Source organism: Paenibacillus glycinis, assembly GCF_009909185.1.
Taxonomy (GTDB): Bacteria; Bacillota; Bacilli; order Paenibacillales; family Paenibacillaceae; genus Paenibacillus_Z; species Paenibacillus_Z glycinis.
Window position 1 is genome coordinate 57,672 of the sequence record NZ_JAAAMV010000031.1, and the last position, 50,044, is coordinate 107,715.

The 50,044-nt window shown below is 59.6% G+C and carries 41 protein-coding genes and 1 pseudogene (1 of these 42 running past the window's edge); 35 read left to right on the forward strand and 7 right to left on the reverse strand.

Annotated elements, in window-relative coordinates; all coding sequences use genetic code 11:
• The 3 genes from GT019_RS28235 to GT019_RS28245 all read left to right on the forward strand — a co-directional run.
• On the forward strand, window positions 1-258 hold the 3' end of the coding sequence (locus GT019_RS28235; RefSeq protein WP_161746800.1) for a carbohydrate ABC transporter permease. The gene continues 576 nt to the left of window position 1, outside the view; the window shows 258 of its 834 coding nt (coding positions 577-834); its start codon lies beyond the left edge, outside the window; the stop codon is at window positions 256-258.
• A gap of 23 nt (window positions 259-281) precedes the next feature.
• Entirely contained in the window at window positions 282-1,259 is a 978-nt protein-coding gene (locus GT019_RS28240; protein ID WP_161746801.1) for a Gfo/Idh/MocA family protein, read from the forward strand.
• 145 nt (window positions 1,260-1,404) lie between these two features.
• Complete coding sequence (locus tag GT019_RS28245) at window positions 1,405-2,382, forward strand: phosphotransferase (protein ID WP_161746802.1); 978 nt, start codon at window positions 1,405-1,407, stop codon at window positions 2,380-2,382.
• A 242-nt stretch (window positions 2,383-2,624) separates the two neighbouring features.
• Here the strand turns inward: GT019_RS28245 and GT019_RS28250 are convergent, their stop codons facing one another.
• On the reverse strand, window positions 2,625-3,434 hold the full coding sequence (locus GT019_RS28250; protein WP_161746803.1) for an AraC family transcriptional regulator: 810 nt from the start codon (window positions 3,432-3,434) through the stop codon (window positions 2,625-2,627).
• A gap of 136 nt (window positions 3,435-3,570) precedes the next feature.
• Between GT019_RS28250 and GT019_RS28255 the strand changes: the two genes are divergently transcribed.
• The 6 genes from GT019_RS28255 to GT019_RS28300 all read left to right on the forward strand — a co-directional run bounded on the left by GT019_RS28255 (window position 3,571) and on the right by GT019_RS28300 (window position 11,875).
• Window positions 3,571-4,404 carry a phytanoyl-CoA dioxygenase family protein gene (locus tag GT019_RS28255; RefSeq protein WP_161746804.1) on the forward strand — a complete coding sequence of 278 codons (834 nt, stop codon included), beginning with the start codon at window positions 3,571-3,573 and terminating at the stop codon, window positions 4,402-4,404.
• A 328-nt stretch (window positions 4,405-4,732) separates the two neighbouring features.
• The gene (locus tag GT019_RS28260; protein ID WP_161746805.1) at window positions 4,733-5,131 is read left to right on the forward strand and encodes a hypothetical protein; all 399 of its coding nucleotides are present in this window, start codon (window positions 4,733-4,735) and stop codon (window positions 5,129-5,131) included.
• A gap of 50 nt (window positions 5,132-5,181) precedes the next feature.
• Window positions 5,182-6,168: a class II fructose-bisphosphatase gene (gene glpX, locus GT019_RS28265; protein WP_161746806.1), complete on the forward strand. Its 987-nt coding sequence runs from the start codon at window positions 5,182-5,184 to the stop codon at window positions 6,166-6,168.
• Between the two features lie 135 nt (window positions 6,169-6,303).
• A complete protein-coding gene (locus GT019_RS28270; RefSeq protein WP_161746807.1) occupies window positions 6,304-6,837 on the forward strand; it encodes a cysteine hydrolase family protein in 534 nt (177 codons plus the stop codon).
• A 413-nt stretch (window positions 6,838-7,250) separates the two neighbouring features.
• Window positions 7,251-11,192 carry a fibronectin type III domain-containing protein gene (locus GT019_RS32140; protein ID WP_235949567.1) on the forward strand — a complete coding sequence of 1,314 codons (3,942 nt, stop codon included), beginning with the start codon at window positions 7,251-7,253 and terminating at the stop codon, window positions 11,190-11,192.
• A 191-nt stretch (window positions 11,193-11,383) separates the two neighbouring features.
• On the forward strand, window positions 11,384-11,875 hold the full coding sequence (locus tag GT019_RS28300) for a GNAT family N-acetyltransferase (RefSeq protein ID WP_235949568.1): 492 nt from the start codon (window positions 11,384-11,386) through the stop codon (window positions 11,873-11,875).
• Window positions 11,876-12,026: 151 nt separating this feature from the next.
• On the opposite strand, the gene GT019_RS28305 is transcribed toward GT019_RS28300, so the two are convergent.
• Window positions 12,027-14,075, reverse strand: a complete 2,049-nt coding sequence (locus tag GT019_RS28305; RefSeq protein ID WP_161746808.1) for an amidase family protein — start codon at window positions 14,073-14,075, stop codon at window positions 12,027-12,029.
• A 392-nt stretch (window positions 14,076-14,467) separates the two neighbouring features.
• On the opposite strand from GT019_RS28305, the gene GT019_RS28310 reads away from it, so the two are divergent.
• On the forward strand, window positions 14,468-16,465 hold the full coding sequence (locus tag GT019_RS28310; protein WP_161746809.1) for a stalk domain-containing protein: 1,998 nt from the start codon (window positions 14,468-14,470) through the stop codon (window positions 16,463-16,465).
• Window positions 16,466-16,987: 522 nt separating this feature from the next.
• On the opposite strand, the gene GT019_RS28315 is transcribed toward GT019_RS28310, so the two are convergent.
• Window positions 16,988-17,902: an ArsR/SmtB family transcription factor gene (locus GT019_RS28315; protein WP_161746810.1), complete on the reverse strand. Its 915-nt coding sequence runs from the start codon at window positions 17,900-17,902 to the stop codon at window positions 16,988-16,990.
• A 321-nt stretch (window positions 17,903-18,223) separates the two neighbouring features.
• Between GT019_RS28315 and GT019_RS28320 the strand changes: the two genes are divergently transcribed.
• From GT019_RS28320 to GT019_RS28335, 4 genes are all read left to right on the forward strand, one after another.
• Window positions 18,224-19,546: an ABC transporter substrate-binding protein gene (locus GT019_RS28320; protein WP_328804052.1), complete on the forward strand. Its 1,323-nt coding sequence runs from the start codon at window positions 18,224-18,226 to the stop codon at window positions 19,544-19,546.
• 68 nt (window positions 19,547-19,614) lie between these two features.
• Window positions 19,615-20,559 (forward strand): carbohydrate ABC transporter permease, encoded by a 945-nt coding sequence (locus GT019_RS28325; RefSeq protein ID WP_161746811.1) that lies wholly within the window; start codon window positions 19,615-19,617, stop codon window positions 20,557-20,559.
• Between the two features lie 48 nt (window positions 20,560-20,607).
• Window positions 20,608-21,411 carry a carbohydrate ABC transporter permease gene (locus GT019_RS28330; RefSeq protein WP_161746840.1) on the forward strand — a complete coding sequence of 268 codons (804 nt, stop codon included), beginning with the start codon at window positions 20,608-20,610 and terminating at the stop codon, window positions 21,409-21,411.
• Window positions 21,412-21,841: 430 nt separating this feature from the next.
• Window positions 21,842-22,924 (forward strand): Gfo/Idh/MocA family protein, encoded by a 1,083-nt coding sequence (locus GT019_RS28335; RefSeq protein ID WP_161746812.1) that lies wholly within the window; start codon window positions 21,842-21,844, stop codon window positions 22,922-22,924.
• Window positions 22,925-23,037: 113 nt separating this feature from the next.
• Here the strand turns inward: GT019_RS28335 and GT019_RS28340 are convergent, their stop codons facing one another.
• The 3 genes and pseudogenes from GT019_RS28340 to GT019_RS28350 form a co-directional block, all read right to left on the reverse strand.
• Entirely contained in the window at window positions 23,038-23,790 is a 753-nt protein-coding gene (locus tag GT019_RS28340) for an SDR family NAD(P)-dependent oxidoreductase (protein WP_161746813.1), read from the reverse strand.
• A gap of 412 nt (window positions 23,791-24,202) precedes the next feature.
• A complete protein-coding gene (locus tag GT019_RS32725) occupies window positions 24,203-24,427 on the reverse strand; it encodes a type 2 periplasmic-binding domain-containing protein (RefSeq protein WP_407945110.1) in 225 nt (74 codons plus the stop codon).
• A 21-nt stretch (window positions 24,428-24,448) separates the two neighbouring features.
• A pseudogene (locus GT019_RS28350) lies at window positions 24,449-24,589 on the reverse strand (LysR family transcriptional regulator); the annotation flags it as partial.
• Between the two features lie 14 nt (window positions 24,590-24,603).
• Between GT019_RS28350 and GT019_RS28355 the strand changes: the two are divergent.
• Window positions 24,604-25,344, forward strand: a complete 741-nt coding sequence (locus GT019_RS28355) for an SDR family NAD(P)-dependent oxidoreductase (RefSeq protein ID WP_161746816.1) — start codon at window positions 24,604-24,606, stop codon at window positions 25,342-25,344.
• 164 nt (window positions 25,345-25,508) lie between these two features.
• Here the strand turns inward: GT019_RS28355 and GT019_RS28360 are convergent, their stop codons facing one another.
• A complete protein-coding gene (locus GT019_RS28360) occupies window positions 25,509-25,967 on the reverse strand; it encodes a GlcG/HbpS family heme-binding protein (RefSeq protein WP_161746817.1) in 459 nt (152 codons plus the stop codon).
• Window positions 25,968-26,209: 242 nt separating this feature from the next.
• On the opposite strand from GT019_RS28360, the gene GT019_RS28365 reads away from it, so the two are divergent.
• From GT019_RS28365 to GT019_RS28460, 20 genes are all read left to right on the forward strand, one after another.
• Window positions 26,210-26,542 carry an NIPSNAP family protein gene (locus tag GT019_RS28365; protein ID WP_161746818.1) on the forward strand — a complete coding sequence of 111 codons (333 nt, stop codon included), beginning with the start codon at window positions 26,210-26,212 and terminating at the stop codon, window positions 26,540-26,542.
• A gap of 3 nt (window positions 26,543-26,545) precedes the next feature.
• Entirely contained in the window at window positions 26,546-27,526 is a 981-nt protein-coding gene (locus GT019_RS28370) for an aldo/keto reductase (RefSeq protein WP_161746819.1), read from the forward strand.
• A gap of 79 nt (window positions 27,527-27,605) precedes the next feature.
• Window positions 27,606-28,520 (forward strand): aldo/keto reductase, encoded by a 915-nt coding sequence (locus tag GT019_RS28375; protein WP_328804054.1) that lies wholly within the window; start codon window positions 27,606-27,608, stop codon window positions 28,518-28,520.
• Between the two features lie 505 nt (window positions 28,521-29,025).
• On the forward strand, window positions 29,026-29,358 hold the full coding sequence (locus tag GT019_RS28380; protein WP_161746820.1) for a GNAT family N-acetyltransferase: 333 nt from the start codon (window positions 29,026-29,028) through the stop codon (window positions 29,356-29,358).
• A 212-nt stretch (window positions 29,359-29,570) separates the two neighbouring features.
• Window positions 29,571-30,299 (forward strand): amino acid ABC transporter ATP-binding protein, encoded by a 729-nt coding sequence (locus GT019_RS28385; protein ID WP_161746821.1) that lies wholly within the window; start codon window positions 29,571-29,573, stop codon window positions 30,297-30,299.
• Between the two features lie 77 nt (window positions 30,300-30,376).
• Window positions 30,377-31,246, forward strand: a complete 870-nt coding sequence (locus GT019_RS28390) for a transporter substrate-binding domain-containing protein (protein WP_161746822.1) — start codon at window positions 30,377-30,379, stop codon at window positions 31,244-31,246.
• 75 nt (window positions 31,247-31,321) lie between these two features.
• Complete coding sequence (locus GT019_RS28395) at window positions 31,322-31,975, forward strand: amino acid ABC transporter permease (protein WP_161746823.1); 654 nt, start codon at window positions 31,322-31,324, stop codon at window positions 31,973-31,975.
• Window positions 31,976-32,036: 61 nt separating this feature from the next.
• The gene (locus GT019_RS28400; protein WP_161746824.1) at window positions 32,037-32,687 is read left to right on the forward strand and encodes an amino acid ABC transporter permease; all 651 of its coding nucleotides are present in this window, start codon (window positions 32,037-32,039) and stop codon (window positions 32,685-32,687) included.
• Between the two features lie 84 nt (window positions 32,688-32,771).
• Window positions 32,772-34,058 (forward strand): sensor histidine kinase, encoded by a 1,287-nt coding sequence (locus GT019_RS28405; protein ID WP_161746825.1) that lies wholly within the window; start codon window positions 32,772-32,774, stop codon window positions 34,056-34,058.
• Window positions 34,059-34,063: 5 nt separating this feature from the next.
• Window positions 34,064-34,963, forward strand: coding sequence for a response regulator (locus GT019_RS28410; protein ID WP_161746826.1), 900 nt, complete (start codon window positions 34,064-34,066; stop codon window positions 34,961-34,963).
• A gap of 391 nt (window positions 34,964-35,354) precedes the next feature.
• Window positions 35,355-37,559, forward strand: coding sequence for a golvesin C-terminal-like domain-containing protein (locus tag GT019_RS28415; protein WP_235949569.1), 2,205 nt, complete (start codon window positions 35,355-35,357; stop codon window positions 37,557-37,559).
• 532 nt (window positions 37,560-38,091) lie between these two features.
• Window positions 38,092-38,475 carry a YciI family protein gene (locus GT019_RS28420; RefSeq protein ID WP_161746827.1) on the forward strand — a complete coding sequence of 128 codons (384 nt, stop codon included), beginning with the start codon at window positions 38,092-38,094 and terminating at the stop codon, window positions 38,473-38,475.
• An 87-nt stretch (window positions 38,476-38,562) separates the two neighbouring features.
• Window positions 38,563-39,948 carry an AraC family ligand binding domain-containing protein gene (locus tag GT019_RS28425; protein WP_161746828.1) on the forward strand — a complete coding sequence of 462 codons (1,386 nt, stop codon included), beginning with the start codon at window positions 38,563-38,565 and terminating at the stop codon, window positions 39,946-39,948.
• A gap of 169 nt (window positions 39,949-40,117) precedes the next feature.
• Window positions 40,118-41,692 (forward strand): helix-turn-helix domain-containing protein, encoded by a 1,575-nt coding sequence (locus GT019_RS28430; protein WP_161746829.1) that lies wholly within the window; start codon window positions 40,118-40,120, stop codon window positions 41,690-41,692.
• On the forward strand, window positions 41,679-43,475 hold the full coding sequence (locus GT019_RS28435) for a sensor histidine kinase (RefSeq protein ID WP_161746830.1): 1,797 nt from the start codon (window positions 41,679-41,681) through the stop codon (window positions 43,473-43,475). Before GT019_RS28430 ends, GT019_RS28435 begins: the two co-directional genes overlap by 14 nt.
• A gap of 2 nt (window positions 43,476-43,477) precedes the next feature.
• On the forward strand, window positions 43,478-45,052 hold the full coding sequence (locus GT019_RS28440) for a response regulator (protein ID WP_161746831.1): 1,575 nt from the start codon (window positions 43,478-43,480) through the stop codon (window positions 45,050-45,052).
• A 101-nt stretch (window positions 45,053-45,153) separates the two neighbouring features.
• Entirely contained in the window at window positions 45,154-46,896 is a 1,743-nt protein-coding gene (locus GT019_RS28445) for an ABC transporter substrate-binding protein (RefSeq protein ID WP_161746832.1), read from the forward strand.
• Window positions 46,897-47,002: 106 nt separating this feature from the next.
• Window positions 47,003-47,977 (forward strand): ABC transporter permease, encoded by a 975-nt coding sequence (locus GT019_RS28450; protein ID WP_161746833.1) that lies wholly within the window; start codon window positions 47,003-47,005, stop codon window positions 47,975-47,977.
• A 13-nt stretch (window positions 47,978-47,990) separates the two neighbouring features.
• Entirely contained in the window at window positions 47,991-48,893 is a 903-nt protein-coding gene (locus GT019_RS28455; RefSeq protein ID WP_161746834.1) for a carbohydrate ABC transporter permease, read from the forward strand.
• A gap of 85 nt (window positions 48,894-48,978) precedes the next feature.
• Complete coding sequence (locus GT019_RS28460; RefSeq protein WP_161746835.1) at window positions 48,979-49,893, forward strand: phytanoyl-CoA dioxygenase family protein; 915 nt, start codon at window positions 48,979-48,981, stop codon at window positions 49,891-49,893.
• The last annotated feature ends 151 nt before the right edge of the window (window positions 49,894-50,044 follow it).

The following is a 50,044-nucleotide window of genomic DNA, read 5'->3' on the forward strand; positions in this document are numbered from 1 at the left end:
TGCAAGCCCGCGCTGCTGACGGTCGCGCTGTTCCAGATCATCGGGAGCTGGACCGATTACCAGGGGCCGCTCATCTACCTCTCGGACGAGACGCAGTATACGCTGATGCTCGGCCTCTCGTCGTTCAAGACGCAGCACGGCGCCGAATGGCAGCTGATGATGGCGACCAGCGCGATGATCACGCTCCCGGTCATCATCTTGTACTTCGTCGTGCAAAAGGCGTTCATCCGGGGGATCACGTTCTCCGGCATCAAATAATTCGCAGAAGGAGTGCATAGGATATGGGCAAAGTTCGCATCGGTTTCATCGGGACCGGGGGCATCGCAAGCTTGCACGCCAGGCAGCTGCTCGAGCTGTCCGAGGACGCGGAGATCGTCGCCATCGCCGATCCGAGCGAGGAGAGCCGCCAGCGGTTTCTGGCGAATTTTCCGCTCGAGGGGGTGGCGCAGTTCGCGGACCATATCGCGATGCTGGACGGGGCCGGGCTGGACGCGGCCATCATTTGTTCGCCGCACACGCTGCATTTCCGTCAGGCGGGCGACGTGCTGCGCGCAGGCCTGCACGTGCTGATCGAGAAGCCGATGACCTGCTCGTCGGCGGAGGCGGAGGAGCTGCTGCGCATCGCGGAGCTGTCCGGGAAGATCATGCAGGTCTCGTACCAGCGGCATTTTCAGCCGGAATTCCTGTACATCAAGGAAGCCATCGACAGCGGCACGATCGGCAGGCTGACGTCCGTGACGGCTTCGCTTTATCAAGGCTGGGCGCAGGGCGGGAAGACTTCTTGGCGGAAAAATCCCGCGTTGTCCGGCGGCGGCATGCTGATGGATTCCGGCAGCCATATCGTCGACGTGCTGCTGTGGACGACGGGATTGACGCCGGTCGAGGTGCATACCGTCATGCATCAGCAGGGGACGCCGGTCGAGATCGATTCGTTCACGTCGATACGCTTCGCGGAGGACTCGGTTGCCGGCTTGAACATCATCGGCCACGCGCCGTGCTGGCACGAGACGTACGCGTTCTGCGGCGAGACCGGCGGCATCTTCTACGACAACGGGAATATCACGGTCCGCCGGCTGCGCGAGGAGCCGGTCGTGCCGCAGCTGCCGCTCCAGACGACGAACCAGGACAAGAGTTTCGTCGATGCCGTTCTCGGACGGCGGGAGGTCGCGGTCTCCGGCGCGTTCGCGCTTAAGGTCGTCAAGCTGACGGAGATGATCTACCGGGCAGGCAACTATTCGCCGATTCCGGTGTCGGGCTAAGAGGAGAAGGAAGTCCCGTGCTCGAACTTTAGGAGGAAGACGGAATATACGCAGACTGCGGAAGCGCGGTCGACGCCGCCAACGTCCCGTGCTCGGGATGCAGAAGAACGCGGAAGCCGCGCCGGCCGATGGTAAGCGACCGCCGATGCGGTGCAGCGCTTCGCAGAGCGACGCCTTCGCCGCCATGACGCGCGCTCGGAGCGGCGCGCGTCATGGCGGCGTTCCGGTGCTGCCGGATTCCGCGAGAGGGGGCAACACGGCTTTGTATCGGCATCCTGAATATCCGCTTTGGCTGCACGACGACGACGAACTCGGGGAATTGCTCGGGAGCCCCGTGACGGAGCGGGTCGTCATTCACGAATGGCCGCTATCCTGCGTCCAGCGCGTCCGAACCGCGGGCGGCGTCCGCTGCATCTACAAGGCGCAAGCCCCGCCGACGGTCGAGCCCGATTTCTACGCCCGGGCAAGGTCGGAGCTGCTCGTACCCGCGCGGATCGCGGAGGCGCTTGACCATCCGCCCGCTCTGATCCTGGAAGAGCTCGACGCGCCGCGCTTGAGCGATCTTCGTCTGGAGGAGCCGGCGCTGGCGGCGATCGCCGCCGAGCTTCCGCTGCGGATCGCGGCGATCGGCGGTTCGCCGCCGGTCATGGCGGATCTGTCCACGGAAGCGCGCTGGACGGCATACATGGACCTGGTCTGGGAGGATCTGCGCGCCTTAATCGGCGAAGGCGGGTTCCGCCGGACGGATCTCGCGCTCGTGGACGACCTCGCGAGGTGGAGCGAAAGCCCGTCGGTGAGGGAAGCGTTCGAGGGACAGACCGGCCTCGTCCATGCCGATCTGAAAGCCGAGAACGTCCTGGTCACGCCGGACGGCTGCCGGGTGCTGGACTGGCAGCGTCCGATTCTCGGTCCTTCGGCGCTGGATACCGCGACGCTGTTGATCTCTCTCGGCATCGATCCGGCGCGGCACGTGCCCGGCGGAATCGTGCAGCTGTATCATTTCCTGCACATCGCTTGGTACGCGCAGGCGGCGAGACGCTGGTTCCCCCAAGGGAAGCCGTGGTTCGACGGGCTCATCCGCAGCATCGGCGAAGAGATCGCCGGAATCCGGGGGCGAGCGTGACGGAATGTTCATAGGCCAAGTCGCGAAAGTCGGGCTTGCCGCCGAAAGAGGCGGCCGGTACGGCACGCGGCGGATGGCCGCCCGGCGCCGTTTTCAATCGTCAAGCTGCGGCTTTCGGCCATCGAATCGGCCGCGCGTCAGCCTTCATTGCAGCTTTGCCGCCAGATCGTTCACCCGCCCGCCTGCCCGTCAGGCGGGCTTTTCGCATGCGCTGCCGGCATCTCCCGCAGGCTCGCTGCCATTCAGGACGGCGGTTCGCCGTAATGGCTCGCGGCGGAGCGCCCCTTGAACCGGAAACGGGTCGGCGGGGCGCCGCAATGCTGCTTGAACGCCTTGCTGAAATGATAAATATCCGCGTAACCGAGCGCGTGCGAGACTTCGGTGATGTTCATCGCCGTTTCGGCAAGCAAAAACCGGGCCCGTTCCATGCGCACGCGGGTCATGTACGTTTTCAAGGAATAACCGGTATAGGTCTTGAACAAATGGCTCAAGTGCCGCGGCGAGACGCCGTAAGCCGATGCGAGGCCGGCCACCGTGACGGCGATGCCGTGATGCTCGGCCAATTCGTCGATGACCTTATGGACGAGCTGCTTGTGCATGGCCGAGATCGGCGCGTGAACGGCTTCCTCCTGCCGCCGCATATGGAGCAGCACGAGGCGCATAAGCAGCTCGAATTCTTCCTCCTTCGCGGCTTCCCCGCGCTGCTGCACGTCGAGCATCCGCTGCAGGCATGTCTCGGGCAGGGCCGTATCCTCGAACTTCGCATGCCGGCCCGGGAGCTCCGGACCGGCAACCTCGTCCAGCGTGAAGTGAATGAAAATCACGGTCAGCCGCTGGTTGTCGTCCTGCGCGGCGTGAACGGCATCGCCGGGACGAATCAGGAAGCAGGAGCCTTTGCCGATGGGATAACGCTCCTCGTTGATTCGCATTTCCCCTTTGCCGTCCATGGCGTACCAGAGGTCGTAGTCGTGCAGGGGGAGCTTGGGCGACCATACCCAGCCCCGCTCGCACCTGGCTTTGCCGAACGAGCTTGCGCAGCGAATCGTATGCACGGGCAGTGCTCCTCTCTAGGCGGGAAACAGCATGTTTTGACAAAAATGCGTCGGTTCCCTCCATTTTCTTGCATGCGCTTCCGCGCTACGATTAGCGTATCAAATAACCTGTCAAAACGAAATGGGGAGTGTGCCGATGTCACGCGCAAATTTACAAAATGCCGAAGAAATCAACGGCCGCATGTACCGGTTCGGCAGGCAGCACGCGCCGCTGCCGTCCGTCTCGGCCTTCACGGACGAGCATGTCCTTCACTATCGGGAGCAAGGCTTCGTCGCGATCGACGGGGTGCTTGGCCCCGATGAGGTCAACGCCTGCATCGCGGCGATCATGGGCCATATCTTCGATCCGGATACGAAAGCGAAGATTCAATTCACGAAGCCCCAAAGCGAGCTGCATACCGACGAGGAGCGCGAGCTTGCCGTTCGCAAGGTGTACGATTACGTCGACGCGGATCCGGTGCTGCATGCGGCCGCGCACAGTCCGGCGATCGCCGCCGTCGTCGAAAAGCTGCTGGGCGCGCAGTCCAAGCTGGCTCAGGATCAGGCGCTGCTCAAACCGCCGCACGGCGGAGGCGAGAAGCCGTGGCATCAGGATATGGCATACGGCAACCTCGCGTACGAGAAAGCGGTGGTCGGCGTGTGGATCGCTTTGGACGAAGCCGGGATCGACAACGGCTGCATGCATGTCATACCGCGTTCCCACATGGATGGCGCGGCGCCGCATTACGCCGTTCGCGATTGGCAGCTCTGCGATGCCAACGTGCCGGTGGACAGAGACGTCGCGATCCCGCTCAAGCCGGGCGGCGCGTTGTTCTTTCACGGCTTGCTTTACCACGGCACGCCGTTCAATTTCTCCGAACTCCGCAGGCGCGCGCTGCAATTCCATTATGCGCCGGCGGAAGCCGGCAAGCTGTCACCGGGCGAGTACAAGCGGATGTTCACCAACGAGATGACGAACGCGGAATGCTGAGGCGCTCGATGCGGATTGACGCGTCTGCGGTCATGCGTCTCGCTTGAGGAGAGATTTTGTAAATCCTGCAATCACGGCCCGCGGCGCATGCTGCGGGTCCTTATTCGTTTGCCCGCGAATGAATAGACGAAGAATCGCGCGATGGGACCTTCGGCAGACGCTTACGAGGAATTGCCCATAGACCGAGTCTATAGCTCCTGTGGAAATTATGTATTACATGAATGGGCGCATTTCGTATTATAGTGGAACTACGAGTTGAAGCCGCTCAATTTGTACAAGAAATCAAATCAAACATACAGCAATCCATTACTAGTGGGAGTGAACGATAATGACAAACTACTATACATCCGATAAAGCCCATATCTACTGGGACGAAGCCATCGAATCCGTCGTGATTACCTGGAATTCCTTCGCGCAAGGGGACGAGTTCCGCGAGCCGCTGGACAAGATGATCGAATTGGCCGTCATGAAGAAAGCGAAGAAAGCATTGTTCGACAGCAGCCATATCCTGGTCCTGGCGGAAGATACCAAATGGCTGGCCGAAGAATGGCTGCCCCGCCTGCTCAATGCCGGCATTCAATACGCGGCGACCGTTAATCCCGTCAAGCATGTCACGGACGGCGGCAAGGGCAAAACGCCGAGCCGGCGAAACGCGAAAAAATGGCAGCATCATGAATTCGAAGGCGTGCATCACGCCGTGAAATGGTTGTCCGGCATTACGGCTTGATTCCGAGCCTGAATATCCATACATGAGGATCGCGAAAGGCGGAGAAGATAATGGAACGCGAATTGGCACTGGAGGTTGTTCGGGTGACGGAATTGGCCGCATTGGAGTCCGCGCCCTGGATCGGCAGGGGAGATAAGATCAGCGCGGACGGAGCGGCGACGTCGGCGATGCGGGAGATGTTCGACTCCGTATCCATCAAGGGAACCGTCGTGATCGGAGAAGGGGAGATGGACGAGGCGCCGATGCTGTACATCGGCGAGAAGCTCGGCAATCAGCAAGGCCCCGAAGTAGACGTGGCGGTGGATCCGCTGGAAGGCACGACGCTGGTGGCCAACGGGTTGAACAACGCCCTGGCCGTGATCGCGATCGCGAACAAAGGGAATTTGCTGCATGCCCCGGACATGTACATGGAGAAGCTCGCCGTCGGTCCCGCTTTGGCCGGCAAGCTCAGTCTGCTCGATCCCGTCGAAGTCACGCTGGCCAAAGCGGCGGCGGCGCTGCAGAAAAAGGTGTCCAATCTGACCGTCATGGTGCTGGAGCGCGAACGCCACGAAGCCTTGATTCAAACGCTGCGCGATAACGGCGTCCGAATCAAATTCCTGTCGAACGGCGACGTCGCCGGCGCCATCGCCCCCGCTTTCCCGGAGACGGGAATCGATCTTTATCTCGGATCGGGAGGCGCGCCGGAAGGCGTGCTCGCGGCCGCGGCTTTAAAATGCTTGGGCGGCGAATTTCAAGGCCGGTTGATGCCGGAGGATACGGCCCAATACGACCGCTGCGTCGCGATGGGCATCGCCGATCCGGTAAAGGTGCTGTCCATGGACGATTTGGTGGGCGACGACGACGTGATCTTCGCGGCCACCGGCGTGACGAACGGCGAATTTCTCGAAGGCGTGAGCTTTCTCCCCAACCAGCGGGCACAGACGCATTCCGTCGTGATGCGCGCCAAAACCAAGACGATCCGTTTTATCAAAACGATCCATTATTTGCCCAATAAAGCCGGTCATCGCGAAGAAACGGCAGCGCAAGCGATCTAACCGACGAAGATTCACCCGTCCATTGCGGACGGGTTTTTTGTTTTGCCGCGGATGCCGTATTATGTATTGAAACGAGAACGTATGTTTGTATATAATGTAGGTGAAGCCAAAAAAGCAATGAAATGAGGTGTGTACATGCATCAGGATACCGCATTGCTGATCGTCGACGTGCAAAACGGCATGTTCATGGAATCGGATCCGGTTCACGACGGACAAGGCCTGGTCGAGCGCGTGCGCGAGCTGATCCGGAAAGCGCGGGCTTGCGATACCCCGGTCATCTACGTCCAGCATAACGAAGGCGAGGGCGAACCGCTCGCATCCCATACGCCGGGCTGGGAGATTCATCCCTTGATCGCGCCCGTCGAGGGAGATATCGTCATTCAGAAGCATGTGCCCGACGCGTTCCGGGAGACGAATCTCCAAGCGGAATTGGACAAGCTCGGGATCGCTAACGTCGTCGTGGCGGGCCTGCAAACGGATATGTGCATCGAAGCAACCAGCCGGCGCGCCAGCGAATTAGGCTATCGCACGACGGTGGCGGGCGATTGTCACAGCACCTGGGCCCAAGGCGGGCAAAGCGCGGAACGAATCATCGCAAGCCGCAACGAGCTGTTCCGGTCTTTCGCGGATGTTCGCGAATCGGCGGCGATCGATTTTTGCCCGGCATAACCACCTGACCGGACGTTCCGTTCGCAGCAAGAACGGCCGCCGCGGGCGGCGGATCGAGCAGCCCCTGACTGCTCGAACAGCGGAGCGCAAGGCATCGCGTATCGTGATGCCTTGCGCTTTTTGCTGCTGCGCGCTTTGCTTGCCCGGGCGTCCGCTAGCGTCCGGCTTCAGGGTCCGGGCATGCTGATTCGCCGCGCGATCGCACGGGAGGCCGGCGGAAGAGTTAATCGCAAATAACATAGTCCATACCGGAAGCTTTCGCGCAATTTACAGTAGTTTCCATAGCCTTTGTAAGCGATACTTCCGAATGAGGAGGAGGTGAACGCGGCATTGTTTGGCATGGCACAATCGGACCTGCCGTCAACGCAGACCAGTCAGCCGATGAACCGAGATACGAGAGGAGCTGAATAGTAATGACGAACGTTTTGGGAAGGAAGCCGCGCCGCAAGCTCGGCAGCATCCTGCTGGCTCTCGCGACCATGCTGCCGGTGATTCCGCTTCCGTCGGCGTTCGCCGCGACGGTGAACGTCACCGCGTACGGGGCGAACGGCGGCGATACGACGGACGACCTGCAGGGCATCGCGAACGCCATCGCGGCCGCATCGAGCGGCGACACGGTCTATTTTCCCGCCGGCACGTACTACATTACCGGCACGATCAACGCCAAGTCGGGCATCAAGCTGATCGGGCAAAGCAAGGACACGACGATTATCAAGTACAGCGGCACGACGGACAACAACATGATCACGCTCAGCAATACGACGGGCGTCGAGGTTGCCCAGCTGACGCTGGACGGCAACAACAACACGCATGTCGTCTCCGGCATATGGGGGGAGCCGGGCAGCGGACATAACATTCATCATAATATCATCAAGGATTTGGTCAAAGCGGACGGGTTCGCGCCGTTCGGCGTCCTGCTCTCCGGCACGGACAACTCGACGATCGCGGACAATACGTTCACGAACATCGGCGTGAATTCCTCGTGGGGCGGCGCCATTCGCGCGGGCTGGAATTCCAACGGCACGAAGATCCTGCGCAACACGATCGCGAATACGGGACGCGGCGGCATCTTCGCCAACGATACGTGCAACAACGTGGTCGTGAAGAACAACACGATCACCGGCTCGGGCCTGCACGAGCACGGCCTGTCGATCGAGCTGCACACGAACTGCAACTATTCGGTCATCGAGGACAACAACGTCGACCACTGGATCAGCGCCGTTCGTTCCAACAATATCGCGGTCAGACGCAATACGGTCCATACGACGGACGGTACCGTGCAGGGCATGGGACTTGAAGTCATGGTCACCCACGGCGTCACGACCGACAATCTCGTCGATGGCGGGCAGCAAGTGGGCATGCAGCAATCCCCGGGCACGGGCTACCAATATTGGGGCTACAACACGATTCAAAACATGGTCATGTGGGGCATGCAGCTGCAGGGCGCGGACACGGGCGAAACGGAGCAGTTCCAGTACTTCTATAAGAACACGTTCAAGAACGGTCCGATCGGCAATCCCGCGGCCGCCTATCCCGGCTATGACGGCAATGCCATCCGGATTCACGGCAATTCGCGGAATTTGACGTTCGACAGCAACCAGATCGTCAACAACGGACGGAAAGCGATCGAGATCACGAGCGCGTCCGGCACGGACCGTCTCAGCTTCATTAATAACGTCATCACGGGCAACGGCGGACCGTCGATCGATCAATACCCGTCGGCGGCGGCGGATCTCGAATGGAGCAACAACACGGTGAGCGGCAACGGCACGAACACGCAATTGGTCAGCCGCGGCTTCGGCGATCCGAAGCCGACGGCCAACTTCAGCGCGCCGCTCAGCGTGCAGCTGGGGCAGTCCATTACCTTCACGAACTCGTCCACGGACAACGGCACGATCGCGGAGAACCTCTGGGACCTTGGCGAGGGGCCGCCGGTGAACGCGGTCAGCCCGACCTATACCTACCAGAATGCCGGCACGTACCGGGTTACGCTCGTCGTCTGGGACAACACGGGGCGCGCGAGCTTGAAGGAGCAGACGGTCAACGTCTATGCCGGTCCGCCGGACACGCAGGCGCCGACGGCGCCGACGCTGACTTCGCCGTCCAAGTCCAACGTGACCGTCGATCTCGCTTGGTCCGGCGCGGCGGATAACGTCGGCATCGTCGGCTACGACGTGTATAAAGGCGGCGCGCTTATCGGCTCCGCGTCGGGAGCGGGCGCGACGACCTACACCGTAACGGGCTTGACGCCGAGCACGGCGTATAGCTTCACGGTCCGGGCGAAGGATGCGGCGGGCAATGTCTCGTCGGCCAGCAATACGGTGAACGTCACGACGGCCGCCGGCGACACGCAGCCGCCGACGACCCCGACGAATCTGGCCTCCACCGGCAAGACGGATACGAGCGTCAGCTTGACCTGGTCCGCTTCGTCGGATAACGTGGGCGTAACCGGCTACGACGTCTATTACGGCTCCACGCTGGCCGGCTCCACGTCAGGGCCGAGCGGCACGACGTTCGTCGCGAGCGGCCTCGCGCCGAACACCGCGTACACGTTCACCGTCAAGGCAAAGGATGCATCGAACAACGTCTCGGCCGCGAGCAACGGCGTGACGGTCACGACGGAACCGCTCGCCAACTGGACGCTCTGCGCGGGCGAGAACAACACGTGCAGCTTCTCGGGCACGAAGCAGGTGCGCTTCGGCGCGAACGGCAGCTATGCTTACGGCACGTTCACGAATTCCGTGATGTGCTCGACCAACCAATTCGGCGACCCGGCTCCGGGTTACTACAAATCCTGCGAGGTGAATCTGGCGGGCACCGGCGGAGGCGGCGATACCCAAGCGCCGACGGCGCCGTCCAATCTGACGTCCCCGTCGAAAACGGCGAGCACCGTCACGCTCTCCTGGACGGCCTCCACCGACAACATCGCGGTGACCGGCTACGATGTCTACAACGGTTCGGCGCTGGCGGGCACGGTGACGTCCGGCACGACGTTCACGGTATCCGGCCTGACGGCGAACACGGCGTACACGTTCACGGTCAAGGCTAAGGACGCGGCCGGCAACGCATCGCTCGCGAGCGGCGCGCTCAGCGTCACGACGAATTCGTCGTCGGATACGACGGCGCCTTCGGCGCCGACCGGGCTCGCTTCGCCGTCCAAGACGAGCACGAGCGTCAGCCTGTCGTGGACGGCCGCGACCGACAACGTCGGGGTTGCGGGTTACGATGTTTATAACGGCGCGAATTTGGCGGGCTCCACGACTTCGACGACCTTCACGGTGACGGGGCTGACGGCCGGCACGGCCTATACGTTCACGGTCAAAGCGAAGGACGCGGCCGGCAACGTATCGGCGGCCAGCAATGCGGCGAACGTCACGACCGACGCCTCGTCGACGGCCAACTGGGTCTTCTGCGCGGGGGAGAACAACACATGTGCCTTTAGCGGCACGAAGGAAGTGCGATACGGCGCAAGCGGCAGCTATAACTACGGCACGTTCACGAATTCCGTATACTGCGGCAACAGCACCTTCGGCGACCCGATATCGGGCGCGTACAAAACCTGCGAGGTGAATATGGGCGGCTCCGGGGGCGGAGGCGGCGATACGCAAGCGCCGACCGCGCCGGGCGCCTTGACGTCGCCGTCGAAGACGGCAACGAGCGTCAGTCTCTCGTGGTCGGCATCGACCGACAACGTCGGCGTGACGGGCTACGAGGTGTATAACGGCGTCTCGCTGGCCGGCACGACGTCCGGGACGTCCTTCACGGTGAGCGGATTGTCCGCGGGCACGGCGTATACCTTCACGGTGAAGGCGAAGGATGCGGCCGGCAACGCATCGGCGGCCAGCAGCGCGCTGGCCGTGACGACCAATGCTTCCGGCGGCGGCAGCGGAAGCGTTACGCAGGAATATTGGACGGGAATCTCGGGCACGTCCGTGACTTCCATTCCGACCGGCACGACGCCGAGCGGAACTGCGGCGCTCACGAGCCTGGAGGAACCGACGAACTGGGGCGACAACTACGGCACGCGAATTCGGGGCTACATCACGCCGACGGCGTCGGGCTCGTACACGTTCTACATCGCGGGCGACGACGAGTGCCAGCTCTACTTGAGCACGAACAACAGCCCGTCGAACAAAGCCATGATCGCGAACGTCTACGAATACGCGGGCGTAAGGGAATGGAACAAATCCACCACGCAGCAATCCGGCGCAGTGACGCTGACCGCGGGGCAGCCGTATTATTTCGAAGTGCTGCACAAGGAAGGAGGGGGCGGGGACAATCTCGCCGTAGGCTGGACCGGACCGGGCATATCGTCGATCACCGTCATCGGCGGATCCTACCTCTCGTCCTACTGATTCCCGGCCAGACGGAATCAGGAACCTTCCCTTATGATTACGGAAAAGGCCGCCGAGCATGTCTCGGCGGCTTTTTTCGCGTTTTCATATGCTGCAGCTTGGGGGACGATTTTAATAGGATGTGGATACCTAACAAGGAATTCGGACAAGGACGGCTAATTGGTAGAGAGCGATTAGGAAGGAGGCGGCCGATGATGATGTACTTGCAGTATGAAGCGATGAAGCGCGCGGACGCGGACGAGATCGCGCGTTGGAAATACGAAGAGCCGTACAGCTTTTACGACAATGATGCCTCGGAAGAAGCGATTCGGGAAATGCTGGATCCGGATAACCCGTACTACGCCGTGTTCGACTCGGAGCATGCGTTGGTCGGCTGCTTTTGCGCCGGAAATTCCGCGCAGGTTCCGAACGAAAGTTATGTCTACGCGGAACCGTATCTCGACATCGGGCTCGGTATGAGGCCGGAGCTTACGGGCCGAGGGCTTGGATCCGAATTTTTCGCTTTCGTGCTCGGCTCGTTGGCGCTCATCCATGGGGAAGTCCCGCTGCGGTTAACGGTCGCGGCGTTCAATCGGCGGGCCGTCAGGCTATACCGCAAGCACGGATTCGATGAAGCGGGGAGCTTTCCGAAAGGGGCGACCGAATTTATTGTCCTGTTGAATCAGAAACATGCGGGTTCATGAGCGCGCGTAAAAACGCGGGGAATGCGAATGCAGGAGAGGCTGCCGGGAGAGATACCGGCAGCCTCTTCGCATTAACGCATTAAAGCGGGTGGGCGACGCGAATTCCGTTGTCCCCGCTCCGGCCACTCGCGGCGGCAAGCGTGCGATTATCCTAAAAGAGCGACTTCCATTGTTGCCTCCATGACGCATAGAGAGCGGCATTTAACACATTGACCATGTGATCCACTTCGCGTTGGGTCGAGAAGTTGCTGGCGTACACGGCGAGCGCGTCGTCGTAGGCTTTGCCGCTCATCCCGAGCGCGGACGCATCGTCAAGCAGCGTCTTGAGCCGGTCTTTCACGGCCATTCCCGGCGCGACGCGGGCTTTGGTCGCCTGTTCGAAGGCGTATCCCATCTGGATAAGCTGATCCTCGGTGAACGCATCGCCCGTGATTTGAAGATTAATCGGCTGTCCGTTGCTGCCCTCCGCCGTGCGGTAGCCTGCCGGCACCGTAATGCTTGGATAGCCTGCCTTGGCGGCTATGCCCGTCGTCGCTCCGTTCAGCCCGATCAGCGCATCCAGCTTGTACTTGTCCAAGAGATAATTGATTCCGTTTTTCCTGGCATACGCGATATCGGCCGCGCGCTGCGCTTGGTAGTCCCGGTAATCCTGGGAGCCCGGCGTCATGTCGTACGCCACGCATTGTTGGAGGATGCTTTGGCCGTATTTCAATACATCCAGGTGCGTGCCGTTGTAGTTGATGATGTCCTGCAGGCTCTTGATGACCGTCTTATTGTCGCTCGCGAGGATAGGCTTTTGCTGGGATTTCAAGTACGCTTCAATGTCCTGCTTAAAGTCGTAATAGAGCACTTTGGACGCGGGGGCGGCAGGCAATTCGCCGACCATGGGGCCGCCGCCGGCGGCATACACGATCCGGGCGCCTTGATCCTCGAGGATCCGAATGACGTTCTGGAACTCGGCATACGTATCCGGCTGCTTTTCCTTGTCGGGAATGTTGTAAACGCCGAGCACTTTGCCTTTCAGGCCGTCCTTCTTCAGATAATCCGCGTAGTTCTCGATGTGCGCGTCGAGATAGGCTTCGTCGACTTGAATCTCGTTGTCGACCCCCATATTGATATGCAGATCGTTGGGATCGTAGCCCTGCATGACCGACAGCAAGGCGGCAACATCGGCAACGTCGCGCCCCATCGGGCCTGCCGTATCCTGACTGTGCGAGAGCGGAATGATGCCGTTGCGGCTCACGAGGCCGACGGTCGGTTTCAACCCGACGAGCGAGTTATTGGTGGACGGAGAGAGGATGGAGCCGGAGGTTTCCGTGCCGATGGTAATGGCGGCAAGCGCCGCCGCCCCGCCCGCGCCGGAGCCGGAGGATGAGCCGGAGACATCGAGCACGCCGGGCAAATACGGGTTCAGCACTTGGCTATGCAAGGTGGAATAGCCGCTTTTCATGCCTTGGGCGATGAAGTTCGCGAACTCGGAAAGGTTGGTCTTACCCAGAATGATCGCGCCGGATGCCTTCAGCCGACCCGCCAAGAACGAATCCTGCTCGGGATAATTGTTCGCAAGGGCGATGGAGCCGGCGGTGGTCGGCATCCCGTCGGCGCCGGCCGTGCCGATGTTGTCCTTGATAAGGACCGGGATGCCGAACATGCCCGCGGCCTTGGAAGGATCCGCCTTCACCGCCGCGTCGCTTTCCTTGGCCAATCGGATGGCATTGGGGTTAATGATGGCGACGGCGTTCAATTTGACGGAATGCGAATTGTACAAATTAATTCGGGCGATGTACATGTTAACCAATCTCTCGTACGTCAGCTTCTTGGATTTCACCATCGCCTGCATGTCTTCGATCGTGGATTTCTCCAAATCAATGGTCAGCGTATCCAGCGCGACGCGCAGGATGAGCCTGGTCTCGTTGATTTTGTCGACCGTATTGTTCGGCGTGATCGTCTGGACGAGCGACAAGGCATACTTCACGTTATCCGCGTAAGCCGCCGGATAATCCTTCAAGTTCAAGCGCTTGGCTTCTTCCGCGACGGCTTTCAAATCGTTCATGGCCGCCGTCGTGGTGGAAGCTTCGCTGATCATCCCGTTCGCATCCAGCGCATACGCCGACAGCGTATTGCCAAGCAGCAAACAACATAGCACAGGCGGCGCCAGAACCTTTAGCGCGGTCCGTTTTCTGTTTCCGGACACATACATGCAGATCCCTCCATATGTAAATTTTTATTACATAAATTAGCATATATTGGTTAGGATTTACTGTCAAGATCAGCAATACCTACTGAATTCTTTGAACATATGTGCCGAATGTCGCTGTTTGTGTAAGGTAAATTGACACTACTATGCATGAAAAGCGAGGCTATGTGTGTTGGTGTCACGATGAAAGCTGCATCGGAGCCCATTTTCGCAAAAGCACCTCATGAATCTAATGAAGGCTCCGCGATCCGAAATGTGTCCAAAAAATGGCGCTTTCCATTTTCTCGCAACTATCGCTAGGCATGTGACGTCAAACTAACCGAAGCCGTCGACAGACGGCTTGCATTGGACGCGAACCTGCGTCGGGGCATACGAGAGAGAAGAGGAGACAGGGCATGAAATCGTTGAAATGGCTGTTGATTGTATCGTTCTTATTGTTGTCTTTTGGTTATGCGGTATCGAATGACGCTTCCGCGGAGGGCGTAAGCCCCGCCGGGCAGACGGCCGCCACGGATAAATTGGTGTTGACGATGGGGAGCGCCAACATGGTCCATAACGGATCGACGTATCAATCCGCGCAGCCCGTCGTCTCCATTAACGGCCGGACATTTATCCCGTTCAGCTCCATTGCCGCTCGCTACGGCTATAAAATATCGTACGATGCCCTGAAGAAGGAATCCATCGCGAAGAGCGATACGCATCAGCTCGTCTTCAAGATCGGCAGCGACGCCGCTACCCGGGACGGCGTTCCGACCAAGCTGACTGGCGCGGCTTTCATCTCGAACGGCTATCTCATGGTGCCGCTTCGTTCCTGGGGCGAGATGGCGGACAGCACGATCGCGGTCGTGGGCAAGGAGATCACGCTGAAGTGGTCGACGGCGGTCATCCCGCCGAAACCGACGGCGGATTTCGAAGTGCAGCCTGCCGCGATCTATGCGGGCCAAACGTTGGTCACGTACGTGGACCATGCGACGAACGCGACGGGCTTGCCGTTCGTGGACGAACGTTGGAACGGCCGGATGGACGTGTTCCCCGAGGCGGGCACGTATGTCGTCACGAGAGAAGTGGAGGACAGCAACGGCGTCTGGAGCGATCCGTACTCCGTCACCGTGACCGTACTGGCGCCGAACCTGCCGCCGGTCGCGAATTTCGCCACGGATAAGCCGCAGTACCGGATCGGCGAGACCGTAACCTATACGGATCTGAGCACCGATGACGGCAACGCGATCGTCCGCAGCACGTTCACGGGCAACGACAAGGCGTTCTTCGAACCGGGGGACAAAGCCGTCACGCTGACCGTCGAGGACAAGGACGGCCTGACGTCGACGGTGACGAAGACGGTGACGGTCACGAACGAGGTGCTTTACACGAAGGACGATTACGATCAGTTATTCGCGGCCACGGGGGATATCTTCGCGGTGGACGGTCAAGCGGTGCTGAACTTCCCTTCGTACAAATACCGGATCGTGTCGGAAGCGGCCCAGATGGTGCGCAGCAACAGCCCGGAGACGCTGGTTCAAGAAGGCATCGAGTACAATGCCCAGCTGTCGGACAAAGTACGGTTCATGTTCCATAACGTCAACAAAATCGGATATCCCGTCACGATTCACCTGCTGGCGACCAACATGGGAAGTTCCACGGTGAATTATAACAAGAGCGCCGCGGGCATGGGCGGACCGACGCCTTCGCCGGAGCTCGCGGGCAAGCTGTCCGCGTCCCGCTATCTGACCTCGCTGGCCAGCAACCCTTCGCCGCAGTGGTCGACGATCCGTCCCGGCGAGACGAAGGAGATTCTGCCCGAGATCGCCAAAACGCCGCTGAAGCCGAACGATTCGCTTAGTTCCTACGTGGACGTATATTCCGACAAGGAGTTGGTCTACAACATCGTCGTCACCGCGGTCGGGAAGGACCCGGTAGCCCAGCTGCCGAACCTGCCGGTGATGCCGCGGGACGGCGTGCATGTCAGAGGCACGTTCTACAGCGCCGACCGCTCGATCGACATCGACGACCAGATCGGCGATACGCCGATGCGCGTCATGTTCGGCGACAAGACGGTCGACACGATTCTGGATGGCATCGACGAGACGACGGGGCAGCTGGAATATAATCTGGGCAATTTCGGCGTGCTGTACCGGATGCATCTGTCGCATGTCGCGCCGCGCACCATGATCGCATTGAATGCGCGCGGCGGGTTATACACGGGCGCGTTCCTCGTGAACGGGCAGCTCGTAACGGTCGCGAACAACCAGGCGCTGAGGAACAATGCCCAGTCTGCCGTTCTGTACCGCACGGGAGACAGCGAGGAAGCGGTCGATATCGTGTTCACGATCGCCTCGGGAAGCAATCTCCCGATCGCGATGACGTTCGCGCCGCTGCCGGCGCTCCGGCAATGATTCATGCCATTAAATAAAAGAGCGCAAACGTAACCGAAAACGGAACGAAGCAAAGATCAACTTTGCGGCGTTCCGTTTTTGCATGACCGGGAATTGCTGCCCGAACTTGGTAGGGATCCCGGGGAAGAAAGAAAGGGAGCTTCGATTGCTTAAGGGTTTGCCGGACACCTCGGCAGCCTGTCGCGAAATGATGTGTTCGACAATATCACGCTTATCGGCTTACGAACAGGGACGGCGCGGTCAAGGAATAGCTGTATCGAAAAGCAGCAAAAAACCACGTTCTGGGGACGTGGTTTTTCTGCCCTATGCAGAAGGGCTGTATGATCCGAGGTATGGCCGACGGCAAATTCGAACCGAAAGCGCGTGCGAACCGTTCGCAGGCCGCCGTGATCCTGCACTGGCTGTTTCAGCAAAGCTAAACCGGAATCCCGCTCGCCAAGCAAGCGGGATTCCGGTTTTACGCCGGCCGATTATCGGTAATGGGGGGCAAGATGACCGATAACGTCCATACGGCTCACGGGGTCACTCGACGGCGTCATAAAGGACCCTTGCGATGATATCCTGCTTGTAGTTACCGAAGTGCGAGCCATAGAGCGTGAGCCCGCCTACCTGTCCGGTCTCGCAGACGCCGATCCGGAAACGAATGTCGGAGCTGTGCTGCAGCTCCACGTCACGAATCGTCGTTTCCGATATCCGGATTCCGTCGAGGAACGTGCCGTTTTCATTGATGCGAACCATTTTGAGCAGGCCGTATTGGTTGAGGTGGGGCGGCCACCAATCGGGCGCGACCTTGCCTTTCTCGCCGCCGAAATCGCCGGGCGACGTCCACATGCCTACTTCTTTGCTGTTAACGGAGAAGACGATGTCGGAGGGATAATCGTTATTGTAGGACGGCGCTTCAGAGCCGAGCTCCATAATGAATTGCAACTCGCCGATCCTTTGGCGCTGCTTCAGATATTTGGGTATCCGGTACTCCAGATATCCGCGCGTCAGCCAGACGATTCCGGCGTTGATACGCTGAGGATCCGCAAAATAGCTGGGATTGTCGAATTCTCCGATAATGCTGTCTTTGGTCGCCAGGCCGCATGTCGGTTCCACTCGATAATCCGTGTAGTGGCCGACCTTGATTTCGACTTCATACAGATTATGGCCAGCAACTTCGTGGCGCAGCTCGACGGTGAGCATGTCCTCGTTCAGATAACAAATCTTCTGGAGTCCATGTTTGCCGACAGCCGTCGTAATATCGATCAGGCCGCTTTCTTCGAGCTTTCTGATGTGCATCGTGATGGCGCCGTTGGTCAGTCCGAGCTTTTCGGCGATTTCGTTTAGATTAAGGCAGTTGTGCTTGGCCAGCAGTTCCAGAATCTCTATTCGGATATCGGAACTCAAGGCTTTAAAAATATGTAGACCGGATCGAAGGTGTTTGATATGGATCAACCGAAAAGCCCCCATTCCTTACCGTATCATTTATTATAAACATAATGCGAATTGATGAGAATAGCTAAGGCGCGTTTCGCGGGATAAAGATAAAAAGGCATGCTGCTCTATTGGCGAAAAATGTAGAAAAATGGTTAAAAAGGAATAGAAAGCGCTTTAATAAAAAATATTGACAAAGTCAAATGCTGGAATCTATGATAAAAAAGTAAACAGTTTTAGGTTTTATTAAACTAAACATCCGGGTCAGTCTGACGTATCAGCTCCGGCTTGAATCCCTCAGGGGATGCAAGCGTACCAACCTAAATTCGAGGGGGATACGATGTGAAAAAGCAAGTGCTCTGGATATTGTCTCTAATGGTGGCGCTCGTCCTGGTATTGGCTGCTTGTTCAAGCGACGACAAGTCGAAAGACTCCGAGTCTGCTTCCGATTCCGGAGGTTCGTCATCGGGAGGAACCAAGCTGGAAATGTGGACGTTTAATGAGCTTCACAAGACGTTTTACGACGAAATGGCCAAACGCTGGAACGAAGCCAATCCGGGCAAGGAAATTCAGCTCAGCGTCAGCGTCTTTCCGTACGAAGACATGCATAACAAATTGCTCGTTGCCCTGCAGTCGGGCACCGGGGCGCCCGATCTGGCCGACATCGAGCTTAACAAGTTTCCGAACTTCCTCAAAGGCGATCCTCAGCTCTTGCCTCTCAACGACATCGTCGAACCTGAATTGAACAACCTCGTCAAGTCCCGATTGGACATCTACGCCAAGGACGGCAACTACTACGGGATCGACTTCCACGTCGGGGCGGCCGTCATTTACTACAACAAAGAAATCCTGGACAAAGCCGGCGTGAATCCGGATGACATCGTGACATGGGCCGATTACGAAGCGGCAGGCAGGAAGGTGCTGGATGCCGCCGGCGTTCCGATGACGACGCTCGAGACCTCCGACCTCTGGAGCCTCATGCCTCAGGTCGCGCAGGCTCCCGGCAAAGATGACTTGCAAACCGCCGACGGACAACTGAACATCACCAGTCCGGTCGTTTCCGGACCGTTGAAATGGCAGCAGAACCTGATTAAATCCAAAATCGCGATTCTGACGCCAGGCGGCAACCATCACGCAGAAGAATATTACGGCATGATGAACGGCGGCGGAGCCGCTTCGGTCTGGATGCCGATGTGGTACATGGGACGGTTCACCGACTATATGCCGGACCTCAAAGGCAAGATCGTCATTAAACCGATGCCGGTCTGGAAAGAGGGCGAGCCGCGTTCCGCAGGCATGGGAGGCACGGGTACGGCAGTGACCAAAACGTCCAAAAATCAGGAGGCCGCCAAGGCATTCCTGGCTTACGCCAAGCTTTCCAGGGAAGGCAACATCGAGATCTGGAAGCAGCTCGGCTTCGACCCGCTCCGTTCGGATGTCTGGAATGCGCCGGAGCTGAAGGAATCGAACAAATTCACGGATTATTTCGGCCCTGACATTTTCGACGTCCTGACGGAAGTGAAGGGCGAGATCGAAGGCGTCGTCGTCAACGAGAACACGCCGGCGATTTCGGACGCTTTCAAAACAAGCGTGATTACGCGCATACTCCTGGATAACGAAGACGTCGACAAGGTGTTGTCGGATGCCGCGAATCAACTGAAATAGTATAACTTCCGGCACCGCGCGGTCTATGCCCGAGCCCGCGGTGCCGGAATACGAAAGGCGGGCCTCTGATGGAGAATGCTTCACCGGCAACGGCTGACAGAACGGCAGGGATCAATGGACGGCGCAAGCTGACCCGCATCCTGTATTCGCAGAAAATTGCCCCGTGGCTATTCGTCCTCCCGTTTCTCATTTCGTTTGCCCTTTTCTTTGCATATCCGGTGATTTCCGCGGTGAATATGAGCTTTCAACAGGTACTGCCCGGCCAGGTACAATACATAGGCACCGATAACTATGAGAAGCTGTGGAACCCGATCTTCTGGAAGGCCATCGTCAATAGCAGCAAGTATACGTTCTACACCGTTCTCATCCTCATTCCTTTGCCGCTTGTTCTGGCTGTCTTCCTGAATTCCAAAACGATGGTGCTCAAAAACTTCTTCCGTTCCACGTTGTTCATCCCGGCGCTCACCTCGGTCGTGGTAGCCGGTACCGTCTTCCGTCTGGCTTTCGGCGAACTGGAAGGCTCGCTGATGAACACCATAGTCGTCTCGCTCGGCTTCGACCCGCAGCGATGGCTGCGCAGTGAAGCACTGGGCATGTTCGCGCTTGTGCTGCTGGCGTGCTGGCGATGGATCGGCGTGAACCTGCTGTACTTCATGGCCGGCTTGCAGAACATCCCGAAGGAGCTCTATGAATCCGCGGATATCGACGGGGCCAACACCTGGAACAAATTCAGCCGCATTACGCTTCCCCTGCTAAAACCGATCAGCATTTACGTATTTACGATCAGCATTTACGGCGGTTATTCCATGTTCACCGAGAGTTATATGCTGTGGTCGGGGAATCGCTCCCCGAACGATATCGGCCTGACGATCGTCGGTTACTTATACCGCAACGGCCTCGAGCAGAATAACCTCGGACTCGGTTCGGCGGTGGGCATCGTGCTTCTCCTGATCACCATTGCGGTCACGATCGTGCAGCTCAAGCTGTTCGGCATGTTCCGGAAGGAGGAATGAACGGTGGACACCGCCAAAAAACGCAAGCGGTCGGTCTATACCGCGTCTATGGTTCTGCTATTCATCTTGTTCGGTGCATTCGCGGTATTTCCGATCGTCACGCTGATCATCGCTTCCTTCAAGCCCGCGCAGGAATTGATGCGCTTCGGACTGAATTTGAAGATCGACCCAGCGATCTTTTCGCTCAAGAACTATAGCTACTTGTTCACCGGCGAATCGCTCTATTTAACCTGGTATTGGAACAGCTTGCTGATAACGGCCGTATTTACCGTACTTTGCCTGTTGCTGTCATCGATGGTCGGGTACGGACTTGCCGTTTATCAATTCCGACTTCGCAACCTGATCTTCGTTCTTGTGCTTGTGATGATGATGATCCCCATCGAGATCATCATGCTGCCGCTGTATAAGCTATCGATATCGCTCAAGCTGATTAACAACATTTGGGGAATCATTCTTCCGTTTGCCGTAGCCCCGCTGCCGATCTTCTTCTTTCGTCAATACGCCTCCGGGCTTCCGCGCGATTTTCTGGATGCGGGCCGCGTAGACGGCTGTACGGAGTTCGGCATGTTTTTCCGGATCATGATGCCCTTGATGGCGCCGGCTTTCTCGTCGATGGCCATCCTGCAGGCGCTATTCAGCTGGAACAACTTCCTGTGGCCGCTGATCGTGCTCCGCACCAACGAGCAGCTCACGATTCCGATCGGGCTGTCCACGCTGCTGACGCCGTACGGCAATAACTTCGATATGCTGATCTCCGGCGCGGTGCTCGCGATTCTTCCGATTCTGGCCGTATTCTTGTTCTTTCAAAAGTATTTTATCGAGGGCATGACGGCGGGAGGCGTTAAAGGCTAATCAAGCAAGCAGCCCGCAGGAAAGAAAAGCCATAAAGGGGAAAAGATCGACCGCCGCTTTGCCTTCCGTCGAACGGAAGCGGGCGGCGCTTTTTCCATGCGCGGGCATTATGGCAGGGCATTGGCAGTGCTGCGCCACCCGGTATGTTTTCCGGCAAAACGAGGGAGTCATTTGTCTTCGCAAACGATCGTTTCGAACGACGATGAGTCGGCCGGCATGCTGGAATTGGAGTGGGACGAGGACCGTGATGACCGCACGCTGCTCGCCGCCATTATTCGATAGGCTCCTCGCGCCGACCTGTCGCAAAATCGCACATCGCGTGACATCAAGTTGAAGTAAACATTGCCGCGGCGATATGCTATCTTCATTTTGTGTCTTTATTTATATCGAGCTGCACTTCAACCACATTCATAGGAAGAAGGATCGGACCATGAGCGAAAAGCTGCGAATTGGCATCATCGGAACCGGGGGCATTGCCAAATCCCACGTATCCGCGTATAAAAAGCTGCCGTATGTCGAGATCGTCGGCGTAGCGGACGTTATCCCGGGCAAAGCGGCCGCGTTTGCGGAGGCGCAGGCGCTGACGGAAGCGGCGACCTTCGACAGCCACACCGAGCTGCTGCGCATGGAGCTGGACGGCGTCAGCATCTGCACGCCGAACGTATCGCATCACGTCACGACGGTCGACGCGTTGCGCGCCGGCAAGAACGTGCTGCTAGAGAAACCGATGTCCGTCACGCTTCAGGAAGGCATCGAGATGACGCAAGCCGCCAAGGAAAGCGGAAAAATGCTCACGCTCGGCTTCCAGCCGCGCTATGACCCGAATATGAAACTGCTGCAAAAAATCGTGCAATCCGGACGCCTCGGCAACGTGTACTACGTCGAGACGGGCGGCGGACGCCGCCGCGGCATGCCCGGCGGCACGTTCATCAGCAAGAAGCTTGCCGGCGCCGGCGCGATGGCCGATATCGGCTGCTACTCGCTGGACATGGCGCTGAACACGCTCGGCTATCCGCGTCCGCTGACGGTGTCCGCATTCACGTCGAACCATTTCGGGGCGAATAATCTGTATCATCCGGAAGCGAGCAATTTCGAGGTCGAGGATTTCGGCGTCGCGATGGTGCGCTTCGAGAACGACCTCGTGCTGCAGTTCAAGATCTCCTGGGCGATGCACATGGATACGCTCGGCGCGACGATGTTCCTCGGCACGGACGCCGGCCTGAAAGTAACGCCTGCCGGCGTAGGGCCGTGGTCCGGCGTATGGGACGGCTCGGTCGGCTCCATCACGCTCTACCATGACGAGTTCGGCGCCCATACTTCGACGCCGATTCCGATCATCGAGCATCAGTTGAACCTGTTCGACCGGAAAGTGCATGACTTTGCCGAAGCGGTTCGGGACGGCCTGCCGGCTCCGATTCCGGGCGATCAGATTCTCATTCAGCAAGCCATTATCGACGGCGTGCTGCGCTCGGCGGAATCCCGCCGCGAAGTATCCGTGGAACTGCCGCGCTAATCGTTCGTGGCCCAGGCTGCGCGTCATTCGTTGCTGACGGGGGAAAGAGCGTTGGCACAACAGCATTGAAACATAAGAAAGGGGCGCCGGCTGCGGCGCCCCTTTCGCTGCGATCAGATCGACATGCCGCCCGAGACTTCGATGCGCTGCGCATTGACCCAGCGGTTGTCCTCGGAGAGCAGCGAGGCGATCATCGGGCCGATATCGTCGGGCTCGCCGGCGCGGCCGAGCGCCGTTATTTCCGCGACGCGCTTGTTCAAATCCGGGTTGTCGCGGACCATGCCGCCGCTGAAATCGGTCGCGATCGCTCCCGGCGCGACCGCGTTGACGGCGATGCCGCGCGCGCCGAGTTCTTTGGCTTGATATTTGGTAAGGGTCTCGACAGCGCCCTTCATCGAGGCGTAGGCCGCGCTGCCCGGCGTAACGATGCGGGTTAGTCCCGTCGAGACGTTCACGATCCGTCCGCCGTCATTGATGAGCGGAAGGAGCTTTTGCGTCAAGAAGAACACGCCTTTGAAGTGGACATTGTACAAGGTGTCCAATTCCTCCTCGGTCGTCTCGGCGAAGGATTGGTGATGCGAAGTGCCGGCGTTATTGACCAGGTAATCGAAGCGCTCCGCGCCAAGCTCCTTCAGCGCTTGTCCCGCGCTTTGCACGAACGCGTCGAACGAGCCGGCTTTGCTCGTGTCGAGCTGGAGGGCGATTGCTTTGCGTCCCGCTTCGCGGACCAGACCAACGACGGCCTCCGCTTCTGCCTGATTGGAATGATACGTGAATATGGCATCTACGCCGCGTTTTGCAAGATTCAGAACGGTGTTGCGGCCCAAACCGCGGCTTCCGCCGGTGACGATCGCTATTTTAGACATCTGAATTCCTTCTTTCGGTGAAATGCCGGTTATATAACTAACCGGTTAGTTAATATTATATGCCCATAGCTCTCATTGTCAACCGCATATTATTGTTACGAGCCACTATGATGCGTATCGCTGCCGTTGCTTAGGATAACCACGTCAGCGGAAGTTTATCCTGCCAGCCTTCCTAAACTCGCGGCATGCAAAATGGACGCGCAAAAAGCCATCGTTCACCGGCTTCAAACCGACGCTCCTTCCGGGCTTGCCGGTCGTTCCGCGCCTCGGACGTATCCGAAGCCGATATTCGGCTGATCGTTGCTTTTCGTCTGCTGTCGGGCTCGGTTATTGCAATGCACGGTAATAAACGAGACGCCGAAACGGCGAAAGAAGCTTCGCCGTCCGTCGCGATTATCGGCCTTCAATATCGTTATTGAAGCTGGTCGCCTGATTCATCTTGCGGGATCGCTTCCCGCGCGATCCGGCAAAGGTCTTGCAGCAATGGCAGGCGCTTGTCCTCCTTCCATACTAATGCTGCCTCGCTAATCATCGGCGGGTCGCTCGGCCGCCTATAAGCGACTTCGTTCGGCCGCACGCCGCCGAGGCTGCTCGCGACTACCGTCACCCCGATTCCCGCCGCCACCAGGCCGATGATCGCCGATTCGGTCGTCGCTTCCTAGGCGATTCGAGGGCTGAAGCCGGCCAGATGACAGAGCGCGATAAAATCATCGAACAGCTGTTGATTGGCATCGAGCTCGTCTTCCAGCCGCTTGATCTGGAAGCTCAGCGGCTGCTGGGCGATGTGCAGCATTTCGGCCGCCCGACCAAGTCGTGCTGATCACCGGAACCGGAGACGGTCAGGGTCGCGTCGCCGCGCTTACGTTTGCGCGGGAAGGGGCGAAGGTCGTCGGGAGCGACATCAAGGCGGAATCGAACGACGAGACGGCCGAGCTCGTACGCCGCGCAGGCGGCGAGATGACGAGCATCGCGCCGATCGATCTCACGGATCCCGAGCAAGCGCGGAAGCTCGTCGAGGATGCGGTGTCCGCTTACGGCGGGCTCGACGTCGACTACAACAATGCGGCGATGCAGTATTTCGGTCCGATGCCCGATTTTGCGATCGAGCACTGGCGGGCGACGATCGCCGGCGAACTCGACATTCCTTTCTTCGTGTCGAAGTACGCGTGGCCGCATCTGGTGAAGCGCGGCGGAGGCGCGATCATCAACGTCGCGTCCATGGCGAGCATGATCGCCGGTGAGACCCCGCCGATGGTCGCGCACGGCGCGGCGAACGCCGGCGTCATCGCCATGACGCGCCAATTCGCGCTCGAAGGCGCGCCTCACGGCATACGCTCGGTAGCGATCAGTCCCGGCCCGATCCTGACTCCGGCGAGCGACCGCGACCTCGGCGACAACCAGGCGGCCCGGGACGCGATTACCGGCAAGACGCTTCTCAAGCGCTTCGGAAGGCCGGAGGAAGTCGTGGAGCTGGCGGCTTTCCTCGCGTCCGATCGGGCGTCTTACATTACGGGGGCCAACTATGCGGTCGACAGCGGCGCGACCGCTTGGTAACGAACCGCGACAGCGGCGCGAGCCGGCGAAATGCCATCATGGAATTTTCAAGCAAGCAAAAGCCCGTTCCCGGCCTTTCCTGAGGCCTTGAACGGGCTTTTTCGCGTCTATCCGCGTTATGCCGGACGCTTCTATAATTCAAAGGTAGCCATGTTGGTCTCCGCTTAGTACAAGTTCAGCGCGCGAAGGCCGCTCGACCCGATTCTTGCGATCGGCAGGGAAGCGAATAGCGTCGCCGCTGCCTGCGCCACCAAGATATCGTTGGCGCTCGTGCTCCCGCTCACTCCGATTGCCCCGACGAAGTGGCCGCCGTTCGTGACGAGCGGAATGCCGCCGCCCAGAACGACGACTCTCCCGTTGTTCGTCGTATTCAAGCCGTATTGCGGTCCGTTCGGCACGGACGTTGCCGACAGATTGGCGGTGGGGGTCTGCAGCCCGATCGCGGTCCATGCTTTATCGATCGCGATGGCGATGCCGGCGATCTTGCCATTGTCCATCCGCTCGAACGCGATCAGATTGCCGCCGTCGTCGACGACGGCGATGTTTTCGACGATCCCGAGCTCCTTCGATTTCCGCACCGCTTCGTTCAGCAGCAGTTTTGCGATATCCAGCGTTAATTTCATTTCGCTTGCGCGCTCCTTCGATGATCGCCGTAGGCGATTTTCTACAATTTATGAAGGAGATCGCCTTTGGTGAATTTCATCGGGAAGAAACCCGTCAAGGCAGGCAAATTCGGCGGCCGTTACCGCGCGCTTCTCCGGAATAGTTCCCTTCAGGTAACTTAATATAACATTTTTCACTCCTTCTCAGGTCCGAACGAGTTTACTATACTTGGAGAGGGCATACGATTGGAGCTGATGGACGAATGTTGTACGAGTTGAGAATCTATACGATTCTTCCGGGAAGGATCGAGGCGATTCGAAAGCGCTTTTCCGAGCATACGTTTGGCATTTTCGACCGATTGGGCATGCAGGTGTGCGACTTCTGGGAGGATCTGGAGGCGCAGCCGAAGCTCTACTACACCATGAGCTACGTCAGCATGGAAGAACGCACCAGACAATGGGAAGCGTTCTCGCAGGACGAAGAATGGAACGAAGTGAAACGGCAATCCGAGCAGGACGGCAAAATCGTCGAACGCGTCGAGCAGATCTTTATGAAACATGCGGATTATTTTAATTCGAAGATCGGGAGGAACTAGATCATGAGATACGCTTACCTGGGAAAGTCCGGCTTGAAGGTCAGCCGATTGTGTCTGGGCACGATGAATTTCGGACCGGAAACGGATGAGAAGGAATCATTTCGGATCATGGACGCCGCTTTGGATGCCGGAGTCAACTTTTTCGATACCGCCAACGTTTACGGCGGACAGGACAACAGGGGAAGAACCGAGGAAATCATCGGACGCTGGTTCGCGCAGGGCGGCGGGCGCCGGGAGAAGGTCGTGCTGGCCACCAAAGTGTACGGCGACATGGACGATCCGGCCGACGGCCCCAACGCGGCGCGCGGCTTGTCCGCGTACAAGATCCGCCGCCATCTGGAAGCCTCGCTGCGCCGCTTGAATACGGATCACGTCGAGCTGTATCAGATGCACCACGTGGACCGCAACGTCAGCTGGGACGAGCTATGGGAAGCGTTCCAAGTCTACGTGAACCAAGGGAAGATCAGCTATGTCGGCGCCAGCAACTTCGCCGGGCGGGACCTGGTGAAAGCCCAATACGAAGCCAAAGCCAGACATACGCTCGGACTCGTCTCCGAACAGCATAAATACAGCCTGCTGTGCAGATTGCCCGAATTGGAAGTGCTTCCCGCGGCCGAGGAACACGGCATCGGCGTCATCGCGTGGAGTCCATTGGACGGCGGGCTGCTCGGAGGCAACGCGCTCAAATCGTCCGGCGGCTCGAGAAGCACGCGCTCGCAGGAACGGGTGGAAGCGATCCGCGGCAAGCTGGAACAATTCGCCAGCCTGTGCCGGGAACTCGGCGAGAGCGAAGCGAACGTCGCGCTCGCGTGGACCTTGAAGCATCCGGCGATGACCGCGCCGATCATCGGACCGCGCACGCTGGAGCAATTCCAGAACACGCTGCGCGTCGTCGAGATCCAGCTGACGGACGATACGATGAAGCGTCTGGACGAGATCTTCCCCGGACCCGGCGGCGAAGCTCCGCAAGCTTACGCTTGGTAACGGCCTGGCTATTGCGCGTTGAATGAATAGGTTTTGACCGGCAGTACCTTACGATTCGATCGAAGGAGTGGTGAGTACGGTGAGCGAGTTGCAAAAATCGGCCTTGGGCCGAACCGGTCTGGAAGTAAGCCGTCTTGGATTCGGCGCGATGGAGATTCGCGGTCCCCGCATTTGGGGCGGAAGGCCGGTAGCGGAAGCGGAAGCGGAGCGGATCTTGAACGCGGTGCTCGATTCGGGCATCAATTTTATCGATACGGCTTATGATTACGGCTTGAGCGAAGCGTACATCGGCCGTTACATCAGCCACCGGCGCAGCGAGTATATCCTGGCGACCAAATGCGGCTGCACGGTCGTCAATGCGGGCGATCACGACGAGACGCCGCATGTGTGGACGAGGGAGAACCTGCTCCGCAATATCGACGAAAGCCTGGCTAGAATGAAGACGGACTACGTGGACTTGCTGCAGCTGCATAATCCTTCGTTGGAACAGACGGAGGAAGGCGGTTTGATCGAGGTGCTGAAAGAAATTCAGGCGGCGGGCAAAGCGCGCTGGATCGGCATCTCCTCGACGATCCCGCATATTGCGGCCTATATCGAATCAGGCGCGTTCGATTCGTTCCAGATCCCGTATTCCGCGCTCGAGCGGGACCACGAGAACCTCATCGCCCAAGCGGCGGCGGCGGGGGCGGGGACGATCATTCGAGGCGGCGTGGGCCGCGGCGAACCCGGCCACGGGCTTGGCAATCAGGACCGGTGGGCGATCTGGGAGGACGCGAAGCTGGATGAATTGCTGGACGAGGGCGAAAGCCGGACCGGATTTTTGCTGCGGTTCACGCTTAGCCATCCCGGCATGAACACGACGATCGTCGGAACGAAGAACCCGGAACACTTGGCTGAAAATATTCGTATCGCGCAGAAGGGACCGCTTGCCGATCACGTGTACGAAGAGGCGAAAAAGCGCCTGCTCGAAGCGGGGCAAGGACCTAAGGCGTAAATCAAGCGTGGCGGACTGCATTGACGCGGAGGTCAACGAGTCGACAACGATGCGATCGACGTCATGTTCGCCGGGCTAAGCAGCTTTCGTTTGCTTGAGAATGAAATCCGTCCATTCAACCGCGTATCCTCTATAGGACACGCGGTTTTCTCATTTCATGGGAGGTTTAACGGTTGCGATCTCGGGCAATCGAATGCAGGGAAGAGGCGGGAGAGGTACCGCTCCCGATATGGCGTGCCATCGTGCTACGGCAAGCTGACGGGCAGGATTATGCAGCGACGACTCCGAATTGCTACCTATTCAATGATCAGGAAGGAGGGATCGATGATGGTCATTCAATCTGCTAGGCTGAACCTCCGAAGAACGGCATTTGACGATTTGACGTTTGTCGCAGACATTGAAAGCGATCCGGAAAACAGCGTATATGTCGGGCAGTGGACTTTCGAACAACATCGGGAATCCTTAACGAATGCGGATATCAGTCATATCATTATCGAGGAGAAGCATGGGGGTCAAAATCGGATATATGATCCTGTCGGGCTTAAAAGATCCCAATAAGGCGCTTTGCGTAAAACGCATAACGATGAAGGCCAAAGGTCGCGGTTATGGCAAAGAAGCCATGGAAGCGATGATGAAGTGGGCATTTGAAAATACCGTAACGCATCGGATATGGCTGGACGTGAAAGATTTCAATCGAAGGGCGCAGCATGTTTATGAATCCGTCGGCTTTCGGCGCGAAGGAACTTTACGGGAGAGTTACTTGAATGGAGACGTATTTGAATCCCTTATCGTGATGTCTATTCTGAGGCATGAATACAAAACGGAGCAGTTGCCCTGACTGGACGCAAGGGGCAGTAACTACAGACGGTCTACGAAGGGTCCGCAGCGATGCGGGCTTTTTTGCCATTTCGGGACAGGCATGAAATTCCAGGCGAACTGTAGGATTCGATCGGATTGCGTAGGTTTTCGTTATGATTATCTACACATCATGTGATTTTACATAACATAACTTGTCCCGATTATGCGCGAGATGCGGAAAGGAGGATGCCGATGATCGAATTTCGGCAAGTGGAGAAGCATTACGGCGATTTTCATGTGCTTAAGACGATCGATCTGCGCGTCGCGCAGGGTGAGGTCGTCGTCGTGGTCGGACCTTCGGGCTCGGGGAAAAGCACGCTGCTTCGGTGCATCAATCGGCTCGAGACGATTACGAGCGGCAGCCTGACCGTGGACGAAGTAAAGGTCAACGATAAGGGGACCGACATCAACAAGCTGCGGCGGGACATCGGAATGGTATTTCAGCATTTCAACCTTTATCCCCACAGGAAGGTCATCGACAACATCACGCTGGCTCCGATGAAGGTGCTCGGCATCCCGAAGCCGGAAGCGATGGCGACGGCGATGTTTTATCTGGAGAAAGTCGGCATCGGGGACAAGGCGGACCGGTATCCTTCGCAATTGTCGGGCGGGCAGCAGCAGCGCGTGGCGATCGCGAGGGGACTCGCCATGAAGCCGAAGATCATGCTCTTCGACGAGCCGACGTCCGCGCTCGACCCGGAGATGGTCGGGGAGGTGCTGGACGTCATGAAGACGCTGGCGCGGGAAGGCATGACGATGCTCGTCGTCACGCACGAGATGGGCTTCGCGCGCGAAGCCGCCGACCGGGTCGTGTTCATGGACGAAGGCCGTATCGTGGAGATCGCCCCGCCGGAAGAATTCTTCGCGCAGCCGCGCGAGGACAGGGCGCGCCTGTTTCTCAAGCGGGTGCTGCGTCATTAGCGGCCTTTTATTCTAGGCATGCAAGCAATCGTTCGACCGTTCGTTACGATCAAACTCATGGAGAGGGGTTTTAGGGCATGAAGAATAGAAGTTGGATGACGGCGTTCGTGATCGTGACGATGCTTGCCGTCGTTGCGTTGACGGGATGCGGCAGTAACGAGGGAGGGAACGGCAACAACTCTGGCGGTGCGAACGGCGGCGCAAACGGCGGGGAACCGTCCGAAACGTCGTCCGCGCTGGACGCGATCAAGAGCCGGGGCAAGCTCGTCGTCGGCGTCAAGTACGACACGAAGCTGTTCGGCCTGAAGGATCCCGCGAGCGGGAAGGTCGAAGGGTTCGACGTGGATATCGCCAAGGCGCTCGCGAAGCAAATCCTCGGGGACGAGACCAAGCTCGAGCTCAAGGAAGTCACGTCTAAAACCCGCATCCCGATGCTGAACAACAACGATATCGACATGATCGTCGCCACGATGACGATTACGGAAGAGCGCAGGAAAGAAGTGGATTTCTCCGACGTGTACTTCAAGGCCGGCCAATCGCTGCTGGTGAAGAAGGGCAGCCCCATCGCGAGCATCGACGACATCAAGAAGGGAACGAAGGTATTGGCCGTCAAGGGCTCGACCTCGGTGGACAACATCAAAGCCAAGGCCCCGGACGCGACCGTACTGGAGTTCGACAATTACCAGGATGCATTCAGCGCGCTCAAAGCGGGACAAGGGGATACGCTGACGACCGACAACGCGATCCTGTACGGCATGGAGGCCCAAGATCCGGGGTACGTAGTCGTCGGGGAACCGTTTACCGACGAACCGTACGGCATCGCGATCAAGAAGGGCTCGACCGACCTGCTGAACAGCGTGAACGAAGGGCTGAAGAAGCTGCACGACAGCGGCGATTACGACAAGATCTACGAGCAATGGATCGGCAAGGCCCCGTCCGGGGAATAAAGCGTCCGCAAGCAGCGAGATGGGTGGCCGACCGCCACCCATCTTCTGCATAGACGGGGGAAGGGGAGGACTACTATGCCGGACATATCGATATGGACGGATTATTTCGGAATCTATATGAAAGGGTTCGGCAACACGGTCGCGGCGAGCGTCATCGCGCTGCTCGGCAGCTTCGCGATCGGGACGATCATCGCCGTATTCCGCATCTCGTCCGTCAAGCCGCTGCGGTGGGCAGGCACGGCCTACGTGGAGTTCATCCGGAACATCCCGCTGCTGCTGGTGATTTTCGTATTCTACTACGGCTTGCCCTCGATCGGCATTACACTGAGCGGATTCATCTGCGGCACGATCGGGCTGATGGTCTATACCGCCTCGTTCGTCGCCGAAGCGATCAGGGCGGGCATCATGAGCGTGCCGGCCGGACAGACGGAGGCGGCCAGAGCCTCGGGCTTGTCGTATACGGGAACGATGCGGCATGTCGTGCTGCCGCAGGCGATCAAGATCGTTATCCCGCCGCTCAGCAACCAGTTCATCAATTTGGTGAAAAACTCGTCGATTCTGGGCGTCTTCGCCGGGTTCGACCTGATGTACTACGGCGATCAGGTGGCCGGCAAGACCTACGCGACCTTCGATACCTATCTCTTCGTCGCCTTGCTCTATCTCGTGCTGACGTTGCCCTTAAGCTACGCGGCGCTGCGGCTGGAACGGAGACTTGCCGGAAACGGTTGACGACCGGGATGGCATTCTGCGAGACGCCAGGCGCGCATATCACTTTTAGGAGGGTCGTTGGATGGACATTGCAGGCGCATTCTCATACCATAATCTTATCTTCATTCTTAAAGGCTTCGGCATTACGCTATGGGTCGCCTTCGTCGCGATCGCGCTGAGCTTCGTGCTGGGCAGCATCGCCGGTACGCTGCGTTACATGCGAATCCCGGTCGTATCCCGAATCCTCGGCGTGCTCGTCGAGCTCATCCGCAATCTGCCGCTTCTGCTGATCCTGTTCTTCACTTACTTCGCCATGCCGGATATCGGCGTCAAGCTTGGCGTCATGAGCTCGGCCATCGTGGGCCTGGCGGTGTTCGAGGCCGCCATGATCTCCGAAATCGTGCGCAGCGGCTTAAGCTCCATCCCGAAGGGCCAGGTCGAGGCCGCCCGTTCATCGGGGCTGTCCTACCTGCAGGCCGTCTGGCATATCGTGCTGCCGCAGGGGCTGAGGCGGATGGTGCCGCCCATGGTGAGCCAGTTCATCTCCCTGCTCAAGGACACGTCCCTCGCCATCGTCATCTCGCTGCCGGAGCTCATGCATAACGCCAAGATCGTCATCGCGCAAAGCTACGATTATACGATTCCGATTCTCGCCATCGTCGCCGTCTTGTATTTCGCCGTTAATTACGCGCTGTCGCTTGCGGCCAAGCGGCTGGAAAACAAACGGATCTGAAGAGGCGCGGCCCGTACATGGCCGCCTTCACGACCGTCCGCTTCGCGCCCCGGCGGCAGGCAGTCAGGGGGCATCGCGATCGCCATGCAGAATTGGTTGAAATCCGAAAGCATGCAAATCACCGTCGTGGCCGTCGTCGTCGCGGTCGCGGGCGAGTTCAAGATCAATCCGTTCATCGGCGAGGTCTTTCGCATCGGGCTCGGCAGCAGCGCCTTCCTGTTCCTGCTGCTCCTGATGAGCCATCTGCCTTATTTCAAAACGGGGATCGCCGTCGGCGCGACGGTGCTGTTGTTCCGGATCACTTCCGACGGCGCCGCGTCGGCCGATGCCTTCTCGCTGCTCGACAGCGCCCGGACGCACTTCTCCGCCATGCTGTACTACGTCGTCTTCGGGACGGGCATGGCGTCGATCCATCGCCGCTTGCACCAATTGAACCCGCTGGTGCTCGGCGCCTGCGTCTCCGTGATCGACGTCGCGTCCAACGGCGCCGAACTGCTGTCGCGCAGCATGGCCTTCGGATTGCCTTACTTTCAGTCCGGCCAATGGATCCTGATCTCGGTGATCGCCGCGGTGCGCAGCTATTTCACCACCGGCATCTACAGCAGCATCGCGGTGAGCCAGATGCGCAGCGTCCATGCCGAGCAGCACAAACGGATGGAACAAATGATCAACGTCGGCAGCGGGCTCTACGGCGAAGTGTTCTATTTGCGCAAATCGATGGACGCCATCGAACGGATTACCGCGAAGAGTCACGACCTGTACGGCCGATTGATCGAAGAAGGGCTGCCCGGCCACGGCCGGTCCGTACTGGAGATCACCCAGCAGATTCACGAGGTGAAGAAGGATTCGCAGCGCATCCTCGCGGGGCTGGTGAAGCTGGTCGACCTGGAAAGCGCGCCGGAAATGACGCTTGCGGAGATCGTGGAGCTGGTGGCGAAGTCGAACGGCGAATACGGCCGGATGCTGAACAAAGACGTGCGGCTGGAGAAGGACGTCGGCATCGATTACGCAACCTGCCACTACATACCGCTGATCACCGTGCTGAACAACCTGGTGGCCAACTCGGCCGAAGCGATCGAGCATCGCGGGAGCATACGCATACGGGTGCGCGAACGCGGGGGAGAGACCGAATTCGTCGTCGCCGATACCGGGACGGGCATTGCCGAGCAGGACAAGGATATGGTGTTCGAGCCCGGCTTCACGACCAAATTCAATCAGGAAGGAACCGCGGCCACGGGCATCGGTCTCTCGCATGTCCGCGATATCGTCGGTTCCTTCGAGGGCAGGTTTCTCCTGCTCGAACCGGGCGAGGCGGCGGAGACCACGTTCGTCGCGGCTTTTCCGACCGCGAAGCTGAAGAAGGAGGTGTAGGCGCCATGCTGTCGTTTTGCATTGTCGACGACGATGCGGTAAGCAGGCGGATGCTGCAGACGATCATCGAGAAGGGCGGCGTCGGCGAGGTTGTGGGGATGGCGGCGGGCGGCATCGAAGGCAAGCGGCTCATCCTGGACGAGAACCCGGACGTCGTGCTGATCGATCTGTTGATGCCGGACCAGGACGGGATCGAAACGATCGCGCGGCTGAAGCAGGAAGGCTACGAGGGCAAGTACGTCATGATCTCCCAGATCGAGAATAAGGACATGATCAGCAAGGCGTACCAAGCGGGCATCGAGTTCTATATCCAGAAGCCGATCAACCGCGTGGAGGTCAAAGCGGTGCTCGGCAAAGTCAGCGAGCAGTGGAAAATGGCCCGCTACCTGAAAGAAATCAAGCAGTCGATCGCGAAGCTCGACGATCTGAACCCGGAGCCGACGGCCGCTCGAAAGAAGCAGGACGCCAAGGAAATCATGCGCATGATGCTGATGGACATGGGCATCGTCGGCGAAAGCGGCAGCCACGACATCATCGGCATGATGGATCACCTGATTCAATGCCGTAAAGGAGGCGGCTTCCCGCCGCTGAAAGAATTGTACGAGGCCGGCGCGCGGGCTGCCAAGCCGGATTGCGGCGACGTCGAGAAAGAAGGGAAGGCGGTCGAGCAGCGCATCCGGCGGACCGTCATCGCCGCATTGTCCAATTTGGCGAGCATCGGGCTCACGGACTACGGCCATCCGAAATTCGAGTATTACGCCCCGCTTTATTTCGACTTCGAGGACGTGCGCCTCAAGATGCGGGAGATCGACGAGAAGCGCCCGCAGGCGAAGCGCAAGGTCAACATCAAGAAATTCCTCCAGGTGTTTTATTTGGAAACCCTCGATAAAATGAAGCATCAGTAACGCTTCCCTCCGAGCATGTTTTCCCGCAATCCGGGAACCGTGGACCGCTGTCGCATCGGCAATTATCGCGATGCAGCAGCGTTCGCGGTTTTTTTTGTTGCCGTTTCGCATGAAAATACATTGAAAGCGTATACATTGAACGGGGCTATAGGCTCCGGGAACTAGAATCCGTCCGAGGGGGTTGAATAAGCATCGGAAAATACGTCGGGGGAAGTCATCATGCGCATCGAGCGATGCGCTCGCGAATGGAGGGGTATGCACATGAATAAAGCGTCGAAACAAAGCCTGCGTTTTTTTCGTTATCCTGTTCGCCGTCTGGCTGTTGGCGGGTAACCCGGACCAAGTTCGGGGGGATGCCGCGAATTATATAACGCGAAGCGGCGATAAGCTGATGGACGGCTCGTCCGAATATCGGTTCATCGGCACCAACGCGCCGTTCCTGGGGCGTGCGTGGGCGGATCCGGCCGAGATCGAGGACGAGATTCGGGCGGCTAGCCGCTCGGGCATCGACGCGATCCGCTTGTACCCGTTCGAGGTGAAGATGGCCGGCGACCTCCCGGGCACGTACCGGCACGTCATGGGGCCAGGGATGTTCAACGAGAACGCCTTCCGGCTTCTCGACAGGATCCTGCAGCTGGCCAACGCGTACAACGTCCGGTTGATCATTCCTTTCGTGGACAGCTATACGTACGTCGGCGGAACGGCCGATTGGGCGGCCTTCCGCGGCAAGAGCGCCGACGCCTTTTGGAGCGATCCGGTAATCAGGCAGGATTTCAAGGACTTCATCGGGTTCGTGGTGAATCGGGTCAATACGTATACGAACGTCGCGTACAAGGACGATAAAGCGATTATGGCTTGGCAGCTCGGCAACGAGCTGCGATCCACGGACGGCTGGTCCAGCGAGATGGCCGCCTATATCAAAAGTCTCGACGCCAACCATCTCGTAGGCGACGGCGGCTACGTGCGGGCGCAGGGAATCCGGGTCAACGCGGTGAACGACCCTAATATCGATTTTATTGATCCGCATATCTATCTATACCACAATTATCCGGATCCGATTGCCAAGCTGAACGAGTGGCGGGCGGCGACGCGCGGCAAGAAGCCGCTCGTTCTCGGCGAATTCGGCGATTTCCCGCCTGCCGTGAACGAACAATTGCTGAGCGCCGTCCAGAGCAACGGGACGGCCGGCGCGATGATCTGGGGCAGCATGTCCCACCACCGGTTGGGCGGCTGGCATTGGCCGCCGGTCGGCGACTGGTCCTACTTGCGCTATCCCGGCCTCCCGAGCGGCGGCTGGGCGAACGAAGCGCCGATCTTCGAGCAGCTGCGCGGCTACGCGTATTCGATCAAAGGGTTGACGGTTCCGCCGTGGCCAGCGCCGCCGGCGCCCGTGCTGTTCCCGTCCGATTCCGTGCGCGCGCTCTCCTGGCTGGGCGTCTCGACCGCTGGCGCCTACGACGTCGAACGCGCGGCGTCCCCGGCAGGCCCGTGGAGCGTCATCGCCGCAGGCGTAACGGACGACGTCACCGCGCCGGACTATTACAACTTTCCCGTGCCGGCCGCGGACGATGCGGATGCGGCGGCGGGAACGGGCTATTATTACAGGATTCGGGCGATCGGTCCCGATGGCGCCTATTCGCCGTACTCGAACACGATCGGCCCGATCATGCCGAGTACGGCGATCGTCGTCGATAACGGCGACGCCGGCTATTCGGAGTCGGGCACTTGGGGCGGCAGCGAGCTGCCGGGCAGCCACGCCGGGGGTTCCCGCTACAGCAGCGCGGGCGGAAGCACGGCGAAATGGATGCTGGGCATCGACGATCCAGGCTACTACCGCGTCTATGTCCGGTATCCGTATCATCAAACCTCGTCCAAGAGCGTCGCGTACACGGTCTACCATAACGGGGCGACCGATGCGATACCGGCGGTCGACCAGACGACGATCGCGGGCGAATGGCGCTTGATCGACACGGCGTATTTCGCGGCGGGCGGGGATCAGTACGTCAGGCTCACCGCGGGTTCCATTGCCGGCTCCGGCAACGCCTCGCGAGCCGACGCGGTGATGCTCGAGCCGGTCGGCTACGGCGATTTCTTCCAAGGCGGCGCCGTCACCGCCGAATGGACGGCGCTCGGCGGCGCCTGGTCCGTCGCGGACGACATCTCGAAGGTGCTGAAGCAATCCGCGCCGGGCATCGCGGAGACGAGAGCGGCGGCTACCTACGCCGACGTCGCCGTGACGGCCGCGGTCAAAGCGTACGGCGCTGGCGCGGCCGAGTCTTCGTCCGGCTTGATCGCGCGGGCGAGCGCCGATTTCTCCAGCTTCTACACGCTGCGCATCAACTACAGCCAGAACAAGGTCCAGCTCTACCGAAAAGTCGGCGGCAACTGGCTGAAGCTCGGCGAGGCCGATCTGCCCGCGAGTCCCGGAACCTGGTACGTGCTGCGGCTTGAGCTGCGCGGCAGCTCGCTCGTCGGGTACGTCAACGGCATACGGAAGATCGGCGTCGCAGACGCCAGCCTGACGAACGGGTACGTCGGATTGCGAACGTACGACCAAACGGCCGTGTTCGACAACTTCCTCGCGGCGGCGGATTAACCGATCGGAATCGATTTTCGGGGAAACGGTAGTTGAGGAGATCTACATCGACTTCAGTGCGAGCAGCCTGACGCAGAGCGACTTTGCGGGCGTGACCGCGCACAAGGAGCCGCAATTTGCCGGGAGTACAGCGATTCGTGCAATATTGCGATCCATTGGGACCGTGCGGCCGTTCGCGCCGCACGGTTTTTGCCGCTCCTCGGCGGGACAAAGAGGTCTAGCGGCATCGCTCTTTCGCCGTTGTGGCATCGGAGAGTCGATAGACGGGTAGATTATCGTGAAAGCTCCATTATAATAGATGAAACGGCTGCCATAGAGTCCGACTCGGCTCTTGGGAGAACTTTTAGCAACTGGATAAGGTAGCGGTCAATGAGAGATTTATGAATTATCCGTGATACTTGCGCCGCGTCGATGTCGATCTCGCGGGCTGCCGTTCGTCGTCCTAATAGAGGCACGCGCGCTAGCCGGCGAAGGGACCAGCCGCCATGTCTGGCATGCAAGCCGTCATCTGACTACGAAAAGGAGAATGAAGATGAAATTTTTATGCTTGGGTTACCTCGATCCGGAGAAAATGGATGCCCGCCCGAAGGAAGAGATCGAAGCCGTCATGCGCGGCTGTCAGCCTCATCTCGAGGCATTCTACGCGAGCGGCCAAGTGCTCGTCGACGCCGGCCTCGACCAGGCGTCCGCGAGCTTGCGCCGGTCGAACGGCAAGGTGAACGTGACCGACGGCCCCTTCATCGAGACGAAGGAGCTGATCGGCAGCGCGTTCCTGATCGAGGCGCGGGACTTGGAAGACGCGATTCGGGTCGCTTCCCTGCATCCGGCCGCGCAATCGGCGGCAGCCGAGCAGTTCGGCTGGGGCATCGAGATTCGGCCGGTCCGTTACTTCGAGGATCGCGAAGGAAAGAACTAGCGCCGGGCGTCCAGAGCCGGTCCAACGTTTGCGGCGCGCATGGTATAATCGCCTTAGAGAATAGCGAGAGCGGGGGCGAAGCGCAGCATGTCATGGATATCGGATGCAGGAGCGGGAAGGGAACACAGCCTGAGGCAATTCGCGCTGCCGGACTACAGGTTTTCGTTCCAGCTATACGGCGCGCATTGGCGACAAGCGCGCGAGGGATGGTCGTATCCCGACCACGACCATCCTTTGTTCGAGCTGAACATCGTGCTGGAGGGCCGACAGGTCATGACGCTCGAAGAGACCGAGCACGAACTGAACGAGGGCGACCTGCTGCTGATACCGCCCGGCGTCGTCCACCGCTGCAGGATCGGGCGATCGTCGGCCATGACGTATTTCTGCCTACACCTGGATGTCGACGACGCCGTATACCATGGGCTGATCGCCAAGCTGGGCAGCGCGGTCTTCCCCGCGGAATCGGAGCTGACGCGCAGGCTGCGGCCGTTCTTCGACCGCATGGCCTCGTTGTCGGACTTGGAACAGGAGCGCGCGCCGGATGCCGGGTTCGCCGTACGCGCGGCGGCGCTCAATTTGCTGCTCGCGCTCGGCGATTACGCCGCGGCCGCCGAAGCCGGCGGGTCGGGGCGCGAGGGGGCTTACGGGGCGCGGTCCGAGGAGCAGAGCGATGCCGTCCGGCGGCTGCGGGAGCGGCACGCGCTGGAGAAGAAGGTGCAGGATCTGTTCGGCGCCCTTCCGCATGCGGGCATGACGGCCCAAGAGACGCTCGTTCCGCCGTTTCGCTGGGTCGGCCTGTTCTCGGTCATGATTCCGGACCGCGGCTTCTGGACGAAGCCGGAGCGGTTCTGGGCGAAAGTGCTGCTGGAGGATGCGCTGTCCGAGCACGGCAGCGCCGTCGTCATCGTCGGCGAGCAGCTGATGACCGCGGTGCTGTTCTCCGACCGCTTCACCGTTCCGCCGGTCGAGGAATACGCGACGAGAATCAAGTCGCTGCTCGAGAAGAACCTGAACGTGGCCATCCGTCTCGGCATCGGCGGCATCGCCGCGGCGCTCGGCGAGCTAGGCGGCTTGTACAAGCAAAGCCTGAGCAGCTTGGGCATGAACGAGCTCTATCCCGCACCGAGACGCGATTTCGATTTCATCAGCCGCATCATTCGGCTCGCGCTGCTGATGATCGAATCCGATTACGCCAATCCCGAATTGACGCTCGGCATGCTGGCCCGGAAGCTGGAGCTGACGCCGAATTATTTGAGCGCCCTGTTCACGAGCGAGACCGGCCATGCGTTCACCTGGCATTTGTCGCGCTTCCGCGTCGAACGCGCGAAGACGCTTCTGAAGGACACGAACCTGAAAATCTATCAGATCGGCAAGCAGGTCGGCTACGGCGATCAAGCGTACTTCAGCCGCTTGTTCAAAGCGGTCGTTGGCGTCAGTCCGGGGGAATACCGGACGAGCGCCGCCGCCGAGTAGAAGCGACGGGTTCGGCGGTCGTTCGCGATCGTCGAATATTTGTCTTGGATTCCATTAAAAGCGCTTCCATAATGACTGTAGAAAAGAGCAAGAGATCGTAGTTTCGTCCATTGTCGCTAATTCCCGCAAATGCCATACTAGACGTAAAAACTGCGTGGCGGTGAAGCCGATGTTTAAGGTGCTCGTCGTGGACGACGAACCGTTTATGATCGAAGGCTGGAAAACGATGGTCGACTGGCACGGCTGCGGATACGAATTATGCGGCACGGCGACGGACGGCGAGGAAGCGATCGCCTCGATCAAGGCCAGCTCGCCCGATCTCGTGGTGACCGACATCCGGATGCCCGTGCTCGACGGCCTCGGCCTGATTCGCGCCATGAAGGAAGAGCTGGGCGTCAGCGCCAAGACGGTTATCGTGAGCGGCTATTCGGAGTTCGGCTACGCCCAGGAGGCGCTCCGCTATCAAGTGGACCGTTACGTGCTCAAGCCGCTGGTCGCGGAGGAGATCCATCGCGTGCTGCTCGAGCTGGCGGGTCCGCTCGAGGAACGGCGCTTGGCGGAGGCGTCCGCCGGCAGGGAAGAGCTTGCCGCCGCCGCCGCCGCGATCGTCGGCGTCCTGAAGCAAGGGGGAGCGGCGGCGGTCGCCTACGCGAATCGTCTGCTCGGGACGGATAGGCAATCCCGCTGCCGCTTGCTGCTGGCCGAATCGACCCTTGGCCGGGCTGGCGGCGAAGCCTTGGATTCCCGGCTGGGATCGCTTATGGAAGCCGGATTCCGCCAAGGACTGCGGGCCTTCGCGTTCGAGGAAACGCCGGGCCAGGCGGGCCTGCTCGTGCTGGACGAAGCGGAGGACGGCGGGGAATTCGAAGCGCGCCTGGAGGAGGCGGCGACGCGGCAGTCTTGGCCGCTTCACGGTTTGGCCTTGTACTGCAGCGGAACCGCATGCGGACTGGATTCCTTGCCCGAACTGCTCGGACAGGCGCGGGAGTTGCGCCGCCGTGCCATGTTCGGGCGGCGGGCGGGCGTGCACTTGTTCCGCGGCGCGCGGACGCTTCCCGAGGAATGCCGGCCGCAGGACGTCGCGGCGCGGGCCGAGCAGCTGGTGAGCGCGATCGAAGCGGGCGACGAGACGGCCGTGCGCCGGTCGGTCGCCTCGCTGCTCGGCCTGCTCGCGAGCGGCGACGAGACCGGCGAATGGACGGCATTCGCCGCCAGTCATATTCGCGGCGAGCTGCTTCGCCGCTTCGCGGCGCTCGAGGCCGACCCCGCCGCCGGCAGCGAATGGACGCGTCGGCTGCTGCGGGAGAGCCGTCCCGACGCGGCCGAATGGAGCCGCGAGACGATCGAAGCGCTGTGCCTTCGCGCGGCGAGCCTGCTGGCCGAACGGAAATCGGCCCCGGCGCGCAGCCGTGCGGTAGCGGAAGCGATCGCGTACCTGCGAGCGCATGTCCGCGATAAAATCCAGCTGCAGGCGCTCGCGGAACGGTTCGGCCTCAGCCCGGTCTATTTCGGTCAGCAATTCAAGCGGGAGACGGGTTGCTGCTTCAACGAGTACGTGCATCGGCTGCGGATCGACGAGGCCAGGAAGCTGCTGCGCCGGACGGACCTGAAGGTGTCCGCGATCGCCAGAACGCTCGGCTATCACGACACGGATTATTTTACCGACAAATTTAAAGCGCTTACAGGAGAGTTGCCGTCTGCCTACAAAAACAAGCGTAAGGGTGAAGGATATGCGGACCGGTAGGCCGTTTTTCCATAAAGTCAACGATATCCCCCTGAATTACAAGTTTATCCTCATTTACTTGCTCTGCGTGCTGCTTCCGATCATGACGATCAACCTTTTCTTCTTCAAGCAAAATTCGGATCATATCCGCGCTCGCGAGCAGGATAACCTGCGCAAATCGATCGAACGCGCATCCGGCGAGCTGCTGGACATGATCGACGAAAGCGTCGCGCTCAGCCATTCGATCGCGAGCGACGATTCGGTCTACGAGGCGCTCGACCGCACCTACGAAAGTCCGCTCGATTATTACGGCGTGTACGACGGCTTTCTGCGGGATAAGCTGAAGCGCTACATGTCGTCCTATCCGAATATCGTCGAGATACGGATCTATACCGATAACCCGACGATTCAGACCGGGGCGAATTACCATGTGATCGGCAATGCCTCCCGCGATCTCCCGTGGCTCGATCGGCTGCGGCAATCCCACAGCAAGACGACGGTCGTCTCCTACTACGAGAGCGACGGCTTGAATCCGGGCAAGCGGATCAGCGTCGTCAGCAAGCTGGACACGTACGCATCGCTGTCCCGGTACGGCAAATATTTGCGGATCGATCTGAACGTGGACAAAATCAACGGCATCTTGAACCGCGAGCTCGACAGCCTGCAGCTTCGGCTCATGGACGACCGGAACCGGATCGTCGCGTCCGGCATCGGCGACGATCCGCGGCAAGAACCGATCGCTGCCGACGCGGCCGTCGCGAACGCGAAGCCCGGCTACGTCATGGAACGATCGATCGGGGATTTCAGCTACATAAAGGGCTGGAAGCTCGTCGGCGTCGCGGATACCCGGCGGATCGACAGCCTGTTGGACGACGCGCGCCGATCGATACTATGGCTGGCGGTCACCAGCACCGTCATCCCGTCGCTGCTGATCTATATCATTTTCCGTTCCTATCACTACCGCGTGAAGAAGCTGTCCCGGCATATGGAGAAGGTGCGCAACGAACGGTTCGATCCGATCGACATGCAGGAGGGACGCGACGAGATCGGCGGTTTGATCCGCACCTTCAACGTCATGACGGGGAAGATCACGTCCCTCATCAACGACGTCTACAAGCTGGAGATCCGGCAGAAGAGCCTGGAACTGGAGCGGGTGCGCACGGAGCTCGCCATGCTGCAAAGCCAGATGAACCCGCATTTCCTGTTCAATACGCTCAACGCGCTGCTGGTCGTCTGCACGAAGAACGGGTATTCCGACGTGACCGGGATCATCAAGAACCTGTCCTTGCTCATGCGGCAGCTGCTGAGCCGCGCCGACGGCCTCGTGCCGCTCCAGGAGGAGCTTCAATTCACTTCCATGTACCTGCAAATCGAGAAGTTCCGCTTCGGCGACCTGTTCGATTATTCGTTCGACGTCGATCCGCGGGCGCTCCCGCTGCGCATTCCGCGCATGAGCATTCAGCCGCTCGTCGAGAACGCGTGCAAGCACGGGCTGCAGGCGAGAAAAGGCGACCGGACGATTCGGGTAACGGCGAGGCTGACGGAACGCGCGCTGGAAATCGCGATCGTCGACAACGGCGTCGGGATGGAGGCGGGGAAGCTGCGCCAGCTGATGGAGAACGTTCGTTCCGAACAGGAGATGGACGGCCACGTCGGCATCCGCAACGTGTACCGGAGACTGGAGCTGTTTTATGACGGCCACGTCCGTTTCGTGATGGAGAGCGATCCGGCGACGGGGACGAAGGCGGGCTTCCATATCCCGCTCGCCCGTCTGGAAGCGGACGGATGGAAGAAGGAGGCGTGAACATGTATAAGGTACTGCTCGTCGACGACGAACCGTTCGCCATTCAAGGGCTGCAGCTGATGGTCGATTGGGAGAAGCGCGGATTCCGCGTCGCCGCGGTCTGCGATAACGGAGAGGAAGCGTTGCGCCACATCCGCAGCGATCCGCCGGATCTGGTCGTGACCGATATTCGGATGCCGGTCCTGGACGGCCTTCAGCTGATCGAAGAGACGCGCCGATCCGGCAATCGGACGACGCTCTTCGTCATTGCGAGCGGCTACGACGATTTTGATTATGCGAGGCGCGCGATACGCCTCGGCGTCTCGCATTTCTTGACCAAGCCGGTCATGGGCGAGGAAGCGGACGAGGTGCTGGTCCGGCTGCAGGGAGAACTGCGCGGACGGGAGCGCGATCGGATGATCCGCGACAGCGCGGACCGTTACGAGATCGGCCAAGCGCTGTCGGCGCTGCTCGCCGGCGGCGATGTAACCGAAGGGCAGCCGGCCATGCAGGCGATATCGCGCCTTTCCGGCCGGGCGCGGGAATGGACGTACCTCGGCGTCGAGACGGACGCCGAAACGGCAGGTCCCGCCCGCGAGGCGGCGCAGCGGTTCGCGGCCGAACGGTCCTGCTGCTACGTTGTCGACGGCGGTCGGGAATCGTTCGGCCTCGTGTTCGGCTCGGACTGCGGCGGCCGGGACGAAGACGGCATCCGCGAAGTCGCGGCCCGATTGCTGGAGGCGATGCGGGCCGGGACGAACGGCCGGATCGGTCTTGCGGTCGGTTGCGCAGCGGACGGTCTGCGCGGCATTGCCGAGTCCTACGGCAGCGCGGCGGAGGCGGGCCGCTTTCTTTTTTTCGGCGGCGGCGCCATCGTCCATTACGCGGACGTTCGGGATCTGCGGCTCTCGTTCGATCCGGAAGCGCTCGGAGCGGCGGACGCGATCGTCGACGCGATGGAAAGCGGCGATCCGAGCTCGGTTGCCGCGGCGGTCCGGGCAGCGTTCCGCGCCTTCGAATCGCGGATGGTGCTGCCCGAGCTGGTAGCGCTATTCTCGACCCGGGTGCTGATGCGCGGTTTGGCGGTCTATCAAGAGCTCGGCGGCGATCCCGACGGGCTGTTGACCGGCGCGGAGCTGTGCGGCAGCGGCCGCAAAGGCAGGCAGCTGCGGGAAATCGAACGCGAATTGAGCGGCTTTTGCTTGAAATGCCAAGCCGCCGTCGACGCGCTGCACGGCAAGCGGACGGGCGGCACGCCTTCGAAGGTCGCCGAATACTTGCGGCAGCACTTCCGGGAAACGCTCACGATCAAGGAAATCGCGGAACGGTTCTATATCCATCCCGTCTATCTGGGGCAAGCGTTCTCGCGCAAATACGGCAAGGGCTTGCTGGATTTCGTGCATGATCTCCGCATTGACGAGGCGAAGCGGCTGCTTGGGGAGACGGACGCGGCTGCCGGGGCCGTCGCCGAAGCGGTCGGGTACCGCGGGTATCAGCATTTTCTCAAGCAGTTCGAGAAACGGCTCGGGATGAAGCCCGCGGATTACAGGCTCGCCTGCGTCGGGAGAATCCGGACGAACGGAGAGGCGGGAACTTAAATTCAGGGGGTACGATGCTTTAATCTGATTATTTTGCAAGCGCATACAATCGCGGATAATGAAGAAGCAAAGCAAACCGATCACCGGAAGGGGAGCATGATATGGGGGGTTCACCAAGCAAGAAGCTGTGGGGTTCGATGTCGCTCGTTCTCGCGTTAAGCCTGGCCATCGTCGGCTGCAGCAATAACGGTAACGGAGGCGGCAACGCCGCCAACAACGGGGCCGCGTCGGATCCCGCGAACGCGAACGCGAATAAGCCCGCGAATGCCGCCAACGACGGAGGCGCCGAACAAACCTCGGCCGACTTGAAGCCGGTTACGATCTCCGCCTTCATCGGAACGCCGAACCAAGCGCCGACGGCCGATAACCGGATTTACAAGAAAATCAAGGACGAACTCGGCGTTACGCTCGACATGGAGTTTCTCGTCGGCGACCTGCAGCAGAAGCTCGGCGTCATGATCGCCGGCGGCGACTATCCGGATCTCATCACGGCGGATCCGAAGCTGGTATCGTCCGGCGCGGTAATTCCGCTCGAGGATCTGATCGAGCAATACGCGCCTAACCTGAAGAAGAACTACGCGGCGTACTGGAACCGGATGAAGGATTCCAGCGACGGCCATATTTATTGGCTGCCGAACTACGGCGCCTATACCGGCGAATATCATGCGACCGCCTACAGCGGACCGGCGTTCTGGATTCAGAAGGACATTCTGAAGGAAGCGGGCTATCCGACGCCGAAGACGCTCGACGATTTCACGAAGCTGATCCGCGACTACGCGGCGAAGCATCCGACGATCGACGGGCAGCCGACGATCGGCTTCACGACGCTCGCCTACGACTGGCGGACGTTCCCGCTGCTGAACGCGCCGGAACATCTGACCGGCCATCCGAACGACGGCGGCGTCGTCGTGGACAACGGGGTCGCGTCGGTCTTCGCGGACAAGGACAGCGCGAAGACGTATTACAAGGCGCTGAACGGCCTGTATAACGACGGCTTGATGGACAAAGAAGCCTTCGTGCAGAACTACGACCAGTACTTGGCGAAGATTTCCACCGGCCGCGTGCTCGGCATGTTCGACCAGCACTGGAACTTCCAGCAGGGCGAAGACACGCTCGTCTCCCAGGGCAAGATCGGCCAAACCTACGTCGGCTTCCCGCTCGTCTACGATACCAGCATCAAGGACTACTATCTTGATCGCCCGGTCATTAACTTGAACAACGGATTCGGCATCAGCAAGGACGCCAAGGATCCCGTACGCATCATCAAGTTCCTCGACGCGCTCATGGACGAGAAATACCAAAAGCTGCTGTCGTGGGGCGAAGAAGGCGTCGATTACATGGTCGGCACCGACGGCAAGTTTTACCGTACGCCGGAACAGCGCAAGCAGCAGGAGGATCCGACCTGGAAGCTGGCCAACCGGGCGGAAGCGTTCTACGGCGCGGCTCCGAAGATGGAAGGCAGCTACAGCGACGGCAATGCGACGTCGGCGGGCACGCAGCCGCAGGAGTTCTTCGATTCCCTCAAGCCGCAGGATAAGGAGCTGCTGACGGCGTACGGGCACAAGACGTGGACGGACTTCTTCACGCCTGCGCCGGAGAACCCGGTGTATTATCCGGCGTGGCAAGTCGATCTGATCGATGGCTCGGACGCATCGGTCGCGAACAAGCAGATGAGCGACGCCTCGCTCAAATTCCTGCCGAAAGCGATCATGTCCAAGACGGATCAGTTCGACGCGGTATGGAACGATTACGTCAACGCCTACAAGAAAATCAACGTGAAAGCCTACGAAGACCGCATCAACGAGCAGCTTCAATGGCGCATCCAGAACTGGGCGGCGCAATAAACGAGCCTGAAGCGAAGAACGGCGGAAAGCATCGGCGAACCGCCGCATGCTTTCCGCCGCCTGCGTTGAGGGCTGCCGCGATACGAGGATAGGAGGAGAGAGAACGATGGCGAGCATCGAGAAAGCGAAACCCCCGAAAACGGCCGCCGCCGCGACCGCGACCGTTCCGCAGCCATCCGTATTCAAACGGATGCGCGGGCAGAAGCAGCTGATGCTCATGTCGCTGCCCATACTGGCTTACGTCGTGCTGTTTGCCTATTATCCCATCTGGGGATGGACGATGGCGTTCCAGAACTACAAGCCGGCGCGCGATTTTGCCGAGCAGGAATGGGTCGGGCTCAAGCAGTTCCGGTTCCTGTTCAGCGACGATGCGTTCCTGCTCGTGCTGCGCAACACGATTGCCATGAGCTTCATCAACATGGTGCTCGGCTTCGTGACTGCCATCGTGTTCGCGATCTTGCTGAACGAGATCAAGAACAAGCTGTATAAGCGCACGATCCAGACGATCTCCTATCTGCCGCATTTCTTGTCCTGGATCATCGTGACGGGCATCGTCGCGAACTCGCTGTCCGTCGACGGCGGCATCGTCAACGTGCTGCTCATGAAACTCGGCTTCATAAACGAGCCGATCATGTGGCTCAGCGAGCCGCATTATTTCTGGGGCATCGTCGGCGCTTCCCATGTCTGGAAAGAAGTGGGCTGGAACGCGATCATCTATCTGGCCGCCATTACGTCGATCGATCCGTCGCTGTACGAGGCGGCGGAGATCGACGGGGCGAACCGGTACCAGAAGATGCTGTACGTGACGTTGCCGGGCATCAAATCGATCGTCATTATTTTGCTGATCATGAATATCGGTTGGATTCTCGAAGCGGGCTTCGAAGTGCAGTACCTGCTCGGCAACGGCGTCGTCGTCGACTGGTCCCAGACGATCGATATCTTCGTGCTGAAGTACGGCCTGCAGATCGGCAACTACTCGCTCGCGACCGCCGCGGGCATATTCAAGACGGTCGTCAGCATCACCCTTATCTTCGCCGCCAACACGATCGCCAAACGTTTCGGCGAAGACAGACTGCTATGAGGAGGACAATGCGATGAGAACAAGAACGCTGCGGCTGGAGCCGGTTGTCTTCCACACGTGCAATGCCATTGCCATGCTGGCGCTGGCCGTCATTACGCTGTACCCGTTCCTGAATACGCTGGCCGTCTCGTTCAACGCCGGCAACGACACGCTCCGCGGCGGCATCTACCTGTGGCCGCGGGTCTGGACGGAGCAGAACTACAGGGCGATCTTCGCCGGCGGCACGATCTTTCACGCCTTCTGGATATCGGTGGCGCGCACGGTGCTGTCGACGGTGCTGAGCTTGCTGCTGACGTCCATGCTGGCCTATACGGTCAGCCGGAAGGAGTACGTATTCCGCAAGCCGGTAACGATTATCATCGTGCTCACGATGTACTTCAACGCGGGGCTTATCCCGTATTATTTTCTGATCAAGGACTTGCATCTGCTGAACCACTTCTTGGTCTACATCGTGCCGGGACTGATCAGCGCGTTCAATATGATCGTCATCCGCACGTATATGCAGACGCTTCCGGAAGGGCTGATCGAGTCGGCCAAGGTAGACGGCGCGGGCGACTTTCGGACCTACGTCTCGATCATCCTGCCGCTGTGCCAGCCGGTGCTCGCCACCGTGGCGCTGTTCGTCGCGGTCGGGCAGTGGAACTCGTGGTTCGATACGTTTCTGTTCGCCTCGTCGAAGCAGAACCTGAGCACGCTCCAATACGAGCTGATGAAGCTGCTGTCCTCGTCGATGAACTCGAACAGCAGCGCGGCCGTGGCGAACGGCGCGGACCCGGGAGCCGCGCGCAACCTGGTGACCCCGATGTCGATCCGGGCGTCCGTCACGATCGCGGCGTCGCTGCCGATTCTCGTCGTCTATCCGTTTCTGCAGAAGTACTTCGTGCACGGCTTGCAGCTCGGCAGCGTCAAGGAGTAGCCGGAGCGGCATCTGGCAAACGGCATTCGGCAAGCGGTATTCGGCGCGAACGCCGCCTCATTTCATACAGGGAGATGACAGAAGCATGGACTTGCGGGTATTGACTTCCGAACAGATCGAACAGTTTACGGACCAAGGGTATGTGCGTATTCAAGGCGCGTTTCCGAGGGAACTGGCGCTGGAGGCGCAGTCTTTTCTGTGGAACAAGCTGGAGGAGAAGGAAGGCATCCTGCGCGGAGATCCGTCGACGTGGCGGGAGCCGATGGTCAATTTGCGGGAAAATTACCGGCATGCGTCGTTCGACGGCTGCAATACCGAACGCTTTGCCGATGCCGTCGAGGATTTGACGGGCGAGGGTCGCACCGTCCATCGTTTTGTCGCCGGGGAGACCGATCCCGGACTGCTGCCGGGGTGGGGGTGGTGGCCCGTCAATTTCGCCATGGGCAGCGAAGCGCCTTGGACCGTGCCGACGAGCGGCTGGCATTGGGACGGCATCCATTTCCGCCATTACGTCGATGCGCCCGATCAAGGGCTTCTGTGCTTATGCCTCTTCTCGGACGTCGGTCCCCGCGGCGGCGGGACGCTCGTCGTCGAGGGCTCGCACCGTCCGGTAGCGCGTTTCCTGGCCCGGTATCCGGAGGGGGTCGAGCTGGGAGACGGCATCCGCGAATTTTTCGCCGGGCACCGGTATTTCTCCGAGCTGGCGGGAAGGACCGGCGGGCCGCTGGATGCGCAAGAGCGGATCGCCGCCTTCATGGATCGCTCCTATACGGACGAGGACGGAACGAAGCTGCGGGTAGCCGAAGCGACCGGGGAGGCCGGCGACGTGATCTTGTGCCATCCGTTCCTGGTTCATGCCGCCTCGCCGAATCACAGCGGCAAGGTCCGGTTCATGTGCAACCGCACGTCGCCATTGAAGCAGAAGCCGAGGCTGGACCTCGGCCCGCGGGACGGGGAGACCCCGCTCGAGCGGAGCATTCGTGTCTCGCTGCATGCGTAGCAGCTTTTTTGCGGATGCTGCCGGCAACATGAGACGCGGCTTTACCGAATCCAAACAAAACAAAAGCCGCGATATTGGTATTATCCCCTTCAAGTAGACACTCAAAAAAACCTCGTGTTAACATGAAGTTTTGAGTGCCACTTGGAGGGGA

Coding starts and splice junctions, on each gene's coding strand:
- GT019_RS28395 (WP_161746823.1), top strand. CDS start 31,322: ATGCCGGACATATCGATATGGACGGATTATTTCGGAATCTATATGAAA.
- GT019_RS28240 (WP_161746801.1), top strand. CDS start 282: ATGGGCAAAGTTCGCATCGGTTTCATCGGGACCGGGGGCATCGCAAGC.
- GT019_RS28335 (WP_161746812.1), top strand. CDS start 21,842: ATGAGCGAAAAGCTGCGAATTGGCATCATCGGAACCGGGGGCATTGCC.
- GT019_RS28340 (WP_161746813.1), bottom strand. CDS start 23,790: ATGTCTAAAATAGCGATCGTCACCGGCGGAAGCCGCGGTTTGGGCCGC.
- GT019_RS28245 (WP_161746802.1), top strand. CDS start 1,405: ATGCGGTGCAGCGCTTCGCAGAGCGACGCCTTCGCCGCCATGACGCGC.
- GT019_RS28460 (WP_161746835.1), top strand. CDS start 48,979: ATGGACTTGCGGGTATTGACTTCCGAACAGATCGAACAGTTTACGGAC.
- GT019_RS28385 (WP_161746821.1), top strand. CDS start 29,571: ATGATCGAATTTCGGCAAGTGGAGAAGCATTACGGCGATTTTCATGTG.
- GT019_RS28405 (WP_161746825.1), top strand. CDS start 32,772: ATGCAGAATTGGTTGAAATCCGAAAGCATGCAAATCACCGTCGTGGCC.
- GT019_RS28370 (WP_161746819.1), top strand. CDS start 26,546: ATGAGATACGCTTACCTGGGAAAGTCCGGCTTGAAGGTCAGCCGATTG.
- GT019_RS28330 (WP_161746840.1), top strand. CDS start 20,608: ATGGTTCTGCTATTCATCTTGTTCGGTGCATTCGCGGTATTTCCGATC.
- GT019_RS28255 (WP_161746804.1), top strand. CDS start 3,571: ATGTCACGCGCAAATTTACAAAATGCCGAAGAAATCAACGGCCGCATG.
- GT019_RS28310 (WP_161746809.1), top strand. CDS start 14,468: ATGAAATCGTTGAAATGGCTGTTGATTGTATCGTTCTTATTGTTGTCT.
- GT019_RS28380 (WP_161746820.1), top strand. CDS start 29,026: ATGGGGGTCAAAATCGGATATATGATCCTGTCGGGCTTAAAAGATCCC.
- GT019_RS28450 (WP_161746833.1), top strand. CDS start 47,003: ATGGCGAGCATCGAGAAAGCGAAACCCCCGAAAACGGCCGCCGCCGCG.
- GT019_RS28325 (WP_161746811.1), top strand. CDS start 19,615: ATGGAGAATGCTTCACCGGCAACGGCTGACAGAACGGCAGGGATCAAT.
- GT019_RS28410 (WP_161746826.1), top strand. CDS start 34,064: ATGCTGTCGTTTTGCATTGTCGACGACGATGCGGTAAGCAGGCGGATG.
- GT019_RS28390 (WP_161746822.1), top strand. CDS start 30,377: ATGAAGAATAGAAGTTGGATGACGGCGTTCGTGATCGTGACGATGCTT.
- GT019_RS28435 (WP_161746830.1), top strand. CDS start 41,679: ATGCGGACCGGTAGGCCGTTTTTCCATAAAGTCAACGATATCCCCCTG.
- GT019_RS28360 (WP_161746817.1), bottom strand. CDS start 25,967: ATGAAATTAACGCTGGATATCGCAAAACTGCTGCTGAACGAAGCGGTG.
- GT019_RS28420 (WP_161746827.1), top strand. CDS start 38,092: ATGAAATTTTTATGCTTGGGTTACCTCGATCCGGAGAAAATGGATGCC.
- GT019_RS28270 (WP_161746807.1), top strand. CDS start 6,304: ATGCATCAGGATACCGCATTGCTGATCGTCGACGTGCAAAACGGCATG.
- GT019_RS28430 (WP_161746829.1), top strand. CDS start 40,118: ATGTTTAAGGTGCTCGTCGTGGACGACGAACCGTTTATGATCGAAGGC.
- GT019_RS28455 (WP_161746834.1), top strand. CDS start 47,991: ATGAGAACAAGAACGCTGCGGCTGGAGCCGGTTGTCTTCCACACGTGC.
- GT019_RS28415 (WP_235949569.1), top strand. CDS start 35,355: ATGGACGGCTCGTCCGAATATCGGTTCATCGGCACCAACGCGCCGTTC.
- GT019_RS28425 (WP_161746828.1), top strand. CDS start 38,563: ATGTCATGGATATCGGATGCAGGAGCGGGAAGGGAACACAGCCTGAGG.
- GT019_RS28260 (WP_161746805.1), top strand. CDS start 4,733: ATGACAAACTACTATACATCCGATAAAGCCCATATCTACTGGGACGAA.
- GT019_RS28440 (WP_161746831.1), top strand. CDS start 43,478: ATGTATAAGGTACTGCTCGTCGACGACGAACCGTTCGCCATTCAAGGG.
- GT019_RS28400 (WP_161746824.1), top strand. CDS start 32,037: ATGGACATTGCAGGCGCATTCTCATACCATAATCTTATCTTCATTCTT.
- GT019_RS28305 (WP_161746808.1), bottom strand. CDS start 14,075: ATGTATGTGTCCGGAAACAGAAAACGGACCGCGCTAAAGGTTCTGGCG.
- GT019_RS32140 (WP_235949567.1), top strand. CDS start 7,251: ATGACGAACGTTTTGGGAAGGAAGCCGCGCCGCAAGCTCGGCAGCATC.
- glpX (WP_161746806.1), top strand. CDS start 5,182: ATGGAACGCGAATTGGCACTGGAGGTTGTTCGGGTGACGGAATTGGCC.
- GT019_RS28300 (WP_235949568.1), top strand. CDS start 11,384: ATGATGATGTACTTGCAGTATGAAGCGATGAAGCGCGCGGACGCGGAC.
- GT019_RS28365 (WP_161746818.1), top strand. CDS start 26,210: ATGTTGTACGAGTTGAGAATCTATACGATTCTTCCGGGAAGGATCGAG.
- GT019_RS28445 (WP_161746832.1), top strand. CDS start 45,154: ATGGGGGGTTCACCAAGCAAGAAGCTGTGGGGTTCGATGTCGCTCGTT.